The 56,469-nt window shown below is 61.4% G+C and carries 53 protein-coding genes and 2 pseudogenes; 23 read left to right on the forward strand and 32 right to left on the reverse strand.

Annotated elements, in window-relative coordinates; translation table 11 throughout:
- Positions 1-385 precede the first annotated feature (385 nt).
- A complete protein-coding gene (locus J4E63_RS19545) occupies positions 386-982 on the forward strand; it encodes a TetR/AcrR family transcriptional regulator (protein ID WP_192262374.1) in 597 nt (198 codons plus the stop codon).
- A gap of 10 nt (positions 983-992) precedes the next feature.
- On the opposite strand, the gene hisM is transcribed toward J4E63_RS19545, so the two are convergent.
- The 5 genes from hisM to J4E63_RS19570 all read right to left on the reverse strand — a co-directional run bounded on the left by hisM (position 993) and on the right by J4E63_RS19570 (position 5,107).
- Complete coding sequence (gene hisM / locus J4E63_RS19550) at positions 993-1,694, reverse strand: histidine ABC transporter permease HisM (protein ID WP_207283038.1); 702 nt, start codon at positions 1,692-1,694, stop codon at positions 993-995.
- Positions 1,691-2,380, reverse strand: a complete 690-nt coding sequence (locus J4E63_RS19555; protein ID WP_207283039.1) for an ABC transporter permease — start codon at positions 2,378-2,380, stop codon at positions 1,691-1,693. The genes hisM and J4E63_RS19555 overlap by 4 nt, the downstream gene beginning before the upstream one ends.
- A 24-nt stretch (positions 2,381-2,404) precedes the next feature.
- Positions 2,405-3,175 (reverse strand): ABC transporter substrate-binding protein, encoded by a 771-nt coding sequence (locus tag J4E63_RS19560; protein WP_207283040.1) that lies wholly within the window; start codon positions 3,173-3,175, stop codon positions 2,405-2,407.
- 61 nt (positions 3,176-3,236) lie between these two features.
- The gene (locus tag J4E63_RS19565) at positions 3,237-4,091 is read right to left on the reverse strand and encodes a PfkB family carbohydrate kinase (RefSeq protein ID WP_207283041.1); all 855 of its coding nucleotides are present in this window, start codon (positions 4,089-4,091) and stop codon (positions 3,237-3,239) included.
- 2 nt (positions 4,092-4,093) lie between these two features.
- On the reverse strand, positions 4,094-5,107 hold the full coding sequence (locus J4E63_RS19570) for an SIS domain-containing protein (protein ID WP_060741794.1): 1,014 nt from the start codon (positions 5,105-5,107) through the stop codon (positions 4,094-4,096).
- A 246-nt stretch (positions 5,108-5,353) separates the two neighbouring features.
- On the opposite strand from J4E63_RS19570, the gene J4E63_RS19575 reads away from it, so the two are divergent.
- Together J4E63_RS19575 and J4E63_RS19580 are read left to right on the forward strand one after the other, a co-directional pair.
- Entirely contained in the window at positions 5,354-6,145 is a 792-nt protein-coding gene (locus J4E63_RS19575) for a GntR family transcriptional regulator (protein ID WP_060741795.1), read from the forward strand.
- Between the two features lie 182 nt (positions 6,146-6,327).
- The gene (locus tag J4E63_RS19580) at positions 6,328-7,239 is read left to right on the forward strand and encodes a helix-turn-helix domain-containing GNAT family N-acetyltransferase (protein ID WP_060741796.1); all 912 of its coding nucleotides are present in this window, start codon (positions 6,328-6,330) and stop codon (positions 7,237-7,239) included.
- Between the two features lie 6 nt (positions 7,240-7,245).
- On the opposite strand, the gene J4E63_RS19585 is transcribed toward J4E63_RS19580, so the two are convergent.
- Positions 7,246-7,989 (reverse strand): GntR family transcriptional regulator, encoded by a 744-nt coding sequence (locus J4E63_RS19585; protein WP_192262379.1) that lies wholly within the window; start codon positions 7,987-7,989, stop codon positions 7,246-7,248.
- A 134-nt stretch (positions 7,990-8,123) separates the two neighbouring features.
- On the opposite strand from J4E63_RS19585, the gene J4E63_RS19590 reads away from it, so the two are divergent.
- The 5 genes from J4E63_RS19590 (at position 8,124) to J4E63_RS19610 (ending at position 14,172) form a co-directional block, all read left to right on the forward strand.
- Entirely contained in the window at positions 8,124-8,963 is an 840-nt protein-coding gene (locus tag J4E63_RS19590; protein WP_207283042.1) for an ABC transporter ATP-binding protein, read from the forward strand.
- On the forward strand, positions 8,960-9,961 hold the full coding sequence (locus J4E63_RS19595) for an ABC transporter substrate-binding protein (protein WP_060741799.1): 1,002 nt from the start codon (positions 8,960-8,962) through the stop codon (positions 9,959-9,961). The genes J4E63_RS19590 and J4E63_RS19595 overlap by 4 nt, the downstream gene beginning before the upstream one ends.
- 7 nt (positions 9,962-9,968) lie before the next feature.
- A complete protein-coding gene (locus tag J4E63_RS19600; RefSeq protein WP_060741800.1) occupies positions 9,969-10,718 on the forward strand; it encodes an ABC transporter permease in 750 nt (249 codons plus the stop codon).
- A 52-nt stretch (positions 10,719-10,770) separates the two neighbouring features.
- Complete coding sequence (locus tag J4E63_RS19605; RefSeq protein WP_207283043.1) at positions 10,771-13,140, forward strand: hypothetical protein; 2,370 nt, start codon at positions 10,771-10,773, stop codon at positions 13,138-13,140.
- Between the two features lie 267 nt (positions 13,141-13,407).
- Complete coding sequence (locus J4E63_RS19610; RefSeq protein ID WP_207283044.1) at positions 13,408-14,172, forward strand: SDR family NAD(P)-dependent oxidoreductase; 765 nt, start codon at positions 13,408-13,410, stop codon at positions 14,170-14,172.
- Between the two features lie 60 nt (positions 14,173-14,232).
- Here the strand turns inward: J4E63_RS19610 and J4E63_RS19615 are convergent, their stop codons facing one another.
- The 13 genes from J4E63_RS19615 to J4E63_RS19675 form a co-directional block, all read right to left on the reverse strand.
- Positions 14,233-15,288 (reverse strand): hypothetical protein, encoded by a 1,056-nt coding sequence (locus J4E63_RS19615; RefSeq protein ID WP_207283045.1) that lies wholly within the window; start codon positions 15,286-15,288, stop codon positions 14,233-14,235.
- Between the two features lie 32 nt (positions 15,289-15,320).
- Positions 15,321-17,135, reverse strand: a complete 1,815-nt coding sequence (locus J4E63_RS19620; RefSeq protein ID WP_207283046.1) for a hypothetical protein — start codon at positions 17,133-17,135, stop codon at positions 15,321-15,323.
- 3 nt (positions 17,136-17,138) lie between these two features.
- Positions 17,139-18,443, reverse strand: coding sequence for a hypothetical protein (locus tag J4E63_RS19625; RefSeq protein ID WP_207283047.1), 1,305 nt, complete (start codon positions 18,441-18,443; stop codon positions 17,139-17,141).
- 18 nt (positions 18,444-18,461) lie between these two features.
- Entirely contained in the window at positions 18,462-19,382 is a 921-nt protein-coding gene (locus J4E63_RS19630; protein ID WP_060741811.1) for a hypothetical protein, read from the reverse strand.
- A gap of 217 nt (positions 19,383-19,599) precedes the next feature.
- Positions 19,600-21,984, reverse strand: a complete 2,385-nt coding sequence (locus J4E63_RS19635; RefSeq protein WP_207283048.1) for a hypothetical protein — start codon at positions 21,982-21,984, stop codon at positions 19,600-19,602.
- Between the two features lie 10 nt (positions 21,985-21,994).
- Positions 21,995-23,137, reverse strand: a complete 1,143-nt coding sequence (locus J4E63_RS19640; protein WP_207283049.1) for a hypothetical protein — start codon at positions 23,135-23,137, stop codon at positions 21,995-21,997.
- Entirely contained in the window at positions 23,116-24,561 is a 1,446-nt protein-coding gene (locus tag J4E63_RS19645; RefSeq protein WP_207283050.1) for an alkaline phosphatase family protein, read from the reverse strand. Before J4E63_RS19645 ends, J4E63_RS19640 begins: the two co-directional genes overlap by 22 nt.
- Entirely contained in the window at positions 24,551-25,780 is a 1,230-nt protein-coding gene (gene eboE, locus J4E63_RS19650; protein WP_207283051.1) for a metabolite traffic protein EboE, read from the reverse strand. The genes J4E63_RS19645 and eboE overlap by 11 nt, the downstream gene beginning before the upstream one ends.
- Positions 25,777-26,661: a TatD family hydrolase gene (locus J4E63_RS19655; RefSeq protein WP_207283052.1), complete on the reverse strand. Its 885-nt coding sequence runs from the start codon at positions 26,659-26,661 to the stop codon at positions 25,777-25,779. The genes eboE and J4E63_RS19655 overlap by 4 nt, the downstream gene beginning before the upstream one ends.
- Before the next feature lie 38 nt (positions 26,662-26,699).
- Positions 26,700-27,473 carry an EboA domain-containing protein gene (locus J4E63_RS19660; protein ID WP_207283053.1) on the reverse strand — a complete coding sequence of 258 codons (774 nt, stop codon included), beginning with the start codon at positions 27,471-27,473 and terminating at the stop codon, positions 26,700-26,702.
- Positions 27,470-28,360 carry a UbiA family prenyltransferase gene (locus J4E63_RS19665; protein ID WP_092165105.1) on the reverse strand — a complete coding sequence of 297 codons (891 nt, stop codon included), beginning with the start codon at positions 28,358-28,360 and terminating at the stop codon, positions 27,470-27,472. The genes J4E63_RS19660 and J4E63_RS19665 overlap by 4 nt, the downstream gene beginning before the upstream one ends.
- Positions 28,357-30,231, reverse strand: a complete 1,875-nt coding sequence (locus J4E63_RS19670; RefSeq protein WP_207283054.1) for a 3-dehydroquinate synthase — start codon at positions 30,229-30,231, stop codon at positions 28,357-28,359. Before J4E63_RS19670 ends, J4E63_RS19665 begins: the two co-directional genes overlap by 4 nt.
- 241 nt (positions 30,232-30,472) lie before the next feature.
- Positions 30,473-31,288, reverse strand: coding sequence for an AraC family transcriptional regulator (locus tag J4E63_RS19675; protein ID WP_207283055.1), 816 nt, complete (start codon positions 31,286-31,288; stop codon positions 30,473-30,475).
- Positions 31,289-31,381: 93 nt separating this feature from the next.
- On the opposite strand from J4E63_RS19675, the gene J4E63_RS19680 reads away from it, so the two are divergent.
- Positions 31,382-32,338, forward strand: a complete 957-nt coding sequence (locus J4E63_RS19680) for a threonine dehydratase (protein WP_207283056.1) — start codon at positions 31,382-31,384, stop codon at positions 32,336-32,338.
- Between the two features lie 291 nt (positions 32,339-32,629).
- Positions 32,630-33,139 (forward strand): hypothetical protein, encoded by a 510-nt coding sequence (locus J4E63_RS19685; protein ID WP_072404789.1) that lies wholly within the window; start codon positions 32,630-32,632, stop codon positions 33,137-33,139.
- A gap of 117 nt (positions 33,140-33,256) precedes the next feature.
- On the opposite strand, the gene J4E63_RS19690 is transcribed toward J4E63_RS19685, so the two are convergent.
- The 5 genes from J4E63_RS19690 to J4E63_RS19710 all read right to left on the reverse strand — a co-directional run bounded on the left by J4E63_RS19690 (position 33,257) and on the right by J4E63_RS19710 (position 36,802).
- Entirely contained in the window at positions 33,257-33,847 is a 591-nt protein-coding gene (locus tag J4E63_RS19690; RefSeq protein ID WP_192262477.1) for a helix-turn-helix domain-containing protein, read from the reverse strand.
- A gap of 53 nt (positions 33,848-33,900) precedes the next feature.
- Positions 33,901-34,062 (reverse strand): hypothetical protein, encoded by a 162-nt coding sequence (locus J4E63_RS19695; RefSeq protein WP_170847644.1) that lies wholly within the window; start codon positions 34,060-34,062, stop codon positions 33,901-33,903.
- A gap of 122 nt (positions 34,063-34,184) precedes the next feature.
- The gene (locus tag J4E63_RS19700) at positions 34,185-34,898 is read right to left on the reverse strand and encodes an ABC transporter ATP-binding protein (protein ID WP_207283057.1); all 714 of its coding nucleotides are present in this window, start codon (positions 34,896-34,898) and stop codon (positions 34,185-34,187) included.
- Positions 34,899-34,901: 3 nt separating this feature from the next.
- Positions 34,902-35,747, reverse strand: a complete 846-nt coding sequence (locus J4E63_RS19705; RefSeq protein WP_207283058.1) for an ABC transporter permease — start codon at positions 35,745-35,747, stop codon at positions 34,902-34,904.
- Positions 35,748-35,809: 62 nt separating this feature from the next.
- A complete protein-coding gene (locus J4E63_RS19710; protein WP_060741826.1) occupies positions 35,810-36,802 on the reverse strand; it encodes an aliphatic sulfonate ABC transporter substrate-binding protein in 993 nt (330 codons plus the stop codon).
- 302 nt (positions 36,803-37,104) lie between these two features.
- Here J4E63_RS19710 and J4E63_RS19715 point away from each other — a divergent pair, with 302 nt between their 5' ends.
- Entirely contained in the window at positions 37,105-38,052 is a 948-nt protein-coding gene (locus J4E63_RS19715; RefSeq protein WP_207283059.1) for an ABC transporter substrate-binding protein, read from the forward strand.
- A 280-nt stretch (positions 38,053-38,332) separates the two neighbouring features.
- Here J4E63_RS19715 and J4E63_RS19720 read toward each other — a convergent pair whose 3' ends face one another.
- Together J4E63_RS19720 and gstA are read right to left on the reverse strand one after the other, a co-directional pair.
- On the reverse strand, positions 38,333-39,283 hold the full coding sequence (locus J4E63_RS19720; protein ID WP_207283060.1) for a DNA/RNA non-specific endonuclease: 951 nt from the start codon (positions 39,281-39,283) through the stop codon (positions 38,333-38,335).
- A gap of 123 nt (positions 39,284-39,406) precedes the next feature.
- A complete protein-coding gene (gene gstA / locus J4E63_RS19725; RefSeq protein ID WP_207283061.1) occupies positions 39,407-40,006 on the reverse strand; it encodes a glutathione transferase GstA in 600 nt (199 codons plus the stop codon).
- 114 nt (positions 40,007-40,120) lie between these two features.
- Here gstA and J4E63_RS19730 point away from each other — a divergent pair, with 114 nt between their 5' ends.
- From J4E63_RS19730 to J4E63_RS31345, 3 genes and pseudogenes are all read left to right on the forward strand, one after another.
- The gene (locus tag J4E63_RS19730; RefSeq protein ID WP_207283062.1) at positions 40,121-41,026 is read left to right on the forward strand and encodes a transcriptional regulator GcvA; all 906 of its coding nucleotides are present in this window, start codon (positions 40,121-40,123) and stop codon (positions 41,024-41,026) included.
- A gap of 163 nt (positions 41,027-41,189) precedes the next feature.
- A pseudogene (locus tag J4E63_RS31340) lies at positions 41,190-41,867 on the forward strand (PAS domain-containing protein); the annotation flags it as partial.
- A gap of 114 nt (positions 41,868-41,981) precedes the next feature.
- A pseudogene (locus J4E63_RS31345) lies at positions 41,982-42,455 on the forward strand (methyl-accepting chemotaxis protein); the annotation flags it as partial.
- Here the strand turns inward: J4E63_RS31345 and J4E63_RS19740 are convergent.
- Positions 42,436-44,073: a hybrid sensor histidine kinase/response regulator gene (locus J4E63_RS19740; RefSeq protein ID WP_207283064.1), complete on the reverse strand. Its 1,638-nt coding sequence runs from the start codon at positions 44,071-44,073 to the stop codon at positions 42,436-42,438. The pseudogene J4E63_RS31345 and the gene J4E63_RS19740 sit on opposite strands and share 20 nt — an antisense overlap.
- A gap of 131 nt (positions 44,074-44,204) precedes the next feature.
- Between J4E63_RS19740 and J4E63_RS19745 the strand changes: the two genes are divergently transcribed.
- Positions 44,205-44,594 carry a hypothetical protein gene (locus tag J4E63_RS19745; protein WP_207283065.1) on the forward strand — a complete coding sequence of 130 codons (390 nt, stop codon included), beginning with the start codon at positions 44,205-44,207 and terminating at the stop codon, positions 44,592-44,594.
- Positions 44,595-44,648: 54 nt separating this feature from the next.
- On the opposite strand, the gene J4E63_RS19750 is transcribed toward J4E63_RS19745, so the two are convergent.
- Both J4E63_RS19750 and J4E63_RS19755 read right to left on the reverse strand, forming a co-directional pair.
- Positions 44,649-45,155: a hypothetical protein gene (locus tag J4E63_RS19750; protein ID WP_207283066.1), complete on the reverse strand. Its 507-nt coding sequence runs from the start codon at positions 45,153-45,155 to the stop codon at positions 44,649-44,651.
- A gap of 316 nt (positions 45,156-45,471) precedes the next feature.
- Positions 45,472-46,110, reverse strand: a complete 639-nt coding sequence (locus J4E63_RS19755) for a response regulator transcription factor (RefSeq protein ID WP_207283067.1) — start codon at positions 46,108-46,110, stop codon at positions 45,472-45,474.
- Positions 46,111-46,210: 100 nt separating this feature from the next.
- On the opposite strand from J4E63_RS19755, the gene J4E63_RS19760 reads away from it, so the two are divergent.
- The 5 genes from J4E63_RS19760 to J4E63_RS19780 all read left to right on the forward strand — a co-directional run bounded on the left by J4E63_RS19760 (position 46,211) and on the right by J4E63_RS19780 (position 52,737).
- Positions 46,211-47,818: a hybrid sensor histidine kinase/response regulator gene (locus tag J4E63_RS19760; protein ID WP_207283236.1), complete on the forward strand. Its 1,608-nt coding sequence runs from the start codon at positions 46,211-46,213 to the stop codon at positions 47,816-47,818.
- A 174-nt stretch (positions 47,819-47,992) separates the two neighbouring features.
- Positions 47,993-50,047: a pyridoxamine 5'-phosphate oxidase family protein gene (locus J4E63_RS19765; RefSeq protein WP_207283068.1), complete on the forward strand. Its 2,055-nt coding sequence runs from the start codon at positions 47,993-47,995 to the stop codon at positions 50,045-50,047.
- Positions 50,048-50,177: 130 nt separating this feature from the next.
- Positions 50,178-50,807 carry a glutathione S-transferase family protein gene (locus J4E63_RS19770; RefSeq protein ID WP_207283069.1) on the forward strand — a complete coding sequence of 210 codons (630 nt, stop codon included), beginning with the start codon at positions 50,178-50,180 and terminating at the stop codon, positions 50,805-50,807.
- Between the two features lie 98 nt (positions 50,808-50,905).
- Positions 50,906-51,826, forward strand: coding sequence for a LysR family transcriptional regulator (locus tag J4E63_RS19775; RefSeq protein WP_092165137.1), 921 nt, complete (start codon positions 50,906-50,908; stop codon positions 51,824-51,826).
- On the forward strand, positions 51,826-52,737 hold the full coding sequence (locus J4E63_RS19780; protein ID WP_207283070.1) for a LysR family transcriptional regulator: 912 nt from the start codon (positions 51,826-51,828) through the stop codon (positions 52,735-52,737). The genes J4E63_RS19775 and J4E63_RS19780 overlap by 1 nt, the downstream gene beginning before the upstream one ends.
- Before the next feature lie 3 nt (positions 52,738-52,740).
- Here the strand turns inward: J4E63_RS19780 and J4E63_RS19785 are convergent, their stop codons facing one another.
- On the reverse strand, positions 52,741-53,664 hold the full coding sequence (locus tag J4E63_RS19785; protein WP_207283071.1) for an AraC family transcriptional regulator: 924 nt from the start codon (positions 53,662-53,664) through the stop codon (positions 52,741-52,743).
- Positions 53,665-53,774: 110 nt separating this feature from the next.
- On the opposite strand from J4E63_RS19785, the gene J4E63_RS19790 reads away from it, so the two are divergent.
- Entirely contained in the window at positions 53,775-54,122 is a 348-nt protein-coding gene (locus J4E63_RS19790; protein ID WP_207283072.1) for a carboxymuconolactone decarboxylase family protein, read from the forward strand.
- A gap of 221 nt (positions 54,123-54,343) precedes the next feature.
- Here the strand turns inward: J4E63_RS19790 and J4E63_RS19795 are convergent, their stop codons facing one another.
- Entirely contained in the window at positions 54,344-54,532 is a 189-nt protein-coding gene (locus J4E63_RS19795) for a hypothetical protein (RefSeq protein WP_207283073.1), read from the reverse strand.
- Here J4E63_RS19795 and J4E63_RS19800 point away from each other — a divergent pair.
- Positions 54,531-54,755, forward strand: a complete 225-nt coding sequence (locus J4E63_RS19800) for a hypothetical protein (RefSeq protein ID WP_207283074.1) — start codon at positions 54,531-54,533, stop codon at positions 54,753-54,755. The genes J4E63_RS19795 and J4E63_RS19800 overlap by 2 nt on opposite strands.
- Before the next feature lie 88 nt (positions 54,756-54,843).
- The gene (cynR, locus tag J4E63_RS19805; RefSeq protein WP_207283075.1) at positions 54,844-55,794 is read left to right on the forward strand and encodes a transcriptional regulator CynR; all 951 of its coding nucleotides are present in this window, start codon (positions 54,844-54,846) and stop codon (positions 55,792-55,794) included.
- Between the two features lie 15 nt (positions 55,795-55,809).
- On the opposite strand, the gene J4E63_RS19810 is transcribed toward cynR, so the two are convergent.
- Positions 55,810-56,469: a carbonic anhydrase gene (locus tag J4E63_RS19810; protein WP_207283076.1), complete on the reverse strand. Its 660-nt coding sequence runs from the start codon at positions 56,467-56,469 to the stop codon at positions 55,810-55,812.

Genomic DNA, 56,469 nt, shown 5'->3' on the forward strand with positions numbered 1-56,469 from the left:
GTATTTAGTCGTAATGGCAAATCAGTGGCTCTGAACCGGGCCTTACGCAGATTTTTTTACGCTGTGGTGTGCCGTGGGACGGTGGGAAAAAATGCCGTTTTGAGGTGGGTAGGAGGCACTCCATCCAGCTCGTCAGGCAAAGACCACAACGGTTTTGCCTTGCATGGGCCCAGGCAAGAAAGTGACTGGGTAGTCATCTTGCGTTCGCCCCAAGATTGTCCCGGTTACATGGCACATACATGGCACGGGATGAAAGTTAAAATGTAAATGATTGAACGAGGTGCGTATAAGATATGATGGCGAAGATGGACTCCATACAGTGAGTAGCCGCTGCGTCGCATTTAGTTACATGTACATATTTTGACTGGCCAAAGGAGCCGAGGGCGTGATTAAAAAGAGACTAGGTCGAGAAGAGAGCCAGCAAGTAACAAGAGATAAATTATTCGACACCGCCACTGAGCTGATGATCAGCAAAGGCTTTCATGCCGCCAGCGTCAACGTTATTGCCGAGGCGGCGGGCTTTTCCAAAGGGGCCTTCTTTTCCAATTTCTCCAGTAAATCGGATTTGCTCCTGCAACTGACTCAACGCTTCAAGCGAGTTGAAATCGATCGCTTGAGCGCGACCCTGGCGTCGGGCTATTCGGCGGAGCAGTTGAGCCATGGCTTGAATGCCTATATCGACACCCTGAAGAACAATACCCGCTGTGCGATCCTCGATGCCGAGTTGCAACTGATCGCCCTGCGGGATGAAGAGTTCTCACAGCATTACTACGACTTGCATGAGGAAAACAGCGAAGCCCTGGGCAAGTTGATTACCATCATATTCAACCATGCTGGCAAGAAACCGCCGCTGGACTATGCCGCGCTTGCGAAGACCTTCACCGCCCTGTCCGAAGGCTTGATATTGCAAGGGCATAAAGATCCGGCGATTGAAATAAAGCTGGTGCTCAATTCGCTCATCCAGACCGCGGAGCCTCTATAGGTCTTCATCGTTATCGCTGATAAGCCAGCAATCGGCGTTCAGCCAATCGGAATACACCCACCAGTGCGCACGCCAGCAACATGTAGAGCAGCGCGGCAATGCCATAGGCGTGGAACGTCTTGAAGGTGGCAGCGTTGACATCTGCCGCGATTTTAAGGATGTCAGGAACGGTCGCGGTAAAGGCGATGGCCGTGGCGTGCAGGACAAAGATCACTTCGTTGCTGTAGGCCGGGAGTGCTCGGCGCAGCATGCTCGGTATCAGCACCAGGAGGAATAGCTGGGTGCGGGTCATGCCCAGGGCGAGGGCGGCTTCGATCTCGCCGCGTGGGGTGGTGCGCAGTACGCCGGCGAGAATCTCGACGGTGTAGGCACAGGTGTTCAAGGCCAGGGCCAGGATCACGCAATGCATGCCATCGCGAAAGAACCACCACAGGCTCGACGATTCCCTGATGACGCTCAGGCTGGCCAGGCCGCTGTAGATGATCAGCAGTTGCACGAACAACGGCGTGCCGCGCAACACCAGGGTATAAAGCTGGACAGGCAGTGCCAGCCAACGATTGCCATAGGTGCGAACCAGCGCCAGGGGGATCGCCGCGCACAAGCCGATGACGGCGGACGTGACCAATAACCATAGCGTGACGACCAGGCCGCTCCAGCGGTAACCGTCGGACCAGAGAAAGTTCGGTCCGAATTCCTTCAGTATCTCGATCATGACACGCTCCGCTGCGGTTCGATGCTGTAGCGTCGTTCAAGGTGTTTGAGGGCCAGGCTGGACAGGATCGCAAAAGCCAGGAAGATCGCCGCAATCACCAGATAGAAGAACATCTGCCTTGACGTCGCGCTGCCCGCCTGTTTGGCGACCTGGACCATGTCATTGAGGCCCAGCAGCGAGATCAGGCCGGCACTTTTCAACAACACTTGCCAGATATTGCCGATGCCGGGCAATGCGAACCGCATCATTTGCGGCAGGCGGATGCGCCGCAGGACTTGCCAATGGCTCATGCCATAGGCCCGGGCCGCTTCCAATTGGCCTGACGGGATGGCCCTGAAGGCGCCGCGAAAGGTTTCGGCACAGTACGCGCCGTAGATGAATCCCAGCGTACCGATGGCGGTGCCATAGGGATTCAACTGCAACGATTCCCGGCCGAACGCCTGGGCTATCTGGTTGATTCCGATTTGCGCGCTGTAATAGATCAGCAGCATCAGAACCAGGTCCGGCACGCTGCGCACGAGTGTGGTGTAGACCGTCGCGACCAGCCTTAGCGGCGCCACTGGCGAGAGTTTCGCCAAGGCCCCGAGCAGGCCAAGCACGAGGGCGACGCAGGCGGCCCACGTGGCCACTTGGACGGTCAGCCACGCACCCTGGAAAATGAGATAGCCGTACCCTTCGAGAAACATGCTTTCAGGCTCCACGCGGGTGGTTTACTTCGGTGAGATGTCGAAGTCGAAGTACTTTCTGGCGATGCGTTCGTAGGTACCGTTCTGGTGGATCCGTTCGAGCGCCTGGTTGATTTCGCCAGCCAGGGCGGTATCGCTTTTACGCAATCCGATGCCGGTGCCCGGGCCGAAGATCTCCGGTGACTTGACCACCTCGCCGGCATAGCCGAAGCCTTTGCCTGCGGGCTTTTTCAACAGGCCCTCGGAGACGGCGATGGCATCGTCGAACGCCGCATCCAGCCGACCGTTGACCAAGTCCGAATAGGTCAAGTCACTGCTTTGATAGGGCACCACTTCCACGCCCTTAAGGCCCCACATCCGCTTGGCGTAGACCTCGAACACGCTGCCTTGCTGCACGCCGATGCGCTTGCCGCGCAAGGATTCGGCAGTCGGTTGCAATTGGCTGCCTTGCGGGGCCACCAGACGTGCCGGGGTGTCGTACAGGGTGTTGGAAAAGGCAATTTCGGCTTTGCGTGCTTCAGTGATCGAGAGGGCAGAGAGTATCCCGTCGAACTTCCTGCCCTTGAGGGCCGAGACCATGCCATCGAAGGCGTTTTCGACCCAGACGCAACGGCGTTGCAATTCGCTGCACAAGCTTTCGCCCAGCTCGATATCGAAACCTGTCAGGGAGCCGTCCGGTCGCTTGGACTCAAAGGGTGGGTAGGTGGGGTCGACCCCGAAACGCAGTTCTTCGTTGGCGCCCGAGGACATCAGCGGGCTGGCCACGAGCATCAAACCGATCAGATATTTTTTCATCGACAGGGTATCCACGACAGGTTGGTAGAGCCGTCCCGGGAGGGCCCCGGGGCAGTACGCATCAGCCTTGAATGTTCAAGGCGTGTTTCAGTTGTTGAACGCGTTGGCTGTCCACGGTCCGCCCATGGCCAAAGCCACCGGCCCACCCGCACACCTGGCCGGCATGATCGACGCCGTGCGCAAGGCACTCGGCAAGGGGGTGCCGGGCTTGCCACGCGAGCAGGAACGCGGCGATAAAGCCGTCGCCGGCGCCCATGCTGTCGACGAACGCACAAGGCAGCGCGGGTTGTTCGCGGGCTCCCTGGGCGTCGACTGCGAGGGCGCCCTGGGCACCGCGAGTGATGACCACCGCCGCCGGCCCCTTGGCCCGCATCGCGTTCGCCAGTTCAATGGCTTGCGCCGTCGAGAGATCGGCCGCCGAGAAAAAGGCGACGTCCACGTGCTGGATCAGGGCCTGCCAGTCGAACTCGACCCAGTTGTCCGAGAAGTCGAAGGACAGGCAACCACTGGCCTGGCGAACCTGGGCCAATTGATCTTCCAGGCCGCTGTAGAGGCTGCTGTGTGCCAACGGGAATGTGCCGATGTAAGCCAGGTCGTCGGCATCGAGGCGCAGTTGGCGGCACACGCCAGGATCGCTGCCGAGGAACACCCGCTCGCCCTCGACGTTGTCGACACACGCCCAGCCATTGGCACCCGATAACGTCCGGCAGCGTGAAGCATCGACCGCTTCCTGTTGCAGGCAATCGAGCAGGTACTGGCCGTGCCGGTCATCGCCAACGCAGCCCAGGTAGGCACTGCGAGCACCCAGCCGGGCGGCGAATACCGCGACATTGAGTGCATTGCCGCCGGGGTATTCGATGTTCTGGTCCAGGTAGACGTCCAGGGTGTTGTCACCGACCGCGATCAGGCTGGCCATGCTCAGTACTCCGTTTTCCACATGTAGCGGCGGGTCGTCAGTGGCTGTTGGTGCCAGACCGCCAGGTGGGCGGCGATGCGTTCCACGGCGATGCCGACAATGTAGGGCGCGACAATGGCGCGGATCTCGGGGTCGATGCCCTCCATCGGGAAGTCCTTGGCGTCATAGACCATGACCCGTTCCGTGTAGCGCTGGCAGAACCGCACGACGCGCTCCATCTGTGCACGACTGGGGTCTTCGCCCACCAGCAGGAGCAGGGGCGTGGTGGCATCGATGGCTTCGAACGGGCCGTGGAAAAACTCCGCGGCTTCCACCGGCAGACAATGCAACCACTGGCTTTCCATGACCACGCAGACGCCGAACACATAGGCTGTGGTGAACATCGGCCCCGAAGCAAGGAAATACATGACGCGGTCGTCTTTGTAGAGGCGTGCCTCTTCGGTTGCCCGTTGGTCATTATTGATCGCGGCATCGGCCAGGGCCCTTGGCAATGCCTTGAGCGAGCGGGTGAGCTTGTCCAGCAGCGGCCAGCCTTCGCGCTTGGCCAGGATCCCGCCGATCAGGGCCTGGAGCGTCATGAAACAACCGAAGTAGGCTTCGTCGGTACGTCCCAGCAAGAAGCAATGCTGGACGGCCTGGGCCAGTGGCAACTCGGCGGTCTGGGTCACGCCTACGGTGAGGCAAGGCTTGTCTTGCAGAAAGCGTGCGGCGGCGATGGTTTCCTGGGTCGTGCCGGACTTGGAGGCGAGGACCACCAGGGTGCGTTCATCCAGGCGCGGTGGATCGATGTCCATGAAGTCGGCCGGGAAATAACGGCGCACTTCCAGCGTGTGGCTGTAGCGTTCAAGCCAGTATTGCAGGCCGAGCATGATGCGGTTGGGAGCGCCGCAGCTGACGAAATAGATGCGGTCGATCCGCGAGGCCAACTCCTGGCCGAACTGCTGGGCGTCGTCGACGATGTGCACGGATTGCTGCAAGGAACTGATGAATGCTTCCCGGTTGAACTGGATCGCCATGTGAACTCCTGGGCCTTGTTAAAGGGTTCATGCTGCTGTCATGAACACGATTTAGACCAAAAGCTATACCATGAAAAATACCATTACAAGGATTTTTCCCCATGGTCTAATAGGCTTCCTACGGGATTTCTACGGTGTTCTGCGAGGCGGTTTTGCCGCTTATGATCAAGCTGGCGGGTTTGCGACATTATTTTGGGGTTCCACAGTCGCAATGCAGTGCCGAAAAAATAATCCAGGATGTAGACCATGAAAGTAACGCCTCCAAAGTCTTCCGACGTTGCGCTGTTGGCGCCCGAACGCAAGCAGGTGGCCTGGCAGGCTGTGCAGGCCTTGCTGGAGATGCTGGAACGCCCGGAATTCGGGCCCACTGAACGGATCCCGGCGGAACGGGATCTTGCCGAGCACCTGGGGATCAGCCGGATGACCCTGCGCAAGGCGCTGCAGACGTTGATCGATCGCGGGGTCCTGGAGCGTCGGGGCAATCGTGGCACCTTCGTCACGGCGCCCGGTGTCGAACGGCCGCTCAATACCGTCGCGCGCAAGGGTATCGCTGAAGTGGTCGAGCAGGCTGGCGCCCGGCCGGGCAGTAAATTGCTCTACTTCGAACAAACCCAAGCCAGTGCTCGAGTGGCGAAACTGCTGAAAATCCAGGAAGGCGACCCCTTGCTGACCATCAGGCGCCTGCGCACCGTGGATCAAAAGCCATTCTGCATCGAGACCAGTTACATCCCGGCCGCCCGGGCACCGGAGCTGGTGGCGGGAGACCTGATCGAGGGGGCTTCGTTGTATGCATTGTTGTTATCGCGCTACCAGATCGAAATAGAGAGCGACGAGGGCACGCTGAGCATCGCCACGATGAACGACCAGGAGGCGCGCTTGCTCGACGTCGAGCCCGGGACGGCCGCACTGGTCTACCGGGGCGTGATCTTCGACCGCCAAGGGCAGCCCGTGGAGTACCTGGTCTCGATCAACCACCCTCAGCGCGTGGTGTTCAAACTGGCGGACAGTCGGGTCAATAGCCTTCATGGCGATCATTAGGTGCATGCTCCATTCGCTGCGCGGCGTGGCTGTTGCTCCTGGGATCTGGGCTGGAAAGCTTGACTGAACGCACGGATGGGTATTTAGTTGTGCGATGCAACTAAATACCCATCGCGTCCGAGGTCCCCGTGAACCATTGCCCACCAGATCTGATTGAGAACATCCGTTCGGCATCGCGTCTCATGGTGCGGGAGCTGGGGTTCATGCACACCACGTTGGCTGCGACGGATTATCCGCCGTCGTCGGTGCACACCATCGTGGAGCTCGGCAATCGCCAATCCCTGACCGCGGGCGAGCTTGTCGAGCTGCTCGGCCTGGAAAAATCCAGCGTAAGCCGGATGGTTCGCAAGCTCATCGAGGCCGGCGAGATTGAAGAAGTTGCCCATGAACAGGATGCGCGGGCCAAGAGATTGCGACTCACCGCCCAGGGGCAAAACACCCTCTGCGCCATTGATGCTTTCGCCACGCAACAGGTTGTCGCGGCCATGGCTCACTTATCTGACGGGCAATGTCAGACCGTGAGTGAGGGGATTGCCAGCTATGCCATCGCGCTACACGCCCATCGGCTCGGTACAGCGCCGCCCGCGCCGGCGCAGTTGGAGATCGCGCGTGGCTACCGTCCTGGCGTCATTGGCCGCATTGTGCAAATGCATGCGGACTATTACGCCAGGCATTCGAACTTCGGCCAGTTGTTCGAAAGCCTGGTTGCATCGGACATGGCCGAGCTGATGGGGCGTCTGCACAATCCGCGCAATGAGGTCTGGGTCGCCCTGGATGGCGAACGAATAGTCGGTTCGATTGCCATCGACGGCGAAGGCGAGGGCGGCAGTGCGGTGCTGCGCTGCTTCATCCTGGATGATTCGGCGCGCGGCAAGGGGGCTGGTAGGCGCCTGTTGGCCGAAGCGATGAAGTTCTGTGACGAGTGGGGCTTTAGCTCAACGATCCTCTGGACGTTCCAGGGGCTCGACGCTGCTCGCAAGCTGTATGAAGCGTTCGGTTTCAGGTTGGAGCAGGAGCAAGAGGGGCAGCAATGGGGGCGACCGGTTACAGAACAGTGTTTTGTCAGGCCGGGCCCAACCGTCGCGCCAATTTGAATCCTATCAATTGGCGGTATTGGATTTGAACACCCCACTGAGAACGAAGGCGTAGCGTTCCGGGCGGATGAAAAACGTCGTGCGGTCGCAGCAACGGCCATCGGCGAAATAGGACGTGCGCTCCATGACCAGCAGCGCGGCACCGCGTTTGACGTGCAGCGCGCTGGCCAGGCTTTTGTCGGCTTCCTGTGCACGGATGGCCAGGTCGGCGCGGCTGACCGCCAGGCCGGTGATCGATTCGAGAATGGAATAGATCGGCTGATGTTCGACCTCAGCCCAGGCCACGCTGGCCAACTCTGCCGGCAGGTGGCTGCGTCCCAATGCGATGGGTTCGTCATCGACGAAGTGCAGGCGCTCCAGAAGCAGGCAGTCGTGCGCTTGCTCAAACAACCCCCGCAGGGTTTCTGGAACGGGCTGCAGGGCATGGCTGAGCACCTGCATGCTCGGTTGCAGCCCTTGCAACAACAACGCCTCATGAAAGCTGCGCAACGCATCCAGGCCGTGCCGCACCTGCTTGGCCGCGACGAAGGTGCCTTTGCCTTGCTTGCGCTCCACCACGCCGTCGTCGCTGAGCTTGCCCACTGCAAGGCGAACCGTGACGCGGCTCACCCCGAACCGTTCGCCCAACTGCGCCTCGGACGGTAGCTTGCCGCTGGGTTCGTAGTCGCCGCGCTGGATTTCTTCCAGCAGTTGATGGGCGATCTGTTCGTAGAGCGAGGTGGTGCTGTCGCGAAGAATGGAGGTGGACACTGTCAGCTTCCATGGCCTTGAGTGGGGCAGGGTGCCTTCACTTCTAAGGTTATAAAAATAGGTTATTGGGACTACTTGTATTAATACGTATTATGTCAGGCATTCCCATTGTAAACGACCTGACGACACTTGCCATGCCCAAAACCCTCCCTTACCCGCAGCCGCAAGCCGACGCCCTGACGGTCGATGACATCAGCTTCAGCTACCCCAACGGGCATCGCGTATTTTCCTCTTTCAGCCTGAACGCCAAACCCGGCGAGTTCGTCGCGATCCTCGGGCCATCCGGCTGTGGGAAAACCACCTTGCTGAACCTGTTGTCAGGGTTCGTGCAACCGCAAAGTGGCCGCATCACCATCAACCAGACCGCGGTACGGCCGGAGCGTTCGGAGTTGGGTTATGTGTTCCAGGCGCCGCAATTGTTCCCCTGGTTGAGTGCCCTGGAAAACGTTCGTTTCGGTCTGCGGATGAGCGCCCAGGCCGACGAAGCGCAGCAGCGCGCACAGGCGTTGCAGTACCTGCGCCTGGTCGGTCTGGAGAATGCCGCGCAGCGGTTGCCGCACCAGCTTTCCGGCGGCATGCAGCAGCGTGTCTCCCTGGCGAGAACCCTGGCACTGGAACCCAGCGTATTGCTGATGGATGAGCCGTTCGCCGCGCTCGATGCCATCAGTCGCAACAGCATGAACGAAGAGACGTTGCGCATCTGGGCCGAACTGGGCCAGACGGTGTTGTTCATTACCCACGACCTCGACGAAGCGGTGTTCCTGGCCGACCGAGTCATCGTGCTCAACATCGCGCCGGGCGGTATTCACAGCGAGCTGGATATCCACCTGCCGCGTCCCCGCAGCAACCTGAAAACCCGTCGCCTGCCGGCGTTCCTCGATTACCGCAATGAGCTGATGACGCGCATTGCCCAGGTGATGGACGCCTGCGACACCACGGTTTACCCCACCCCTCGACTTGAGCTGACAGCATGATCAAACGTTCGCTGCTTGCCCTTACATTGTCTGCCGCCACGTTGGCAGGCAGCGCCTTCGCCGTAGCGGGCGAGGCGAAACCCTTGCGCGTGGGTTATGTCTTCGCCATGGCCAACGCCCCGGCGCTGATCGCCGACAAACAAGGTTACTACCGCGAAGAAGGCTTGAACGTCGACCTCAAGGCCTTGGGCGATGGTCCGGTGATCCAGCAGGCACTGGCCGCCGGTGAACTGGACGTGGCCTATGTCGGCACCCCACCGGTGTACCAGTGGTTTTCCCGCGGGCTGCAAAGCCGGATCCTGGCGAAGGTCAATTACGGCCAGGCCGCGGTGATTGTCGACGCCAAGAGTCCGATCACCCAGCTGGAAGCGCTCAAGGGGAAAAAGCTCGCCGGGGTCAAGAAGGGCAGTGGCATGGATGTGCTGCTGCGCGGTTATGTCCTGAAGGAAAAGGCCGGGCTCGATCCCGACAAGGACCTGGACATCATCGACATGCCGCCGGGCAACATGAACGCTGCCCTTGAACGTGGCATCGTCGACGCGGCATTTTCCTGGGAGCCCTTCGTCAGCCAGTCGGTGTTGCGCGGTTCGAGCCGGATCCTGCTGGACGTCAACCAGGCGCTGCCCCAGTACCCGTGGTACGTGGTGATCGCCTTGCCGAAAACCTTGCAGGAGCGCCCGGATGATGTGGTGAAGCTGTTACGCGCCCATCGCAAGGCCATCGCCTTCCTCAATGAACATCCCGACGAATCGAACCGGCTCATCGCCGAGGCATTCAAGCTCGAATCGGTGCAAGGCATTGACGGCAAGACCATCGCGCCAGAAACCATCGTTGCCCAGGCCCGAACCCGGCTGGGCTGGTCGGCGGACTTGCAGGCGGCGGACATCCAGTTCATCCAGCGCCTGATGGATTACTCCCACGACCTGGGTTTTATCGACACCACGCTCAAGACCGAACAGATCGTGGATACCTCCTACCTGGAAAAAGCCGCGCACTGAGTCCGTCATGTCCTTGCCAAAACCGAATTGGGGATGGGCGTCGCTGCCATTCCTGTTGTTGATCTGGATCGCCCTGGCGAGCCGCTTTCCCACCTACATCCTGCCGCAGCCCTGGGACGTTGCCCGCGAGGCGCTGCGCTGGCTGGGTGACCGTTCGCTGTGGCAACACCTGCAGGCCAGCGTGCTGGAAGAGCTGGGTGGTTTTTGCGCCGCGGTGATCGTTGCGCTCCTGCTGGGCACGGCCGCTGGCCTGTCCTCGCGCTTTCGCGATTTCATCTCGCCGCTCAACAGCCTGTTCATGGCCATCCCGCCGATTGCCTGGGCGCCGCTGATCATGATCATTTTCGGCCTGGGTTATGTCTCCATCGTGCTGGTGATTTTCATTGCCGCGATGTTCCCCATGGCGGTGACCATCCAGGAGGGCGTGCAGAGCATCCGCGGCGGTGAAGTTCGCGCGGCACGGACCTTGGGTGCCAACGCCTGGCAACTGTTGGCCCACGTCTATCTGCCGGCCTCGTTGCCGTTCGTGACCGCCGCCTTGCGCATCGGCTTCAGCCAGGGCTGGCGGGCGCTGGTGGCGGCGGAAATGATCGGCGCTTCCCGCGGCATCGGCTGGATGGTCGCCACGGGCGGGCAGATCGGCAACAGCAGCCAGGTGCTGCTGGGCATTGTCGTGATCGGCTTGATTGCCTGGCTCATGGAAAGCTTTGTATTCCGGCGCATCGAGCGTCACTACCAGCAATGGCGCGTGCAATAAGCATCGCCCCACGTATTCGAACCCTTCAGTGGACCACTGCACGAGGTGTCATGTGAGTAACGTTTTCGATCCCCGCGAAGCCGGGCATTACATCGCCCCACAAGGCCTGTACGAGCGCAACAAGAAACGTCCGTTCCTGGGCAGCGTCCACTGCGACCGTGACACGCTGGTCGCCGGGCAGTGGGATGAAATCACCCTGGTCTACGAGGTCGGTGGCAGCGGCCTGGCCGACGGCGCGTGGCTCAAGCTGGCCTTCAAGTTCTATTCCGACTGGGCCTTGTTCCAGACCTCGAACCCGGCCGGCCCCAACTATGTCAGCGCCGAATACCAGGCCGGTGAGCTGGTCCCTGGCCAGAGCCAGGCCACGGTGCAGCACTTGAAGGTGCGCTTCGACCAGAAGGGCCATGAACGGCCATTCCAGAAAGCGATCATCATCGACATCATCGACGGGTACCTGAACCCGGGCGATAAAGTCATCATTCGCCTGGGTGACCGACGCCAGGGCGGGGCGGGGACGCGGGTGCAGAGTTTCGTCGAGAAGGACTTCCGTTTCCGCCTGTTCATCGACCCGCTGGGCAGCTCGAAATTTGCCGAAGTGCCGGGCGATCCCTTGTTGGACATCGTGCCGGGACCGGCGCAGCGCGTGCAACTGATCGTGCCTCGACTGGTCAGCGCCGGGGAAGCCTTCGATGTCCTCTTGCGGGTGGACGATGCCTGGGGCAACACCTGCCGAAACTTGCCGCTCGAGGGTGTCCTGACCCTGGTTGATCCGGAGGGCGGCGAACGTCGACAGCCGTTCACGCTGGCGTCCGAAGGTTGGGCGACGGCCCGGCTCGAGGCGCTTGACCTCGGCGCCGTGGGCGAGTGGCGTTTGTCCGCCAACGTGGCGGCGCCGTTTGTCGACGGGGCCCAGGCCTTCGTCACTGTCGACCCGGCCGGTACGGCGTTGCGCCCGCTCTACGCCGACCTGCATGTGCACTCCGATGACACGGTGGGCACCAACGACACGCTGTACAACCTCAGCTACGGTCGCGATGTCGCCGGGCTCGACGTCCTCGGCTACACCGCCAATGACTTCAATATCACCGAGCAACGCTGGGACCAGGCGGTCAAGCTGATCCACGAGCTCAATGAGCCGGGCCGATTCGTGTGCTATCCCGGAACCGAATGGTGCGGTAACTCTTGTGCGGGCGGCGACCGCAACGTCGTATTCCTGCATGACCGCAAACCCGAGTTCCCCTTCGACAATCAAGGACGACTGGTGCGTTCCTTCGAATGGAACGAGTTCACCGCCGGCACCATCAAGCCAGGCGCCTGGCCGGTGGACGAGTTGTACGCCGCCTATGCCAAGGACCCCGAAGGCCATCTGATGATGCCCCATGTCGGCGGACGCCGTTGCAACCTCGATTGGCATCACCCGGAACTCGAGCGGCTGATCGAGGTGGGTTCGGCCTGGGGCCAGTTCCATTGGGTCTACGCCGAAGCGCTGCAGCGTGGCTATCGGGTTGGCGCCGCGGCCAACAGCGATGAACACCAGGGCCGCTGCGGTGGCGGCGTTCCGGCCACGGCGGTGTTCGGCTCCCGTGGTGGGTTGACGGGGGTGGTCGCCGAGGCTTTCGACCGCGCCAGCGTCGGCAAGGCCTTGCGCGCCCGCCGTACCTTCGCCACGACCGGGGAGCGTTCGTTCGCCAGCCTGCGCCAGGGCAAGCACTTCATGGGGGAAGTCTTCACTGCCGATTCGAATGCCTCCCTGGACTATCGACTGCTGGGGGAGGCCGGGTGGGAGCAGGTCGATCTGTTTGATGGCGACCAGTTGATCTGGTCGCGTAACCTGCACCAGGAACTGGGTTTCTGCGCGCAACGCATTCGCCTGCGCCTGGGGGGTGCGCGGATCAAGGACCGCTATCGCGGTGCGTACTGGACTGGCGAAATCCGTATCACCGGCGCGGTCATCAATGGTTTCCGCGCCTTGGGCCTCGACCATCCCGAGCAGACCGTATGGCGCAAGGACGCCACGGTCCTGGCGTTTCGCACCGACACCAACGGCGATACCGACAGCATCGAAATCGACCTGTCGCAACTGGCCGGCGCCACGCTACAGATCCACAGCCGTATCGACAATTACGTCAAGGTCGGCGACCCGTCCGAACCGCAACCTTACGTGCACGCACCGACGGTGGTGATGGAGCTGTCCGGCGATGAGTTGTTGGCGCAATCGCAAGTGGTCGAGCAGTTGCCGGGCGCGGAGTTGAAGCTGTCCCTGGAACGGACGACCGCTGCACCGTTGCCCCGTGAGTTGCAGGGGCGCATCGAACTGGCACGGCTGGGGCTTGATCCAGGGCGTGAACACCCCTTGTTCATCTGTGCCCGCCAGCGGGATCAGTCACGGGTCTGGACCTCCGCGCTGTTCCTGACCCTGTAGGCGCTGTCGAGTGCAACGAGGCTGCGATCTTTTCCCAGACACTTGAATCTCAAGCGAAAGATCAAAAGATCGCAGGCTTCGCCAGCGCCTACACAGCCCGGCGGTGGCCATCTCTGGCCACATTTGCGCAAAACCCCGACAGTCCCAGCAAGCCTGCGAAAGCCTGGCAGTCGCCATTGCGAGAAAGTGAAGTCGTCGATAACGACAGCGCCCACGGGCGCCGGGCAGGCGAATGTTTCGTCTGTCCGCTCACGCAGGAGAGCGATCATGACCGATATCCAACACAACATTCCCCACGAAGTCCAAGGCAAGGTTGCACTGGTCACTGGCGCCGCCAGTGGCATCGGCAAGGCCATCGCATTGCTGTTGCATGCCCGCGGTGCCAAGGTAATCGCTGAAGACATCAACCCCGCCGTCCATGAGCTGGCCCGTCCCGGGCTGGTGCCGCTGGAGGCCGATATCACCGCGGATGGCGCCGCCGAGCGCGCCGTCGGCCTGGCCGTCGAGCAGTTCGGCCGGCTGGACATCCTGGTCAACAATGCCGGGATCATCATCAATAAACTCGTCATCGACATGACGCGCCAGGACTGGGAGCGCATCCAGGCGGTCAACGCCACGGCCGCTTTCCTGCATTCACGCGAAGCGGTCAAGGCGATGATGCCGAACAAGGCGGGGGCCATCGTCAACATTGCGTCCTACGCGTCCTATTTTGCCTTCCCGACCATTGCCGCCTACACCGCGTCCAAAGGTGCCCTGGCGCAACTGACGCGCACCCTGGCACTGGAAGTCATCGAGCATGGCATTCGCGTCAATGCCATCGGTGTTGGCGATGTGGTCACCAACATCCTCAATGACGTGGTCGAGGACGGTCCGGCGTTCCTCGCCCAGCACGGTGAAGCCGCGCCCATCGGCCGCGCCGCGCAGCCGGAAGAAATTGCCGAGGTGGTTGCGTTCCTGGCCTCCGATCGCGCGAGCTTTGTGGTCGGCGCGGTGGTCATGGCCGACGGTGGCATGACCGTTACCGCAGGCTGACGCGAGTAGTGGATGACACTTGGGTCACCGGCCGGGCTGTGCTCCCGGCCGGTGTTTTCGTCAGAGTTGCACCCGACGAAGCCTGCCGCGTAACGGCACCACGTTTTCCTCTGGCGTGGGCAGTGGCCGCCCGACCAGGCCCATGCCTTCGCTGACCAGTACCGCGTCGGGTAACAGGCACAGGTTGGACGGGGTATCCAAGCCTCGGGCGAGCACGGTGACCTGGGCTGTTTGCAAGTCGCAGCTCAGCAGTCGCCCACTGAATCGGGTAAAGCCGCCATGCAGGGGTTCGCCGTTCCAGTCGGGGAGCAGGGGTTGTTGCAAGCGCTCGCAGAGTTCCAGCACCAGCAGGTGGCCGTTGGGGCGCAGCGCCAGCCCGGTGGGCAGTTGCAGGCCGCGAATTAGGATGTCGATCTCGGCGCTGGCGGGCCAGACCCGGATCACCTGGCCGGCCTTTTCGGCAAAGTCGATGCCCTTGCGGTTCGGGTCGCCGTGCAGTTCCCCCGAGAACAGACTGATCAGCACAGCGTCTGTCGCCGGTTCGTACACCAAGGTCACGGGAACGGCTTCCTGGCCTTGATCCAGTTCAGGCAGTTGAGCCAGCACGCGCTCCTCTTGGCCCGTGACGAACTCCACCAACTGATTGGTATCGGGCTTGACGGCCAGCCAACTGCGGCGGGTCGGGTGGTAGCACAGCGCGTTCAGGTTGCCGCGGCTATGGAAGACCGGCTCGGGCGGCGTGAATTGCAGGTCCAGCAGTTTGGAACCCGCGACGTAATCGGTCTGGCTGACCAGGCAGCGTCCATCACCGCAGGCGATGTCCGACAGCCCCATGATTTCATCGCGCAGCATGCGTGCCTGCATGTTCATGGCGCGAAACCCTTGCGCCAGGGTTTCGCGGGGCAGGTAGGCGCCGGGCCGCTGCGGATCCGGGCGCAGTCGACTGATACGGCCGCTGAAAGGTTGGTCGGGCAACCCGGAACCTGCTTCGGTGAGCAGCAGGCTGCCGTCGGCTTGCAGGCAGAGACCACGAGGGTTCAGCAGGTCTTCGGCGACAAGGGTGCTGGGGCGCAGGCTTTCCTCCGGGTGTGCGGGGATCTGAAGGGGAACTGACATAGGCTCTCTCCATGAACAAAAGGGGGACACGGTCATTGCGGCGGTTGCCACGGTTCACCGGTGAGGTAGGCCCGCAGCAGTGCCCGCTGGCAGGGCGACATCGAGCGCACCACCGGCATGAACAGCGTGGTGCCTTTGTACGCATCCGAGGTGCGGGCCAGGATGGGGTTCTTGGCGCCCATGATGGCGTCGGGCTGATTCAGCGGGATGTAGCGCGACATGGCAGGGAAGGCCAGGTAGTGAAAGCGCAGCACGTTGGGGTACATCAGCGGCCAGGTGATGGTCGTGCCCTGGGGGATGCCGAAGTCGGTCTGGGCGTATTTGCGAAAGTTGGTGAAGTAAGCGCTGCTGGGGAAATTGTTGACCGTGCAGGTCAGGGCGACGAAGCCCGCTTGAGCGGCGCTGCCCGGCTTGAGGGTGACCGGGAAGCTGACGGAAAGCTGGCCACTGTCGACGGTCAACGAATCAGGGAAGTCGAGGAAGTCCCAGTATTGCGGTTGATCATAGACCGCGGGGGGCGCCGCCTTCAGGCCGATTTCGGTGGTGCTGGGCACCGTGCCGCCCAGGTACCGGACCTGCAGGGTGATCGACAGGCCGTTGGGGTAGTCCTCCAGGTAGACGTTGCGCTGGTCGGCATAGATCCGATAGGTCGATTCGGTGGCATTAAGTGTGGTGTTGCAAACCTTGTCGGGCGCGGTAATGGCCAGTGCCGTGGTCCGCACCGTCTGCTGCTGGCTGGTGGTCAGGGGCAGGTCGACGATGCCGCCATACACGTAGTAGTCGACCAAGGGACTGCTGGTCGGGTCCAATGTGGTCAGGGTGGTGGCGCCGGCGCTGATGGTCACGGTCCCGTAATCGGCGTTGGGCCCGATGGGGCTGGTGATATCGTCCCGGACAGCCCGGAAGGTTTTCTTCGGAATGACATTCACCATGTCGATGCTCAGGAGGCCACTGTCACTCAGTTCGGCATAGCCGGCGTTCCCCGTGTACTGGTTAATCAGTTGCCGGCCCGGCTGGCAGTTCAGCGGCTCGTCGGCGAAGGCCGGGGCCAGTGTGCCGATGACCCTGCCGATGCTCGGGTTGGGCGTGTACCGGCCAGCGGCGTAGTCGGCGTCCAGTTGCTCGGTGGTCATCGCGGGACACATCTCGAACATGACGAAACGCAGGACGATACCCGTTGCGCCCGGCGCTTGGATGATCGAACGCAGCCCACTGCTGTTCTGGTTCCAGTTGACGATGCTACTCAGGGGGAAGGTCAGCTGAAATGTGCCGCTGAAGCGGAAGGAGCCCGGGGCATCCATTTGCTCTGGTTCCAGCACACGCTTCTTCATGTAGAAACTGCTGCACACGGTGTCGCTGCGAATCAGCAACTGGATGTTGTCGTTGCCACCGATTTGCAGGCCGCCGACGAAGATCTGGGTGGTCGTCGAGGCGGTGGGGTCCAGGTCCACCATCATCGGGCCGGACACCGGTCCCTGGCCGGTCACCGGGTCCACCGAGCCGAGCAGGTAGACGGCCTGGCCCACCAGGTCGCCAGTGGTGTTGATGCTGCCGGGGATGCCCTGGGAGCTGATCAGGGCGTTCTGCATGTCGACGACATGCTGCCCGTAGTGATTCCAGCCACCGGCGGTGTAGCGATTGCCGATGGGGGCGGGGGCATTGATCATGTTGTTCAACTGATCGTCGGTGTAGGACTCGGCCCCGGGTGCCAGGGTCGAGGTGGTCAGGTCGAAGAGCGGCCAGTCATCGTTGCCATCGTAGGGAATGGTCGGGGAGTTGTTTGGTAGGCTGACGTCGGTGCGGATGCCGCCCCAGAAATTCAGCCGTGGTCCGTTCAGGATGCTCATGAGTTATTCCTCGTCCTTGATGGTTTTGCCGACAGGCGAATTGGCGAATTTGAACAGGTAGGAGTAATCGGATTTGTAGGGGCTCTTGACCGGGGTCGCCATGGAGTGGCAGTTCATGCAGCTGCTGTTGGGCTGGATGTAGCTTTCCATGGTTACGTTGGCCGAGAGGGCGGGGGTCGGCTGGCCCAGTGGGTTGCTGGGGTTGTCCGGCATCAGCGGGCGCTGGGTGGTGATGAGTTGGTAGTACTTAAACACGCTGCGTTGCAGGTCCGGGTCGCTGCGGTAACGGGCGTTGACCTGGTTGGTGACCTCGGCGATCGGGGTGAACCGGTTCAACGGGTTCGGGGTCTGGAAGGTGGTGCCGGGCTTGGGCACGCAGACCAGGTGCGCGCCCTGGGTCTGCCAGTCGCAGGGTGACTGGTTGAGGCTGGCTGCCGGCGCGTTGGGGTTGAAGTAGGAATAGGCCGTGCCGGCCGCCGGCTGGTCGACCCATACGCCGTTTACCAGCACTTTGGGCGCAACGTTGTCGATCTGTTCGAAGGTCGACCAGATCCACTGCGGATAACCGTTCACCTTGGTGATGATGTGCAACCCCACCAGGCCCAGATAGGCCTCGGTGACGCCGCTGCGCTGGCCTTGGTCGTCGAACGTGGCGACGCGGGCGAGCATGGTCAGGTAGCGGCTGGCGTTGTCATGCGTGGTAAGGATGCGCCAGCTCGATTTGACCTCGATGACCCCGTAGGGAAAGGTGATGTTGTTGGCTTTGGACACCACATCGGCGTTATAGAACTGGTTGGCGACGATGTAGTTGTAGGAGGTCTCGTTGGCCGAGATGTCGTAGTAGGTCGGGTTGCCGGCCTGGTCGATCAGCCAGCCGCCGACGGCCTGGTCGACGGCATTCACCAGGGAGCTGTTCTTCAGCGCGGCGATGTTGATGATGCCCAGGCTCTTGGCCAGTTGCGGGGTGTTCCAGGGGCCTGGATCGGCCCCCCGTGGCAGGAAGATTTCTTCCACGGTCTTGTAGGTCTGCCAGACGGTGTAGCCAGGGTCTCCCGGTTGCTTGCTGCAGTCGGGATCCCCGCGCTGCCCTGCCTGGGCGGGCCAGTTCACGGCGATGAACAGCTGCCAGCTGTATTGATCGAACAGGTCCTGGCTGGCGGTGGCCGCTGGCGCCGTGCTGGGGGGCTGGCAATTCAGGCTGGAGGCCTGTGTCCGTGGCATGGCTTGTTCCTGGGATTGCTCCAGGGCCAGGGCCGGAAGATTGGCCAGACCCACTAGTACCAGGATGAAACGCAGTGAAATGTTCATGGCGATCTCCGTCATTGCTCAGGGTTTGCGCTGCATGAGCTTGTTCCACTGCGCCTTTTGGCCGTTGCTCTGGGAAGCCGGTGGCTCGAACAACTGGCAGGGCGGTGGATTCGCCGGGCACATCGCGGCCACCTGCGCCCAGGTCTGGGCCGGGTCCGGCCTGGCGATGCGGAAGTTGGTGTAGTTCTGGCTGACGATGGGGGCATTGGCGACGCTGGTGTCACCGGAGAAAAAGAACGATTGGGGCTGCCGGTAGGGCGGTTGCCCCGACATCTTTTTGTAGAAGGCATAGCCGAACAGGATCGGCCCCTGCGGCGATTGAAGGTCCAGCGCGTAGGCCTGCACGCTGGCGTCGAGGTTTTGGCTGCGCTCGGCGCTGTAGGGCAGGTGCTGGATGAAGTCTTGGCGCGGCGGATGGTTCATCGGCGAGAACATGCAGCAGGCCGGCATGTCCTTGGGGCGATCCTGCGGATAGGTCAGGAAGTACGCCTTGTTGCCCAGGGACACGAAGGAGCAGGTGTAATTGTTGTTCTTGATCGGGAAGATCGGCAGGCAGTACTTCTCATAGTGCTCCATCATCGCACCGAAGCCGTCGCCATCGGCCGGGATATAGGCCGTGTCGTAGTAGCTGGTGCCTCGGGAGACGGTGTAGTCCGCCGGGGTCAGGGTGGAGGGCGGATTGCTGTAGGGCGGCGGGTTTTTTTCGTAGTTGTGCATCACCCGGTACATGGTCCAATCGCTGATCCAGAACGCCGGGAAGAACGGATCGGAAGGGTCGCCCGGGGCGCGTTTGGCGATGCAGTTGCCGTTCTGTTCGTTGCACCCCTCGGTGTTGTGCACGCCCATGGTGAAGTAGACGGCACCGCTGTCCTCGGCAAACAGCGGTGGGCTGAACAGCAGGATCAACAGCAACAGCCGGTTCAAGATACTGGTTTTCATAGGTCATTCCTTTGAAAAGTACCGGGTGACACTGTGTGCGAGCCTGTGGGAGCAAAGCTTGTGTGGGAGCTGAGCTTGCTCGCGATGAAGGCACCTCGGTCTTTCGAATGACCGCGTTATCGTTCATCGCGAGCAAGCTCGGCTCCCACAAAAGCTCGGCTCCTACACCAGCTCGCTCCCACAGTGGTTTATCTTTCCTGGGTGAACAGCGTTACGGTCAGAGGTTGTCGTAATCGCTCATCTTGAGTTGTTGTGGCGGATAGTTGCGCTTCACCAGCTTCTTGGCCCATAGCTCCAATACCGCGCGGCGGCTCTGGGACATGTCACGGGTGATGGGCATCGAGAGCGTGCTTTCTTCCTGGTAGGGCTTGCTGATCAGCACAATCAACTGGTCGATGGCGCCTTCGACGCGTGCCTGGGAGTTGAGCGGCATGTACTTGTTCATGATGGGGTACAGGTAATAGAAGGTCTGCAGGATGCGTGGGTAGAGGAAGCCCTCCCACAGCTGCGTGGCGGCGTTCTGATCCTTGTAGACGGTGTTCCAGTAGTTGATGAAGTCCTGTTGCAGCTGCACGTCCAAGGGCAGGACGCGGAGCGGCGCGAGGAAGTCGATGTAGGCTTGGGGAACGGGGAAGCTGAAGGGGATGACCGGATCGCTGTCGCCGTCCTTGACGAAAAAACGCAAGGTCGGGAAGCCCGGGGCCACGGCCCTGAAGCTCACTTGGGCGATGCCGTTGGCGTCGGTGGTCGTGGTGACATAAGAGTAATCCACCGGCGTGGCGTGGACGTCGTCGTGCAGGGTTCCGGTGGCGTAGAGGCCAGCGTCGAATGCCAGGCAAGGGTGCAAGTCGATCGTGACCGGTTTGCCCTCGCCCTGCAGGAATTGCTGATAACCGATCGGGTCTCCAATGTCCTCATCCGTATTGCGCAGCGCGGTCAGTCGGCGGCCGCTGCCTTCGGCCAGATAGTTTTGTACGGGCGGCGCGTTATTGAAGTTCGGTAGATTGGCCTTGTTCAGTTCGGGGTGGTTCGGGTGGTCGAAGAACAGCGTGAAATTGGCCGCGTTGCTGGAGGCCAGATAGTAGTCGCTGGTGGTCACCATGTAGGGGTTGCCATATTCCGCCACCCATAGCGTGGTATTGGCGGCCGGCTGACCATTTTTCTGCACCATGATGGTCAGTGTCTTATGGTCGCCCACGTCGATGAAACTGCCGCTCTCCACCACTTCGGCGGTCCAGGTTTGCTGGGTGGCGGCGATCACGGGGGTTGGGGCGGCCGTGGCCTTCAGTCGCAGCTCCAATGGATTATCTGCCTGTAGCTTCGTCAGGGCCTCGTCGCTGAGCGTGAAGTCCTGCAGGCCGGAGCGTTTGTCGAAGGCTGCCTGGTTATACCGGTCGAAACCGAAGTCCACTACCGGCGTGAATTGATCACCCTCGCGTACACCCAGTTGATAGTCGCCAGCCTGGAATTTTTCGGCGGTCAGGATGGGGGCATCGGGCTCTACCGGATAGAACGGGAACGTGTTGGCCAGATCCAGCGACAGGGTGTTGCCGGTAATCTGCACCGGGGTCACGCCCAGTGTGGTGTTTTGGGCAGACGCGCCTGGTTTAGCGACAGCGACGGCCTGCACGGGCACCAGGCGCCGGCCGGCGGGGGCGGTGGGGTACTCGTCGGTGAACCAGAGGCCCAGGGTCGCGGCGGTGCGGCTGTAGGCGGGATTGAAGAAAATACCGGAAACGTTGTCCAGGCCCTTCTGATACATCGCTTGCAGACGAGCCGTATCCGAGGGGGCATTGGAACGGGTGTTGACGTACGGAAAGTCGTTGAACACACCGTTCCTGTCGTAGCAGGTCAGGTAGGTGGAGAACCTGAACATCAGGCCCTTTGCCCCTTGCAGCTTCATCTGCTGCTGCAGGTTACTCAGCAGCGCCGAATCACCGATGACCCATTCCAGGTTCTCCTGGGGAAAGCAGGTCTGCCAGGTGGTGGTGACATACACCAGGCCACCGAAGGCGCCCCAATTGAAATTGAGGAAGCGATCCATCATCCGATACTGGCGATTGAGGGTCAGGCCACACGTGGCATCCCCCAGCATCAGCTTGTCGAAATACAACGCGGTGAAGGTGTTCTGCCACGGGCTGACGTCCACGAAGCGCGCGGCAGTCGGAGCGTTGCTGCCAAAGGGATTGCCGAGCAATTGGTAGTCCCTGCCAACCAGCGCATCCTCGGTGATGTAGGTGTCGGCCTGCAGCTCGCCGCCAATGATCGTTGAGCGAGTCCCTTTGTAGCTCACCGTGCCGCAGGCATTGTCACCAAACAGATCCCATTCGGCGGGCATGTATGGGTAGGTTTTCGGGTTGGCATTGGTCGGTACCTGCAGCATATAGAGCGGCAGCTCATTCTTTGCCAGGGGCTTGATGGCCCAGGGCATCAGCTGGGTGGGGGCGTTCGTGGCGTTGATGCCGAAGTGGCTCATGAACGGCCAGTTGATGTCCGCGTTGACCGCGTCATACAGCGGATATACATCGTTATTGTTGGCCGTCGGTGGGTTCCAGAACATATGGCCGTTGAGGTAGATACGGGGGAAATTCAATACGCTCATGTCATGCTCCTTAGCGTTGCCACTGGGCGCGTTTCAGCGACCAGACAAAGTCCAGTTTTTTGTAGCCATCGAATGCCGAGGGCGGCAGCGGAGTGGTGGGATAGACGATGCCGCCCCCCTGGTTCAGAGCGAAGTTGAAGTAGCCGTTGTCGTTCGAGTAGGCGGCGGTGCCGTGGCAGGCCAGGCAGGACGAGGTGTTCTGGAACGCCGATTCCAGTTGTGAATTGGCCAGTACCTGGGTGATGGGTTGGAACTCGACCCCGATCAACTCGTACTTCGACAGGCTCCGATTATTGGCCTGGAAGCTGGCATTCACCGGCTTGGCGGCCGCAGTCGGCCCGGTGGTGTTGGTCATCGGCGCCGGCGTCGGGGCATTGGTTACGGTGTACTTGCTGTTGTTGATGTTTTCGAAGGTGGTCCAGACCCAGTCGGCGTTCAGTTTGTTGACGACATGCAGGCCGCTCAATGCCACATAGCCGACCTGATAGGTACCATCGTCCTGCTGGTAGTAGGCCTGGGCAATGTAGTAACCGTCGTTCACCAGGGTTTGTCGGTAGGTCGTGTCCGTGCCGATCCACAGCCACGCGGCTTTCAACTCCCAGGCGGTGGGGGGGAAGTCCAGGTCGTTGGCCAGGGCGGCCTGACCGTTCACGTTGTAGACCTGCTTCTTCACGATGTAATCGAACGTGTCCTTGCCCATCAGTAACTGAAAGCGTACGGGCTGGCCTTGTTGGGCATCGGGCACGGCACCCCCCATTTGCAGGATCAGGCCATCGACCTGTTGGGTGGCATTGATGTTATGGAAGGATCGGGACAGGTCCATGCCCTGTGCCTTGGCTTGCGTCACCACCGCGGCCGGGAGCGGCGCTGAGCTGTCATAGGTGCCCGGTGGCGCGCCGTTGGGCAGGTAGACCTGGTCCGAAGGCTTCATCGTCTCCCACACGAGATTGCTGCTTTGCGCGGTGCTGGGTTGGTTCAAACAGACGAACCAGTTCCAGGCCATGGTCTCGGGACTGTGGGCAAACGCGGTCCGGGTCTTGTTGATGTCTGCTCCAAACTGCAGGAAGTTGCTGCAATCGAAGTTGTTGGTGTCCTGTGCCTGGGCCAAACCGGCCAGGGCACTGAGAACGGTTATGGAAATGGCTCGCCGCATGGAAGCTCCTTGGCATTCGCCGTATCGGCATGAGGGCGCCCCCGGAAGTGTTCCAGGAGCAGTTGCTTCACCGCCGTGGCCGCAAGCTGCTGCGGCAACGACAGATCACAATTGGTGATGAGCAGCGGGCCGGTCTTTTCGCTCGCGGGCAGCCGTCCGTGACTGCCGCGGACCAGGCGGGTGTCCAGCGGAATCAGGTCCATGTAGTAGCGAAAGCCGAGTTTTTTCTGAAGCAGGCGGCGCGCCACTTTCAGTTTCGGGAAGCGAATGGCCGGGTCGATGAACAGTTCGAGCGGGTCGTAGCCTGGCTTGCGATGGATGTCCACGGTGCGGGCAAAGTCGGGGGCCTTGCGGTCGTCAAACCAGTAGTAGTAATCGAACCAGCAACCGACGGCGGCCACGGCTACCAGCTCGCCGCTGCGCGGATGATCCAGGTGCCAGGCCCGTTGTTCGGTTTTATCCAGCACCTGCTCGATGCCGGCCTGGCGCTGCAACAGCGCCTTGACGCGAGGGATGTCGCGCGCCTGCTTCACGTAGATGTGCGCGACCTGATGATCGGCCACGGCAAACGCCGCACTGGCACCGGGATCGAGCAACTCCCAGGTCAGCGATTGGCGGACCTGCAACAAGCCTTCGGCGCGTAGCAACCGGTTGATGGAAACGGATTGGGTGACGGCTTCGATCCCGTATTCGGACAGCAGCATCACCGCCGCGCCCTGTGCTTGGGCAAAGTCCAGCAGACGCCCGACTTCGCTGTCGATGGCGCGCACCTCGTCGGCAATCGACGGATGATCGGGGCCCAGGCGTTGCAGGCTGTAGTCGAGATGGGGCAGGTAGATCAACTGCAGGTCGGGGCGGTCGAGCTGGAATTCGGCGATGGCGCAATCGACGATCCAGCGGCTCGAGGCGATGCCGGCTGCCGGGCCCCAGAAACTTGGAAAGGGGAATTCGCCGATCTGCTGTTCGATATGCTCGTGCAACGAGGCCGGCGTCGAATACAGGCCGAACATCTTGCGGCCATCGGCCGGGTAATGCGGCCGTGGGGTAATGGCGGCGTCCACGTCCGCATACATGTTGTACCACCAGAACAACTGGCTGCAGCGAAACCCGGGGTACTGGCGCTTGAGTGTCTGCCAGACTTTTTCCCCCTGGATCAGTGCGTTGGGCTGCAGCCAGAAACGCACTTCGGCCTGATCGCGAAAATACCAGCCGTTGCCGACGATACCGTGCTCCGACGGTGGCTGGCCCGTGAGGATCGAGGCTTGCACCGTGGAGGTGACCGCCGGGAACACCGGTTGCAGCGTGGCCATCCTGGCCGTTTTCAACAGGGCATTGATGCAGGGCGTCGAGGCCCCCAGCAGTGCGGGTGTCAGGCCGACCACGTTGATCAGCAGCAACGGCTGGCGCGCAGGCTCAGAGGACATCGGCGCAGGCCTCCAGCGCTTGGGGTTGCAGCAACTGGCGCTGCTGCAACTGGTCTTCGACCCAGTGCAACTCCGCCGCGATGCCCTGGAGTTGGGCGTGCTCGGTGGTAGGGCGCAACTGGCTGGGCAGGACGCCCCAGCTGTAGGTTTCCACTTCCAGTACCGGGCGAAAATCCCCATGGTCGGCGAGAAAATCGAAGGTCTGCGCCAGGGCGACCTGGCTGCCGCTGAGTTCGGGCAACAGCAGGTGTTCGCTGAACAACGGAATGTGGAAGTGAATCCTCAGCTCGGGAGGGGCGCGGCCGTCCTGCTCACACTCGTACAGGGCCGCGGGAAGGTCGGCCCAGGCTGATAACTGCTCCTGTCCAGCGCGGGCTTTGACTTGATGCAGGTAGGTGGGTTCGGCAAAACCGCCCAATGTCTGGAGCACCTGTTCGCGCCGCTGCGCATCCTCAGGCAGGTGGCAAATCAGCGCATTGGATAGCTGGATCTTGCCGATGGGGACCCGGGCCCGACGCAATCGGTCCAGTGACTGATAGCAGTCTTCGAACATCACGGCCTGGTGGCAGACGTCAAAACACAGCGCCAGGTGTTCATGGTGCGGGTCCGTGGTTTGCCAGTGACGAAAGAAGGCGATGGCCTGGTCGGTGTTTTCCAGCACGCAATCGGGCTCCATTTCCAGGCAGATCACGATCTTCTTGCCTGTCTCCCGTTGCAACCGGGCCAGCGCGGCGGTGAGCTCACGCAGTTGCTGCTCGGCACGTTGCTGCAACGTCGGGCTCCAGTGGGCGGCATAGCCCAGCGGCAGGCTGGAGATCACTCCCTGGGCACAGTCCACTGGCAGGGCCTGGGCGAGAAATCGAGCCAGGTCCAGGCTGTACGCCAGCCGCTGCGGATCGGCCCAACTGGGCAGGTAGACGTCGGCTTTCACCGCGCCCTGGTGAAATTGGCCGTAGGGAAACCCGTTGAGAGAGGTCAGGCGTAGCCCGCTGCGTTGCAGCAGGTCGAGGAAATCCGCACGGGCGGACGCCTGTTGGAGCTCGGCGGCGGCGACGGCGCTGATCCACAATCCACTGTCTTGGGTGTCGAGCCCGCGCAGTGTACGTACGGTCTGGAAATGCCGTTCGATGGAAGCGCGCAGCCCGCCCAGGTCATGGGTCGGGTGCACGTTGCTGCAATAGCCGATCTGCGTGGCCGTCCAACCCGTGCGGGCACTCATTTGATCACCGGCTCCTGGCCCCGCAGGGCAGAGTTGTCCTGCCACTGTCGCCGCTGATCGATGGGCAGGGGCGTGCTGACCAGGGTTTTGTCCAACTGGCCGCTCTGGGCAAAAAAGTCCACCGGGTTGTGGAACAGCACCTGTTCGACCTGGGCTTCACTGAAGCCGGCGGCCAGCATCGCCTGGCCGGTCTTGGGCACTTTGAGCGGGTCGCTGATGCCCCAGTCGGCGGCGCTGTTGACCACCATTTTTTCTGTGCCGTACTGCTGCAGCAGCGCGACCATGCGTTGTTCCGACATCTTGGTGTTGGGGTAGATGGAATGGCCGCGCCAGCAATCGCTGTCCAGCACCAGGGGCAGGGTCAGTTCGTTGAGGTGGTCGATGATCACCAGGTGTTCGGCAATGCCGACCTCGCGAATGACCGCGAGTGTGCGCTTGGTGCCACCGATCTTGTCGCGGTGGGGGGTGTGCACCAGCACCGGCAGGTTGAATTGTTTGGCCAGCTCCAATTGGGCGGCGAGAAAGCGATCCTCTTCCGGGGTGATGTCGTCGTAGCCGATTTCACCCACCGCCACCACGCCATCTTTCACCAGGTAGCGCGGCAGGATCTCCAGCACTTCATTGGCCACCGACAAGTCGTTGGCCTCCTTGGGGTTCAGGCCGATGGTGCAGAAGTGATGGATGCCGAACATGCTGGCGCGAAAACGCTCCCAGCCCAACAGCGTGTCGAAGTAGTCGATGAAGCTGCCGACGCTGGTCCTGGCCTGACCCTGCCAGAAGGCTGGTTCGATCACGCCGGTGATGCCGGCGGCCGCCATGTTCTGGTAGTCGTCGGTGGTGCGGCTGACCATATGGATATGCGGGTCGAAGTACTTGAACATGGTGAATCCTCGTCAAAAAGGCAGGGGAAGGGCGGGCATCAGTTCGGCAAAGTGCCGCCCAGGTGCGCTTGCCATGGCGGCGGCAAGCGTTGTTGCTGGGCCAGCCCGGCCAGGCGCTGACGTTGCGCCGGGCTCAGCAAGGCAAAGGCAATCACGTGGGGCAGTCCGGCAGATACCGTTCGTTCGGCGGCGAGTTGTTCGTCCAGCAGGTCGAGGGCCAACTGGTTGAGCGTGACGCTTTGTCGTTGCGTCAGGCCGACCAGGCGCCCTACATCGAGGCCCATGCCCAGGGCTTTCAACACCAGTTGGTTGAAGGCCCGTTCGTCGTAGTGACGCGATGGGTAGGCGGTGTCCAGGGCGAGGGCGGCAAACACCTGGCTGTTGCTGGTGCGCCCGGCCTGAAGTGCAAGCTCGACGCAGAGCCCACCGCTGTCGAGCCAGTCGAGGGCTTTCAAGGTGGCGATCTTTTCCTGGTCGTCGCCCCACAGGAACAACTGGCGCAGCAAGGGCACTTGCGCGGCGGCGGGTTGCAGTTCCAGGACCTGGGCCAGCAGCAATGCCCGCGCCAGTTGGACATTGCTCCAGCCGTCGGTGCCGGGCTGGGCACGCTCCTTGAGGTGGCGCTTGCACTGGCCGCTCAGGAATGCCGCGGTGTTGGCGTCCGGGCGTTGGGCAAGTTGCGCCTGCGCCGAGAGCCACCATTGCCGCTCGGTTTCATCGAGCGACTGGGTGAAATGCCGGCGTTGTTCGTTCAGGCAATCCTGGCGCATGTCGAGGGCTGCCGATGCCGATGCTGTAACGTCCGTGTTCATGTGGGTTTGATCCAGCGCTGGAAATGAGGAAGCAGGAAAAACACCAGGACACATAACAGGCTGCCCAGCGGCTGGTTGGCGACGGCCAGCACCAGGGCATCGAACAGCGGCAGGGCGGCCAGGCCCGCACCGATAAAGGCGCGGACCTGCCGTTGCCGCGGGTTGGCCAGGTTGCGCCAGTAGTGCCAGCCCAACCAGCCAAGCCATATCAGCAGGACTGGCCAGAACCAGGCGTTGTCTGCGTAGATCGCCAACGCCAGGGGGCTCAACATCAGCAGCAGCGGGAGGCGGCTGATCAGTTGATTGCGGTGTTCCTGGCGGGCCAGGTAGGTCAGGCCGCTGATGTAGACGCCGAGCAAAAGGGCACAGAGCCAGATCGGTTCGGGTGGCATCGCCAGGCTGGCCGCCGCGGTGAGGTAGAGTGCCGAGCGACAGGCCCCCATCAGCCAGACGCTGTGGGCGTACTTCTTGTGCAGCAGGTTGTAGCCGAGTATGCAACCCACCAACAGCGTGGCGCTGCCCAGCAGCCAGTGCGGTTGTTCGATCAACCGGCTCAGGCCCAGCAGCGCGGCCGCGGCCAGCACCAGTAGCAGCGCCGTGGCCAACCGCACTTGCTGGCGGCTGACCAGGCCCAGGGTGATAGGACGCGGATTGTGGTGGCGTTGATCCCAGTCGGCGTCCAACAGGTCATTCAACAGCATGCCGGCCAGGTACAGCAGCGACAGTGCCGCCAGCAGCAGGAGCCAGACCAGGGACGATGGCGGTGCCAGGGCCCCTGCGCTGCTGGCGAGCAGGGCGGCGGCCAGGGTGTTGGTCCACACCGTGGGCAGGTTGGAGACGCGGCCGAGGGTCATCCAGGTCTTGAGGTCCGGCGACGACGGGTTCATTGCGCACAGCTCTCGTTCAGTGTGAGTGCAGGGGCGGCTTGAGTGCAGAGCCGTTGCAGCGCCTGCTCCATTCGCGCGGTATCGATTTCATGCAAGTCCACCGACTCGCCGATCCGGCTGAGCATGGGGATGGAGAGTTGCCCGCCCAAATGCTGGCGGAACTCTTCCAGCCCGAGCAGAACCTGCGAGCGTCCTTGTGCATCTTTCAGGGTCAGTTCCGGCGGGTTCAGGCAGAAGCCGAGCTTGAGCAGCAGGTGCAGCACCCGGTCGCTGTCGGCGTCGCTCAACAGCCCCAGGGCATTGGCGTAGAGTCCATCCAGGGCCATGCCCACGGCGACGGCCTCACCATGGCGCAGTCGGTGGTGACTGAGGTTTTCCAATTTGTGAGCGGCCCAATGCCCGTAGTCCAATGGCCGCCCATTACCGCGTTCGAAGGGATCACCGGCACCGGTGATGTGCGCCAGGTGCAGTTCGGCACAGCGGCGGATCGCGTAGCGGCTGGCCGCGTGATCGAAGTGGGCGAGGGCGTCGGCCTGTTGCTCCATCCACTGGAAAAACGCCTGGTCCTTGATCAGCGCCACCTTGACTGCCTCGGCCAGCCCGGCGATCTGGTCGCGTCGGCTCAGGCTGGTCAGCAATTGAAAATCGTTGATGACCGCGGTGGCGGGGTAGAAGGCGCCCAGCAGGTTCTTCTGGCCAAAGGCGTTGATGCCGTTTTTCACACCGATACCGGCGTCGTTCTGGGCGAGTACGGTGCTGGGGATGCGAATCAGGCGAATGCCGCGGTGGAAGGTGGCGCAGGCGTAGCCCACCGCATCGAGCACCGCGCCGCCACCGAGGGCCAGCACATAGCAATGCCGGTCCAGGCCATGTTGCAGCATGTCGCTGTACAGCTGCTGCAACACCTGGGAATCCTTGCTCGATTCGCCGGCCGGGACCGCGATGGGGGGCGCCTGTAAATGCAGGTCCGGAAAATGGCTGGCGAAGTAGGTATTGATCTGTGCCAGCAGGTGCGGAGCGCTGTGCAGCAGTTGTTCATCGGCGAACACCAGCACCGTTACCTGGCCGCGGTGTCCGGCGGTGAGCTGACGATGCAGGCAGGGATTGAGCGGGTCGAACAGATGATCGGTGAACACCACCGGGTAGTCGTAGCTGACCTTGAAGCGCCCGTGCAAGGGTTGCTCCGTGTCGCGCCGGCGAATGTTCTTGAACAGGCTGTACCCGGCGATGAACAGCCCGGGCAATACCATGCTGGCGAGCAGGGTCACCAGCAGCGCGTTCTGTTCGACGAGAAAGGTGCCGATGGCACTGTAGGCCAACGCGAGGCCGGCATTGGCCAGGGTGGTGACCAGGATGAACGCGCGCAATGGGTAGCGTTGCATGCCGGCGGCGACGACCGAGGTTTCCGCCAGCACCGGGACGCCGCGCAGGCAGATCAATGACAGCGTGCCCAACCGATAGGCCAGTTGCCCCGGCTGGCGCTGATGCAGGCCCAGGCGGCCGGACAGCAGACGCAAATAGCCGGCTCCCAGCGCATAACCCAGCCCGGCCCCCAGGCACAGGCCGACGAAAATCACCAGGTATCCACCCAGGCTGCCAAGCATCGCCACGGCCAGCAGCGCGACCATGCTCGACGGCACCGGCAACACCACGTCCAGCGCCAGCAGGGCAATCAGCAGCAAGGCCAGGTTGAGTTTCTGCGCGGGCGTCGAGGGCAGGTACAGGTTGAGATGGGTCAGGAAATCCTGGATCTGTTGTTCGAACAACAGGAAGCTGGCGATCACCAGGCCTGAAAAGCAAACCAATGACAGCCAGAAATGTCCGGCTGGTCCTTTTTGCGAGCGCGAACGATACCCACGGCCATGCTTCATCAAGCATCCCTCTTGTTGATATGACTGATTCCGTGTCAGTAATTGAAAGCAACGCCAAGTGTGTTTTTCAGGCCAATAGATGCTCTCGCCCGAGGGGCTGTCAGGTGTGGTTGAAGATCTGGTTGGAGACAGGTTTGAATCTAGACGGCCAGGGTGTTTTTGCAAGGCCATCTGATGGCAATTTGGTTTGGGGCGCCATTTCGCCCCTCAGGTGCCCCCATCAACCCATTGCCCAGAGGCTTCAGGGCCTTGAATACCCGCGCAACTGCGCCGGGCTGACGCCCAGGCGTTGCTTGAACAGCGTGGTCATGTGCGCCTGGGAATTGAAGCCGCAGATGTGGGCGATATCGGTCAGTCGGGCGGTTGAATCGCGCATCAGCGCCCGTGCCTTGGCGAGGCGTCGGTCGATCAGGTAGCTGTGTGGGCTTTTGCCGGTCGCCTGTTTGAATGCCCGCATGAAATAACCTTCGGACAAGCCAAGCAGCCCGGCCATTTCCTTGACCCCCAGCGGACCGTCGAGACCGGCGTCGATGAACTCATCGAGCAGGCGCATCCGGCCGGCCGTGATCGAGCCTTGGGAATGTGCCGAAAACCTCTTGTGGTCCTTCACTCGCTCAGCCAGTCCGAGCGCCCAGGCTTCCCAATCGTCCTCTGCCGTGGCACGCAGCAGTGCGCTGCGCATTCTCAAGGCGAGGGTGATGGCCTGCGGGTCAATACGGTTGTTGAACGCATGTTTCGCCGGCAACGCCATGCCGTCGGTGCGCACCATCCGCAGGTATTCACCGCCCCGGGGGGATTCGGAGAACACGTCGCACCCGGCGGGAACGAATGCCAGGCCGTTGGGCAGCGCCTCGAAGGGCAACACGCGGTCGCTGCCGATGGCGTGCAGGCCGCGCTGACTGTCGAAGGCAAAGCCGATCGCCGACTGGGTCGCGACGTAGCGGGTCGCGTAGGCACAGCCGGGGAGCAATTCGATCGCCCAGGGCCCTGCCTCGATACGACGGACCGGTTCAGACAGGGGCGGCGGTGGGCGATTTCGCGGGCTCATGAACAGCATAGTAATGAAGAGTGGGCTTGAAAGTCAGGTCAGTTTTCTGAAAGCCCCGTCGCCGTCGCGCTGATTAGACTGGGCAAAACCAGGAGGCCCATCATGCACACACTGACCCGCGACGACATCGAACACGCTGCCCGCCATCTCTATCAATTCATGCCCGCCACGGCCCAGTACGCCTGGCCGTTGCTGGCTGAACGGTTGGGTTGCACGGTGTGGGTCAAGCACGAGAATCACACCCCGACCGGGGCCTTCAAGGTGCGCGGCGGCCTGACCTTCGTGCACTGGCTCACGCGCGAGCATCCCGAGGCGAAAGGCATTGTCACGGCGACGCGCGGCAACCATGGCCAGAGCCTGGCACTGGCGGCCACCGCCTTGGGTTTGAAAGCGTTGATCGTCGTGCCGCAAGGTAACTCGGTGGAGAAGAACAATGCCATGCGTGGCTTTGGCGGCGAGGTGGTCGAGTATGGCCGCGATTTTGATGAGGCCCGGGAAGAGGCAGCACACCTGGCCCACGCTCAGGGGCTCTACCTGGTGCCGCCGTTCCATCCGGAGTTGGTCAGGGGCGTGGCGACCTATGGGCTTGAACTGTTCAAGGCGGTGCCGGACCTCGACACGGTCTACGTGCCGATAGGCTGTGGGTCGGGGATTTGCGCAGTCATCGCCGCCCGCGATGCCTTGGGGCTGAAAACCCAAGTGGTGGGCGTGGTGTCCACTGAGGCCGTCGCGGCGAAGTTGTCATTTGAAACCGGAAGACTGTGTGAGACCGCTTCGGCGAATACCTTCGCGGACGGGTTGGCCGTGCGTAGACCCATTCCCGAGGCCTTTGCCATCTATGGGGCCGCTGCAGCGCGGATCGTCGCAGTCAGCGACGCGGAAATTGCCGAGGCCATGCGGGTGTATTACACCGACACTCATAACCTCGCCGAGGGCGCAGGTGCCGCGGCCTTGGCGGCACTCATGCAGGAATGTGAAGCGATGCAGGGGAAAAAGGTGGGGGTGATTCTGTCTGGTGGGAATATCGACCGGCCGGTGTATGCCCAGTTGATTGGCTGAGCCCTCGTGGCGGGAAACGCTGGGGGATATTTAGATCGATTATTTCTTACGGTTATTGATATAGGTTTGGATGGCATATCCATGACCGAAGAATCGAAGCTGTCGTTTGGAAAGTGTCTGCAATGAAAGCGCAGGGCATGCAGTAGCAGACGACTTGGCGCGTGTCGCTCCGGTAAGCCTGTCTGAACGTTCATTCCTGCTGTTCGATCGCCATCTTGTCGGGCCCGGGTCAATGCTTAGAATCCGCCCCATCAGCTTGTCCGACTCTCGAACCTTACAGGGAACACCACCATGATGAACGCCATGCAGATGCCAATGCCGATGAACGCCAACATGCCGATGATGCCGATGATGGGCATGCCGATGATGATGGCGACCATGACCTGCGAAATGATGGACGACGGCATGATGTGCAAAATGATGCCAGCCGCCGGCATGGACATGGCCATGTTCAAGAACAGCGCCGACATGATGCAGATGATGATGAACTGCGGCATGCCGATGATGATGCACTGCGGCAACATGAGCATGATGTGCATGTCCCAGGCGAGCATGGCCATGCCGATGGCGAGCATGATGATGCCAATGCCGATGATGGGCATGCCGATGCCGATGATGAAGTGCGTGATGGAATGCACGGTGATGGCGGACTGCATGATGTGCAAAGTCATGCCGATGGCGGGCATGAACATGGACATGATGAAAAACTGCTGCGCCTTGATGATGAAGATGATGGACGACTGCAGCATGCCGATGATGATGAGCTGCAACGGCATGCCGATGATGTGCTGCACCTGCTGATTACAGCCGGGCAACGTCCTTGAGACTGGCCCCGTGGCGAGGGAGCTTGCGCAGCAGCCCCCATTTTGTGAGCGCTGCGCACTCAAACGGGAGCAAGCTCCCTCGCCACAGGCGGGTTCAGTCCAGGCGTTCCGGGTAGGTAACCACCAGGTACGCCACCGCTTCGCTGTCGGCCGGGTTGCGATAGCGGTGTGGTTGGTCGGCATAAAACAGAATCGAGTCGCCGGTGGAGAGCAGGTAGCGTTCCTCGTTGACACTGATCTCCAGCACACCCTGGGACACCACCAGGTTCTCCTGAACACCCGGCCCATGCCCTTCGGAGTGTTCCTCCCCCAGCGGGCTCAGGCGCAGTTCGTAGAATTCCGACTGGCGTGCCACATCGAACGGGAACAGGGCACGGCTGACGAAGGCGCCACTGGCGCTGACCAGGCGTTTGCTCTGGCTGACCGACAGCACCGCCACCCCCTCGAACGCCCGATGTTCCAGGAACGCGGCAACCGACACCTTCAGACCCTTGGCGATTTTGCACAGCACCTTGATCGAGGGCACGCTGCGTCCGGACTCGATCTGCGCCAGCATGGCCCGACTTACCCCGCACTGGCGAGCGAGGGCGTCCAGGGACAGGTGTCGCTTGCCCCGCAGGCGTTGCAGGTTCTGCGCGACCCGTTCGCAAATCGGATCTTCATCCAAGGCTTCAAGGTTGTTCAGATCCACTTCGGGTTCGTCGGCACTCGCCAAAAAGCGCGAGGGTTCCTGGGCGCTCACGCCTGGTACGTCCTGGTCGGCTGGAACGCCTGGACCCACTGGAACGCCTGGTAACCGGCATTACGCGCGTACATTTCCCACATGGCCCGGGCCAGTTGCTGGGCCTGCTTGCGTTTGCGGAATTGGACGAAGTCGATAACGTTGTCAGTCGGTTTCATAAGGCACTTCACTGTCGTGACCAATGGGACGGGATGAGTTGAGAGTACGTGGTTATTTTTATAACCATAAATACTGATTGTTTATTTGTTAATGCTATTAAGTGCTTAGCGAAGCGCCTTGATCAAATCACATGAGCACGTTGCAGTTCGGTCAGGGCCAGCGCCTTGAGTCGGGCCAGCAACGGGTCGCGCCGGTCTCGCGGATGGTCCAGTTGTACCGTCAATGCTTGGCGAATGCGGCTGGGGCGGTTGTCCATCACCAACACCCGGTCGCTCAGGTACAGCGCCTCGTCGACATCGTGAGTCACCAGCAACAAGGCGATCGCGTGCCGTTCGGCCAGTTGCAGCAACAGGTCCTGCAATTTCATTCGGGTGAAGGCATCCACGGCGCTGAAGGGCTCGTCCAGCAACAGCACCTGTGGTCGCGCGTACAGGCCGCGGGCAATCGCCACCCGCTGCGCCATACCGCCGGACAACGCCTTGGGCAATGCGTCGGCAAATCCCGTGAGGCCGACTTCCTCGATCAACTGCGCGACCCAGGCCTTGTCGTAATCGTCGTCATCACTGAACCCGATGTTCTGTTGCACCGTCAGCCAGGGCATCAAGCGCGGTTCCTGGAACACAAAGGCCAGGTGTTCGGTGTGGCTGAGCAGTTGCCCTTCGAAGTCTTTCTCCAGACCGGCGACGATGCGCAGCAAGGTGCTCTTGCCACAGCCGCTAGGGCCCAGCAGGCACACGGTTTCCCGGGGTTGCAGTTGCAGGTGGATATGATTGAGCACGGTGGTGTCGGCGAACGTCTTGCGCTCGACGTGGATGTCCAGCAGGGCTTGGGTCATGGCTCACTCCTCGGTGCCGGTAAAGGTGTCGCGCCAGGCCAGGAAATGCTTTTCCAGGGCGGCGAGGATGCCGTCGCTGAGCTTGCCCAGCAGGGCGAGCACGATGATCGCCGCCAGCACGATGTCCGGACGCGAGGTTTCGCGGCCATCGCTGAGCAGATAGCCCAGGCCCTTGGTCGCGGCGATCAGCTCGGCGGCCACCAGGAACATCCAGGCCAGGCTCATGCCGCCGCGCAACCCGGTGAACAGGCCGGGGAGGGCGGCGGGCAGGAGAATCCGCCGCACCAGACGGCGGCGGCTGAAGCCGTACATTTGGCCGACCTCCACCAGCTTGCGGTCGATGTTGCGAATCGCTGCCACGCCATTGAGGTACACGGGAAAGAACGCGCCGATGGCGATCAACACCACCTTCGAGGTTTCGTCGATGCCCAGCCACAGCAGGAGCAATGGCACCCAGGCCAGGCTGGGAATCGAGCGCAGGCCGGCGAAGGTCGGCTCCAGATAGGCTTCGGCCTCCCGACTCAAGCCAACCCAGGCGGCGAAGACCAACGCCAGGCTGGCGCCGATGGCAAAGCCCAGCAGCACTCGCAACAGGCTGGCGCTGATATGTTTCCATAGCGCACCTTCGGCCAGGTCGCCGAGGGTCAGGGCGATCTCGCTGGGGGCCGGCATCTGGTAGGCGGGCAGCCAACCGATGCGCACGATGATCTCCAGGAACACGATGATCAGCACCGGCAGGGCCAGCCCTTTGAGGCGCAGCCGCCAGCGGCCGGGATTGAACAGGGGCGCTTTGCCCGATGCGGGCAGGGCCAAATGGGGGCTGGAGAGGTCTTCGCTGTTACTGCTCATGGCGTTCCTCCGGCAACGCCGAATCCGCGCCAGGCGCGGATCGGCTGTCGCCTGGGCAAGGGTTATTGACGGGCCACGGCCTGCTGGCGGCCGGTGTCGAGCAATTGATCTATCACCTGGTCCACATTCACCCCGCGACGAACCAATTCTTCCGAGACCAGGATCGGCGCGGCCGCCTTGGAAGCCAGCACATCCTTGGCACTCAACTGCGGGCTGCCCAGGTCGGTGCGGGACAGTTGCAGCCGGGCAACTTCCAGCGGCAGTCCGGATTCGTCGGCCAGCAATTTGGCCAGCTCTTGCGGATGCTCCACCGACCAGGCCCGGGCCTGTTCGTAGGCCGCAAGCACGGTGTCGATGGTCTGCGGATGCTCCTGGGCATACTTCTCCGTGACGCTGACCACGCCGTAGCTATTGAAGGCGGGGTTGCGATACAGCAGGCGCGACCCGGCTTGTACTTCGCTGGCGGCCATGTGCGGGTCGAGACCGGCCCAGGCGTCGACATCGCCTTTTTCCAAGGCGGTGCGACCGTCCGGGTGCTGCAAGTGCACCAGCTCCACATCGTCTTTCTTCAGCCCGGCCTGTTGCAGGCTGCGCAGGGTGAACAGGTAGGGATCGGTGCCTTTGGTGGCGGCGATTTTCTTGCCCTTGAGGTCGGCGACCGTCTGGTACGGCGAATCCTTGCGCACCACCAGGGCGGTCCATTCGGCGCGACTGTAGACATACACCGACTTGATCGGGCTGCCATTGGCCCGGCTCAGCACCGCGGCGAGGCTGGCGGACGAAGCGAAGTCGACGCCGCCGCTATTGAGGTATTCCAAGGAGCGGTTACTGCCTTGGCTCAGGACCCAGCTGACCTTGGTCTGGGGCAGGGCCTTTTCCAGGTAACCGAAGTGCTTGAGCACCAGGCTGACCGGCGAGTAATAGGCGTAATCCAGGTGCACTTCGGCCGGAGGGCTTTCTGCGGCCTGGGCCAGGGTCGGCAGGCTCAACGCCAGGGCACAGGCACCGATCAGGGATCTGGCGAGGGCCAGTGGGAAGCGGAAGTCGGGTTTCATGGAACAGCTCCAGCAAGGCGGTGAGAAGGCAATGTTCTTATTTCCGAAAGATCGGAGTGCGGAAGAAAATCGCACTTGAAAGGAATATTGCAGGCTCTGTGCCATAGCCGGCGAATGGGCGGTTTTCGGGTGCCGCCACGGGGTGAAGGCTTCAAGGAAATGTTGCCCAGGCAACAGTCTGTTGCGGCACTGTTGGGTCGTGGACAGTGGCTGCTTGTGACTATGAGCTTATGCGCTAAAAGAATTTCTAAAGCGAATTACAAGAGCGTTATGTTCTATGAAACTCATTCAGGATTGCCTTCATGACGTTCGCCCGATCCCTGCGCGGTCTGCTCCTCAGCACATTGTTCGCCGCCCCTTTGCTCCAGGCCAGTGAGCCGTTGGTCCTATATGTTGGCGATCAGAACTATTACAACGTGCGGGCTTCGGTGGAGGCCTCGGGGGTGCTTGAGGGCGCCCCCTACCGCGTCGACTGGAAACACTTCCAAGCCGCCGCGCCCCTGGCCGAGGCGCTGAATACCGGCGACCTGGACCTGGGCTTTCTCGGCGATTCGGGTTTTCTGTTCCTGGCTGCCAAACAGGCACCGGTGAAACTGATCGGTGTTTCGCGGCAGAACCCGGACACCATTGCGCTGTTGGTGCCCAAGGACTCACCGGTCAAGACCATCGCGGACCTCAAGGGCAAGAAGGTCGCCTATTGGCCGGGCGCCTGGAGCCAGCAACTGACCTTGCGCGCCCTGGAGCAGGCCGGCTTGCCGGAGAACCATGTGGAATTCATCAAGCTGATGCCGATCGACGCGGCGGCGGCCTTGCCCCAGGGCAGCATCGATGCCTTTCCGGTGTGGGAACCCTACATCTCGCAACAGATCCTGTTCTCCGGCGCCCGGCCGATCCTGACGGCGAAAAACCTCATGCCCGGTCTCAGCGCCATTGCCGCTTCGACGCCGGCCATCGACAGCAAGCGCGAAGCCATCGCCGACTTCCTCGGTCGCGTGAAACAAGCCCGCACCTGGGTCGACAACCACACCGACTCATACGCGGACTTGTGGGCGAAAAAGGCCAACCTCGATCAGAACGTCTCACGCCATTGGTTGCGCCAGGCCCACATGAGCGTCGGCCCGGTGGATCGACAGGCCGCCGCCGACCTGCAAAGCACGGCGGACTTCCTGTTCAAGGTCAAGGCGCTGCCAGCCCCGCTGGCCACTGCCGGGATTATCGACACCTCCTTCAGCCAAGCCTTGAGCGAATAAGTCCCACCGTTTTTTGAGTCGCTCGCCAACATCCCATGCAGCTTCAATCCCCTGTGGGAGCGAGCTTGCTCGCGATAGCGGCGGGTCAGTTTGCAGGGATGTCGACTGTGCCGCCGTCATCGCGAGCAAGCTCGCTCCCACAGTATTTTGAGTCGTTCACCAACATCCCATGCAGCTTCAATCCCCTGTGGGAGCGAGCTTGCTCGCGATAGCGGCGGGTCAGTTTGCAGGGATGTTGACTGTGCTGCCGTCATCGCGAGCCAGCTCATTCCCACCGTTTTCAAAGGCGGATGTCTTCAGGCCCACGGATTGGCGCTTCAATCCTCGTACCTGTCAGTCGTTCTTCATTGGAAAAGCCGTCGTAGTCAGCCAAGTCGCCAAAGCGGATACCGCTCAGCGCCTCAATTTGATCGACGCTGCGTCGGTAGGTCTTGAGCGCTCCGAACACAAGTTCCAACTTTTCCAGTTCCTGACGCTGGTCAATCATGTAGGCACTGGCCGAAGGTTTGCCGTCGTCACCGAGAAAGGCCACGACTTTCCAGAACGCAGTGGGGATCTGTACGCCTCTGTACGTTTGATCATCGTCCCGGAACAAGGGCCCGGTAAATATCGTCGCCCTGGCTTTCCACCGGCGCGTGTTATCGAGGATGTAATCCTCAAGCTCAAGCCAGGTTTTTTGATTGAAGGCTGCCATCTGCGGCGAGCAGTTGGTGAAGTGGAAGGTATCGTTGTTGGCGGTCTGTGCCTCGGAGCCCCAATTGGGATCCTGTCGTCTGACCAGATGACCGCGATCCAGCAAATTGCCGGCGTACAGCGCTTCTCCAATCTGGGCATCGCTGGGGATTCGACCGTCGTATGCCCAGGCATCACGACCTCGATCGATCTCGACACTGCTGGCGCCATCGATGTTGACGCCCGCCACCAGGGCCAGACGTCGCCGTCGCGAAAGAACGATGGAGAAGTGCTGATAATCCAGGCGATTGTCGACGGTGCCGGTCGGGTAGACGTCATCGAGCAACGCCGCTTCCACGCTTGGCCAAGGCACGATGAAGTCACCAAGAAAGCCGCTGTCGTATCCCCGCCGGTCTTGCAACTGCACCGCCGGTGTGACGGCCGGCCCTGGCTGTTTGCGCAGGGTGCCGGACAAGCGCCTGGCGGGTTCCTGCAGGGGGTGCAGATCGGCAAGCCGTGGTCGATGGGCGAAGTCCACCTGAAGTCCTTGCGGTGGCATGATCCTGCCTCGCTGAATGGGAACGAAAGTAATCAGCAAACGTAGTGATCATGCTCCGGCACCATGAAGTTTTTATGATGCTGCCTTGCGGGCAAAGCAGCAAAGTTGATCGTTGGCCCGGGGCTAGGCCGCCTCCGCCGCCATGGCCGCCCGGACGCTGGGGCGTGCTGCGACTCGGGTCATGAACGACGCCAGCACCGGCCAGTCCCCGATCTCGATATTGAACAATGGCAGCCAGTTCAAAACGGTAAACAGATAACCGTCGGCCAGGCCGAAACTGCCCATCAGGTAGTCCTGTCGTGCAAGGGCCTGGCTGAGGTAGTCCAGGCGCTTGAACAGTCTTGCCTTGAAGATTGCCTTGGTGGGCTCTGCGATGTCGGCGTTGAACAGCGGGGCACAGCCGCTGTGGATTTCGGCGCTGATGAAGTTCAACCACTCCTGCAGGCGAACCCGCTCCCAGGTGCCATTGGCCGGGGCTAGCGCGTTGCCGGGGGCCAGGTCGGCCAGGTACTGGACAATGGCGGGGCCCTCGGTCAGCACGCTGCCGTTTTCCAACACCAAGGCGGCCACGTAGCCCTTGGGGTTGATGCTCAGGAAGTCGAGCCCGTCGGCGGTTCGCTTGGTCTTGTTGTCGACCCGGATCAATTCAAAGGGCAGACCCAATTCCCGCAGCACGATGTGCGGGGACAATGAGCAGGTCATGGGGGCAAAGTACAGTTTCATGGTTTCCTCACAGACGGGGGGACGGGCCGCCAGAATCGGTGAGGGTCGGGACATTTTCAAAGGACATCTTCAGTGCTAGCGTATGACAAAATCTCATGAGCACAGCAAACCTCCATGGCCACCCGAATCCCTTCTCTCAATGGCCTTAAAGCATTCGAGTCAGCCGCCAGGCACATGAGCTTTACCAACGCCGCAGCAGAGCTGAACGTCACTCAAACAGCCATAAGCCATCAGATCCGCCGGCTCGAAGAGGAACTGGGCGTGCGCTTGTTCCTGCGGCTCAAGGATGGCCTGGCCCTGACCGCTGAAGGCCAGGCCTATTTCCCAGGCGTTCGGGCAGCCTTCCATGAACTGCGCTATTGCACCGAGACGTTGCTGGAAAGCCGCAACAACAGTGTCTTGACGATCAGCACCCTGGTTTCGTTTGCCTCCAAATGGTTGCTGCCGCGGCTGGCCTCCTTCCAGCAGGCGTTTCCCAATATCGATGTGCGCGTCACTGCATCCACCGAACGGGTGGATTTTCGCAAGGGCGGCGTCGATGCGGCCATCCGTTACGGTGTCGGCGACTGGAAGGGCGTGCGGGCCGACTGGCTGATGGCCGACGAAATCTTCCCGGTCTGCAGTCCCAGGCTGTTGCAAGGTCCCACCCCTTTGCAGGATCCCGGCGATCTGGCCCGGCACACCTTGTTGCAGGTCAGCGGGGTGACCCGTGACGACTGGCGTTCGTGGTTGAGTGCCGCTGGCCAACCGAAAAGACTGGCCGAAGGCAGCCGGCTGACCTTCGACCTGGCCATGATGGCTGTGCAGGCGGCGGTCGACGGCCTGGGGGTGTGCATCGGCCGCTCAACGTATGTCGAGGATGACCTGAAGGCGGGCCGCTTGGTTGCGCCCTTTGATCTGCGGCTGAAGTCTGACCTGGGTTTCTACTTCGTCACCCCACATGAACTGGCCGATGCCCCAAAGGTGCAGGCCTTTAGAACCTGGTTGATGGATTCGGTGGGTTTTGGCGTCGAAACATAATTTCGTCATACCGTTCAGCCCCAAGCTAACCAGTCGATATGTATATAAGGTCCGGTTACTTCGAGGGTACGTCATGTTTAATAAAAAACTAAAAGATGAACTGACGGCTAGGACGGCCGAATTGGCAACTTACAAAGGACTGGTGGGCGCTCTGGAGCGGTCGATGGCTGTTATCGAGTTCAGCTCCGATGGCAAGGTCCTTCGGGCGAACGAGAATTTCCTGAGCACGATGGGTTACCGTGCGGAACAATTGGCCAGCCTGTCCCATCGGGATTTCTGCCCCCCGGCGTTGGCGGGCAGCGCCGAGTACCGTGAATTCTGGAACAAGTTGCGCACCGGTCAATTCGTATCCGGCACGTTTCACCGCCGCAGCGCGTCAGGCCAGAACGTGTGGCTGGAAGCCAGCTATAACCCGGTGGTGGACGAACAAGGCCGTGTCGTGAAGGTGGTCAAGTACGCACTCGATGTCACCACCAAGGTCACCGCCGAGGCCGAAACACGCGGCCGGCTGGCGGCCCTCGACCGGGCCATGGCGGTCATCGAGTTCGACCTGGGCGGCAACATCCTGACCGCCAACGACAACTTCATGAATGTCATGCATTACTCACTGGCCGAACTCAAGGGCAAGCACCACCGGATGTTTTGCGAACCGAGCCTGGTGAGTAGCTCGGAGTACAGTGATTTCTGGCGTCGTCTGAACGCCGGTGAGTTTTTCAGCGGGCAATTCAAGCGTCTCGGCAAAAACGGCAAAGTTGTCTGGCTGGAAGCCAGCTACAACCCGGTCTACGACGCCGAAGGCAAGTTGTGCAAGATTGTGAAGTTCGCCAGTGACATCACCGAACGGGTAGAGAAATTCGAGGAGGACTCACGCGGCGCCTCCCGTGCGTACCACATCTCCGCCGAGACCGAACGCGTGGCCGAGCAGGGCGCCCAGGTGATCCACCAGACCGCCAAGGAGATGCGCGAGATCGCCGACAACATCGGCGCCTCCGCGCGCCTCGTTGGGCAACTGGGCGCGCGTTCGGAAGAGATCACGGCCATCGTCAACACCATTCGCGGCATTGCCGACCAGACCAACCTGCTGGCCCTCAACGCGGCCATCGAGGCTGCGCGGGCCGGCGATCAGGGGCGGGGGTTCGCGGTGGTGGCCGACGAGGTCCGGCAACTGGCCGGGCGCACCAGTCGTTCCACCTCGGAGATTGCCGAAATGATCGGCATGATCCTCTCCGAAACCCGCGATGCCGTCGCGAGCATGAACGTGACCCACGAGGGCGCCTTGCGCGGTGTCACCCTGGCAGACCAGGCCGGATCGGTCATCGTGCAGATCCGGAACGGGACCACCGACGCCCTCGATGCGGTGAGCATGTTTGCCTCCAAGCTCGATGAGTCCGAGGTGATTCCCAAGACGGCTATCGGCTGGGTGGGTTGAGGTGAGCTGAGCCCTCGCCCTGGCGATTCATGGACTTGAGCAGTTCAAGCAATACTGTTCGCAGCTCCGGCGGTCGCACGGGCTTGGCCAGCACCGAGATGTTCAGGCTTTGCAATGACTGGCGTATGCGCTCGATCTCGTGTCCGGTGATGACCAATGCCGGGACTTCCCAGCCGCGCTGTGCGCGTATCGCGGCGATGCATTCGGCGCCCGAGACTTTCGTGCCCAGGTCGAAATCGGCGATGACGATGGCGCAATCGCTGGTCAGCCCCTCGCCGTCGCTGTGGGCCTCAACCTCGCAACCCCATTTTTCCAGGAGCGCCGACGTCGCCATCAGGACGTTGGCGTCGTCTTCTACCAAGCACACCCGTAATCCGTCCAAGCGATTCTGGACGGGCGACACCTTGGGCTCCATGGCCCTTGGCGCCGCCAGTTCCAGGCCGCTGATCGCTACTTTGGTGCCTTGTCCGACCGTGGAGCGGATGTGTACATCGACACCGAGAATCTGGCTGATGCGCTTGACGATAGACAGGCCCAGGCCAAGGCCCTCGACATCCTTGTCGCGCACATGGCGCACGCGGTAGAACTCCTTGAACACTTCGGGCAAATGTTCGGCCGCAATGCCCCGGCCCTTGTCGTAGATCACCACGGCCAGGCGCTTGCCCTGGCGTCGCACGCCGATCAGTACCGGTTGGCCGGGCGCGTATTTGAGGGCGTTGGACAGCAGGTTCTGGACCATCGTGGTCAGCATGCCTGGATTGACGCTGACCCAGTAAGGGCAGGCGCGCAGGCGCAGTTCGACCCCAGCCCAGCGAGCCGCCTCGGTGTTCTGCTTGACGACGTCCTGTAGTAGCGCGCCCAAGTGGACGGTATCGGCCTTCGGCATCAGCTGGCCATGGTCCAGGGTGTAGATATCGAGGATCGAACGGAACAGCTGCGACACGGTGTGCAGCGAACGGTCGATGTTGTCCACCAGCCGCAATTCCTCCAGGCCCAGCCTGGCGTCACGCAGGCAGGCGGTGAACAGGCCGATGGAGTGGATCGGTTGGCGCAGGTCATGGCTGGCCTGGGCCAGGAAACGGGATTTCTCCTGATTCGCGGCAATCGCCTCTTCCGAAGCAATGCGGGTGCGCTTGAGCAAAATGTGCGCATAGGCCGGCACCACGATGGTGGTGACGATCAACATCAGGAACATGTAGGGCTGGCCATGCCAGAACGGATTGAGCCAGAAAATCAGCACCAGGGTCGATAGCGCGATAACGGTTGCCAGCGCCAGGTAGCGCGAGCCGAAGCGCATGCCATTGCCCAGGGTGACCCAGAGCAGCGCGGCGTAGATCGGCAGTGCGCTTTCACCGCCCAGCACCATGGCGAAAGCGATACCCGTGTAGTCATGCAGCATCGAGAAAAGGCGTCGCCAGAAGAAGTGTCCTGGCCAACGCTTGATGATCATGCGCAGGAATACCGAGGCGACGATAAACGTTGTGATGTAAATGATGATGGGCACGTAGCCTGTGGCATCGCCGGGATGGAGGCTGGCCAATACGACGATGTACAACAGCGCACAGGCGCTGACGATCAGGCGCAACGTGGCCTGGTCGAGTTCACTGTTCTTTTCCACTGGCTGTCGAACCTCATGTGTCTCTGGTGCCTTGGGCAAGCGTAGCGGCTAGCCCATCTGTGCTATTCAGAATTGTTGCCCGAGTCAGGATACTTCAGGAGGTATGACCACTCAGGACGTCGGGAGAGTACATGAACGGAGTCGTTCGTTTTTTCAGTGTGATCAGCGCCACGATGCTGTGCGCTTCAGTGGCCCATGCAGGTAGCCAGGCGTGCACGATGGAAGGTGAGATGACCGTCATGGGGCAACACATCGAGGCCAAGGATTGCGTGCAGGCGAGCGATAAGCAACCGGCGGCCAAGTTCCGCTCCAGCTGTGAATCCTTCGCCAACATGCCGGTCGCGCTTGGTGGCGAAGCGGGCAGGATCACCTACTCGCAAACCTGCCCGGAGAATCCCCAGGGCACCTGTGTGAATGTGAACGGGCAGGGCGTGGACTTTTATTACTACAAGCGTACCGCTGAGCTGTTGGACAGCACCCGCAAGAGTTGCGCCTTGAGCGGAGGTACGTGGAAGGAGTGACCGGTGAAGGTTGGGGGCAGGCTTGATGCTGCCCCCAATGGACGAGTCATTGCGTCAGTAGACCCTGTAGTACTTCACGACGTCATCGACGAAATAAATGGTCAATACCGAACCTTGAGTCTGGCTTTGGCCCGTTTTCCCGCCGGTCACGCTGCTGACGTCGTTGGCCACGGTCTGTGCCTTGGACAGTTGTGCCGAGGTGTCGGCCATCTTCAGGCGCGTCTCGGGCGACACATACTTATGGGCCAGCTTCATGTATTTATCCAGGCCCTCATCACTCTTTTCATAGGTCCAGTTCGACTCGTTGCTGGTGCTGGTCGAATTGAGCTCTTCATTCGTCGGCGCGCCGAACATTTGGGTGATCTGGCCCTTTGTCGTCTTGCCCGGAATGATCGTTTGCTTGAGGTAAGAAACGTCGTATTTCTGGGCGCCCTGATTCAAGGTGCCCATCAAGTTGCCCAAGTTGCCCAAGTCACCGGTGTTTGCACAACCGTTGAGTACGCCCGCCAGCACGCACAGCGCCAATCCATTTCTAAGTGTTTTTCCATATTCGAAGGACATGATGACTTACCTTGAGTTAATGTCAGGACCATTCCATTTCAACCGCGCAGACGGTGAAGTTGACCCAGCAGTGCGCCGCCTGTGGACTTATTTAATCCATAGGCTTCGCACGCCATAATGTTTCGATAGGCACAGTGATACTGCACGGCGAATGGCGCGTTGGCTTTCTTTATGATTGGCTGTTCGAACAGCCTTTGTATGGAACGCCCACAGCTTAGGGGGAGAGTACCGGGCGAAGCTATAGTACAAGTGTGCTATGGCTTGGGCCGCGAGTTGGGAGGGTAACGCTCAATGAATATTTGCGGCCGTTATACATTTAATTGTCTTGTTTTTCCGACCATCCTCCATTGCCTGGGAAGTTGGAAAATTGCGCCGCGGCCGCCGCGCGCGTGGGGACACCCAGGGATTTGAGCAGGCTCGAGACATGGATGCGCACCGTGAAGGGGGAAATGCCCAGGTCCCGGGCTATTTCCTTGTTGGTCTTGCCGGCCGCGATCAACCCAAGCACTTGCCGTTGGCGTACGGTCAGCTGGGAAAGCGCATCGTCCAGTACCGAGTTTTCGGCTTGATACTTCACCACCACTTCGCCTTCGCGTATTGCCATGATGGCCTCGGCAATATCGGAAGGGTCGATATTCTTGCCGATGAAACCGTCGGCGCCCAGCGCCATCACCTGGGAAATAACCTCGATGTCATCCATCATTGAAACCACAATAATGGAGGTCCGTTTGAACTCACTGCGCAACTGGCCTATGACTTGCAGCGATTTGATCCCGGGAAAGCGCAAGTCGAGTATCAGGGAGTCCACTTCCACCCCGGAACGCGCCAGCGCCAATACTTCATCCAGATTGCCAGCTTGTTCTATGGTGGCTGTCGGCAGAAGCCGTTCGATGGTTCTCAACATACCTTCACGAAACAAAGGATGGTCATCTGCCACAATGACTCTGCACGTCATCCTTCAGATCCTTCTGACTTCAAGTTCGCGCATCGTAACCCAAACTGCCCCTCGGGTTTCAGTTTGAAACAAACTTTCATGTTGGAATACTCCTGTGACTATGACGGAAAAGAATAGCGAGCTTGATCAGGCGACATTGAGATTGACGGTCGGGGCGTGTACTGCGCTTTACATCATTGTGGTGGCCTTTCTGGCCAGCGACTTCGAAACCTATGTACCGATCCTGTGGTACATGGCCTTTTTCTTCGGCACCGCGGTCCCGCTGCGCATGGCGGTCAAGCGCTGGCCCGGGCACTTTTTCCTGCGTCGTCTTTTTGCCATGACACTGGATTACGCAAGCCTCGCCTTTGCCTTGATCGTGGGTGGGGAGGGCACGCTGCCGGTGTACGCGGCATTGCTCTGGGTCACGTTGGGTAATGGCATGCGCTTCGGTTCGCGCTACCTGGCGCTGGCAACCGTTCTCGCGCTGTCGACCCTGGGGGTGATTTTCCTGCTCACGCCGTTCTGGCGTGGCCAGCCCTATCTGTTCCTGACGTTGATCGTCACCACCATCGTGGTGCCTGCCTACGCGCATATCCTGCTGACCCGTACCCGCATCGCTTCGGAAGAGGCGATTGCCGCGAACCAGGAAAAGTCCCGCTTCCTGGCCCAGGCCAGCCATGACTTGCGTCAGCCGATCCACTCGATCGGCTTATTCACCGCCTGCCTGCGCGATGCCCGGTTGGGCCAGGAAGAGCTGCGACTGGTGGACAACATCGACCGTTCGCTACACATCGTGTCGCAGCTGTTTCGTTCGATCCTGGACATCTACACCCTCGACAACGGGCAGCTTGAACCCCAGGCCGAACCCGTGCACCTGGGCGCGTTGCTCCAGGATGTGGTCAAGCAGAACACCGAAGCCGCCCGCTGGGCCGGTGTCGAGTTGCGCCTGCGGCCTTGCCGGCACTGGGTCAGCGTCAATGCCGGTTTGTTGGCGACCATGGTGCAGAACCTGGTTTCCAATACGCTCAAATATGCCCCCGGCCAACCGGTGTTGATCGGTGTGCGTCCGAAAGGCAATGGCCTGGCCATCGTCATCTACGACAAGGGCCGGGGCATTGCCGCCGAACATCTGCCTGAGGTGTTCAAGGAGTTTTATCGGGTACGCCACGTCCGTGACAAGGATGTCGAGGGGCTGGGCCTGGGGTTGTCCATCGTCAAGCGAATCAGCCACCTGATCAATCTGGACATCCAGCTGGACTCCCGGCTCGGCCAGGGCACGCGCGCCACGATCCAAGGGCTGGAAAGGGTCGCGCCAAGGGCTGTGGTGGACAGACCGGTGCCCACGCAAAGCCGTTTGCAGGGCTTGCGGGTGTGCCTGGTGGAGGATGACGCCAACGTGCTGATGGCGACGTCGGCGCTGTTGGAGAAGTGGGGATGCGAAGTGGAAACCCACAGCGACGGAGTGGGTGTGACCAGCGACTGCGACATCATCATTGCCGACTTCGACCTGGGTACGAAAGTCTCGGGGGCCGAATGCATCGCCGCGATTCGCGAACAGCGGGGCTGGGAAGTCCCCGCCATGATCATGACCGGCCATGAAATCGAAAGAATTCGCCACGCCCTGCACCACATGAACATTTCGATCCTGGCCAAGCCCGTGCGGCCTCCGGAGTTGCGGGTGACCTTGCTCGAATTGACCAAGCATTTCGCCAGTGTCAGGCCATGAGCCCACCATTCCATTTTATGAAACGGTGGATTGCAGTTCGTGCGTATTCCTGCGCAACCGCTTTGGGCAGAAGATAACGCCAGCCACTTGCACACCCGTGCAAACGATGGCGGAGAATCCCCAACCGTAGCGCACTGGCGCAGGCGTTCATGCTGCGAGCGCGAGGAGTAGCTGATGGACAAAGCCTTGCAAGCAAAAACCTCGCCCTGGCACGAAGGAGAGCTGACCTTGCAGCGCTCCGTCGGGGCTGTCGACATGATGGCCAGTGTCGGCCAACGGCAACTGGCGCGTACGTGGATGCCGGACCAGCACCGGGAGTTCTACGCCCAGTTGCCTTTCGTGGTGCTGGGGGCGGTGGACCGGCAAGGCGACGTGTGGGCGACCCTGCGCGCGGGACAACCGGGTTTCATGAACTCGCCCGATCCGCAGACCCTGCACATCAACCTCGAGCCCGAGCCGAACGACCCTGCCCAGGAGGGCATGGGCGAGGGGGATGCCATCGGCATGCTGGGGATCGAATTGCACACCCGTCGGCGTAATCGCATGAATGGCGTGGTGCGCCGTCAGCTTGCCCCAGGGCTGGAGATTGCAGTGAGCCAGGCCTATGGCAACTGCCCTCGCTACATCAACCTGCGCCAGTATCAATTTGTCGACCCACAGGCGGTCGCGCCGCGGCAGTTGAGCGTGTCAGACCCGCTGGTCCGGCGCCTGGTGACGGCGGCCGATTCGTTTTACATCGCCACCTACGTGGTGCGCGATGGCGAGCGGCAGGTCGATGCTTCTCACCGTGGCGGCAAGCCGGGGTTCGTGCGCATGGATGAAGACGGGTCGCTGACCATTCCGGATTTTTCCGGCAATCTGTTCTTCAACACCCTGGGCAACATCCTGCTCAACCCGCGGGCCGGGCTGGTGTTCGTCGATTTCCAGACCGGCGATCTGCTGCAAATGAGTGGTTCGGCGCAAGTCCTGCTGGACGATCCCGAGATCAATGCCTTCCAAGGCGCCGAGCGGCTGCTGCGCTTCACACCGCAACGCATCGTCTATCGTCCGGCTGCCATCGCGCTGCGCTGGAAGGATCAGGATGAAGGCGACTCGCCCAATTCATTGATGACCGGCAGTTGGGAGCAAGCCGCCGAACGTTTGCAGGCTGAGGCGCTGCGTAGCCGCTGGCGTGCGTTGCGGGTTGCGCGAGTCGTGGATGAGAGCCACAACATTCGTTCGTTCTACCTGCAGGCGAGCGATGGCTTGGGTTTGCCTCGGTTTGAAGCCGGGCAACATTTGCCGGTGCGGATCCAGCTGGAGGGGCAGAAAGCGCCGTCGATCCGAACCTATAGCGTTTCCAGTGCGCCGTCGGATGATTTCCTGCGCATCAGCGTCAAGCGCGATGGATCGGTGTCGTCCCACCTGCATGAGCAGGTGCGGGCGCTGCACGAGATCGAAGCGCGGGCGCCCCAGGGCCATTTCACCGTCCAGGCCACCGAGCGGCGTCCGTTGGTATTGCTGGCAGCGGGGGTGGGCATCACGCCGCTGTTGTCGATGTTGCGCGAGGTGGTTTACCAGGGGCAACGCATCAGCCGCATGCGTCCGGTCTGGCTGCTGCAAAGCGCCCGCTCGGTGGCCGACCTGGCGTTCCGTGAAGAGATCGACGAACTGGCCGCCCGTGCCGGCGACAAGCTCCAGGTTGTGCGTATGGTCAGCCAACCGCCCACCGAAGCAAAGGTGGGTGAAGGCTATGACCTGGCGGGTCGGATCGATGTGGAACTACTGAAGAAACTGCTGCCACTCAACGACTACGACTTCTATCTGTGCGGGCCGGGCAGCTTTACCCAGGCGCTGTACGACGGGCTGCGCAAATTGCGCATCCCTGACGATCGCATCCATGCGGAAACCTTCGGTCCCTCCACCCTTGTGCGGGACATCGAAGTCAGCATGCCGGCGCCCCAGCAAGTGCCGGCCGCGACTGAAGCGGTGAAGGTCTTGTTCGCCAGTTCCGGCAAGGAGGCCCGTTGGGAACCCGGCGGCGGAACGCTGCTGGAACTGGCCGAAGCGCGCGGCCTGAACCCGGAATTCAGCTGCCGCGGCGGTTCCTGCGGCACCTGCAAAACCCGCTTGAGCCGCGGCCAGGTGCATTACCTGAGCCAGCCGGCCGAACCGGTTGGCGAAGGCGAAGTGCTGATCTGCTGCGCGGTGCCGGCTCAAGGGAGCGAGCCGCTGGTGCTTGAGGTCTAGGGCTTGCGATCGTTTCACTGGGTGAAATGCTGGATTGTAAAAGCTGGTTATTCCACTGTCCGGAGCAGGAGCAGAGGATAGCGCCATCGACGCGATCACCGCTTCGAGCCCAAACAACATGGAGTACGTCATGCCTGAGAACGCGATCAAACTTTATCGCCACCCGTTGTCGGGTCACGCCCATCGTGTCGAGCTGATGCTCTCGCTGCTGGGCCTGCCGACCGAGCTGGTATTCGTGGACTTGATGAAAGGCGAGCACAAGACCCCGGAGTTCCTCGCCATCAACAGCTTCGGCCAGGTGCCGGTGATCGATGACAACGGTGTTGTGCTGGCCGACTCGAACGCGATCCTGGTCTACCTCGCGGCCAAATACGGCAAGGGCCAATGGCTGCCCAGCGATCCGCTCGCCCAGGCCCGGGTGCAGCGCTGGCTTTCGGTGGCCGCGGGCCAGATCAACCAGGGGCCGGCCAACGCCCGATTGATCACCGTGTTCGGCGCCGGCTATGACGCCGAAGACGCCATCAAGCGTTCCCACGCCCTGTTGAAAGTAATGGAGACGGAGCTGGGGCAAAGCCGGTTCCTGGCCGGTGAGCAACCGACCATCGCTGACGTGGCCGCGTACACCTACGTGTCCCATGCACCGGAAGGCAACGTCGCGCTGACCGACTACCCGAACGTCCGTGCCTGGTTGGGCAGCATCGAAGCCTTGCCGAATTTCGTCGGCATGCAGCGCACCGCCAAGGGCTTGCAGCAAGCCTGAGTCAAACCGCAGGAGCTTGCCGGGGAGATCTTCCGGCAAGCCTTGAGGCCGAAACCGCCACGTATGTTCAATCTCCCTCAAGCAAGACTGGATCGCCCATGGATCGCTTTCAGGAAATGCAGATTTTCATGGTGGTTGCCGAGGAGGAAGGGTTCGCCGCTGCCGCCCGGCGCTTGCGCATTTCGCCACCGAGTGTGACGCGAGCCATTGCGGCGATGGAAGAACGGATCGGCACCCAACTATTGTCTCGTACCACCCGCAATGTGCACCTGACCGAAGCGGGGCAACGCTACCTGGAAGATTGCCGGCGGATCCTGAGTGAGCTCGAAGAAGCCGAGGAGGCCGCCGCCGGCAGCTACTCGATCCCGTGCGGGTATCTGACGGTTACCGCACCGGTGCTGTTTGGCGAGTTGTACATCGCGCCCTTGCTGACGGATTACCTGGATCGGTTTCCCTCGGTGCACCTCAATGCCTTGTTGGTCGACCGTGTGGTGAATATCGCGGACGAGGGCATCGATGTGGCAATCCGCATCGGCCATTTGCAGGAAAACAATCAGCACGCCATCAAGGTCGGTGAGGTACGCCAAGTGATTTGCGGCGCCCCGGCCTATTTCCAGCGCCATGGACGGCCAACCCATCCTGGCGAGTTGAGCAAGGCCAATATCGTGATGTCTTCGGCCAGTCATTTGCTGAGCCACTGGCAGTTCATGGACGAAGCAAACTCGCTGAGCCTGCGGGTTGACCCACGCCTGGTGGTGACCGCGAATCAGGCCGCGATCAATATCGCCCGCCAGGGCTGGGGCGTTACCCGGGTATTGTCCTATCAAGTGGCCCGGCAGGTCGCCGAGGGTGAACTGGAAGTGGTGCTCAAGGCTTTCGAACCACCGGCGTTGCCGATTCACGTGGTGTATCAGAAGAGCAATCGAGTGCCGGCCAAGGTGCGTACGTTCGTGGACTTCCTCGCCGATCGGCTGGGAGACGACGTCACGCTCAAGCCTGTCGTAAAAGGCACCGGCTGATGGCGCGCCACCATGAAATGCTGATATTCCACGCGCTGTCGCAGTGCCCCAGCCTCGCCTCGGCCGCCCAGCGCCTCAACGTCTCCGGACCGACCGTGATGCGTGCGGTCGCTCGACTGGAAGCGCGACTGGGTGTGCAGCTGCTGTCACGAAGCACGCGCGGGGTGGTGCTGACGGAAGCCGGGGTCGGCTTCATGGCCGATTGTTCACGCATTCTCAAGGCCGTTGACGAGGCTGAAGCATCGGCCAAGGGTTGGCATGTCCAGGCCCAGGGCAATCTGACGATTCTGTTGCCCACCTTGTTCAGCCGTTATGTCATGGCCCCGGTATTGGCCGGCTACATGGATCACTTCCCCGAGATCAGGCTATTGGCCCACTACCATGATCGTTTCCCGAACATGCATGAGGAAGGGCTGGATGTCGCGGTGCTGGTAGGGCATCTACCCAGTTGCTCATTGATCGCACGACCTGTCGGCAGCGTTCGCTCGCTCGTCTGCGCCAGTCCTGATTATCTGGCGATGTATGGTGAGCCGGTTGTGCCGCAGGATCTGCACGATCACCGACTGATCGCCACGCAGGCCAACCAGGACTGGGTCCAGTGGTCTTTTCAACAGCAGGGCGAGACCAACGGCTTCAAGGCCCGCACGCGGCTCAGTTGCGCCACGCTACAGGCGGCCATCGACGCAGCAGCTCATGGGGCCGGGTTGACGCGTTGCTTGAGCTATCCGTTGTACGACTATCTGAGCAGCGGACGCTTGCGCAGGGTCTTGCAAGCCTATGAACCACCCTCCATGCCCGTGCAGGTGGTCTATCGTGAAAGACGCAAGGCGCCGATGCGGGTGCGCAGTTTCGTGGACTACATCGTCGAACACCTGCGCGAGCACCCGGCCCTGCGAGCGGATATCTCTTGATGGTCAGCGTGGGTTCGGGGCCTGGATCCCACGACGCACCCGCCCTGGCGCCTCGCCGTAGATTTCCTTGAATTTCTTGCTGAACGCAGCCTGGGATTGGTAGCCGACCTGTACGGCAATATCGCTCAGCCCCAGGTGTGAGTGGCTGAGCAGACTGAAGGCCAACTCCATTCGCACTTGCGTCAACAGTACCCACGGCGAGACGCCGGCCAGCTTGACGAATGCGCGCATGAAATTGGCCCGGGACATGCTCGCGAGGTCTGCCAGGCCTTGAATGGTCCACTCGTGCGCAGGGTCCGCCAGCATCGCCTGCCAGGCCCGGCCCAGGCGCTTGTCGCCGAGCAGGGCCAGCGTGCCGCTGTCCTGGCCATGACTCGCCAGGTGCGCACGCAGAATCAGGGTGAACAGGGCCTGGGACAAGGCGTCGAGCAAGAAGCGAGCGCCGGGCTGGTTCCCATCCGCTTCCCCGCGAAGGATTTCCACCAATGCCGGCAAAGGTCCGTTGGCCGGTAAGGCGCCGCTGGGAATCACCAGGTAGTCGGGCAGGGCGCTGAACAGCAACGAAGCCCGGTTGAAGTGAAAACCACCGCAAAGCATGTCCAGCTCCGCGCTGGCACCGCCAATGCGGTGAATCGGCAGGGCGCCTCCGGTCACGATCCGGGGTGAGGTCGGCGTCACCATTTTCCCAGGGCTGTGCATGAGGTGCGGGGCGCCGCGCGGCAGCAGCAGGATGTCACCGGCGCGCATGGGCAAGCGCTGCCCATCGGCAAACTCGACGCGGCATTCGCCGGCCAGCACGATGTGATAGGGCGCCGTGCCCAGGGCATGCTGGCCGTGATCCAGGGCCCAGTCGCCCTGGAACTGACAGCGCAGGTCCAGGCTGCCGCGAACGTTGGCCAGGCTGATGAGTTTATCGATCGCATTCATTTGAGCGTTTCGCCAAAAAAACTGAGCGGATTGAGCAAAACCGAGTGGTGCCAGGGTGAAAAACTGAGGGCGTCAAAACAGTACACCCAACCCACTCAGGAGTTAATGCCATGTTCAATAACTGGTCCGAATTGTTGCCCACCATTCAGAAAGCGTTTGGCGCGCTGGGCCGCAGCAACCCGAAAATGGTCAAGGCCTATATGGCGCTCGGGGAAGCCGCCAGCGAAAACAACGTGCTCGATGCCAAGACCCGCGAGCTGATCTCGATCGCCATCGCCGTGACCACCCGTTGCGACGGCTGTATCGCCGCCCACACGGATGCGGCGATCAAGGCGGGGGCGAGCCGTGAAGAGGTCGCAGCGGCCCTGGCCACTTCGATTTCGTTGAATGCGGGGGCTGCCTACATCTACTCGCTGCGCTCGCTTGAAGCGTATGACACGCTGAAAAAACCGGCGTGACTCATAGCCGGTCCCAAGCCCCGGTTGCCTCAACGACACCGCAATGCTGTTCATTTAAGAAAGATGATGGACCTGTGGCGAGGGAGCTTGCTCCCGCTCGGCTGCGAAGCAGTCGTAAACCGGTGGGTGCGGTGTATCTGATGCTCCGCATTTGACAGGTTTTGGGGCCGCTTCGCGGCCCAGCGGGAGCAAGCCCCCTCGCCACGGGTTTGTCGACAGCCTTAAGTGAACAGCATTGCAACGACACCGGGGCTTTTTTGGCTGCCCGGGGCGATTGTTTCAGATGGCGCAATCAAGTCATCAGATTCCTGGGCATTCTCTAAAAACTGTTCGCCAGTGAAACTGATCCCTGAAGCGATCGACCGTTTCGGGCCGTCGCAGTGCTCTCCATCCTCCAGGAGATTTCCCATGATCGACGTTACCTGCACTGGCAACCCTTGGTCGGACACCTCTGTTGCGATTCACCCAGAATACGAAAGCGGATTCCTGTTGCCCCAGTTGATGGGCGCCCTGGCCAGCGAGTCCGCAACACCGGTTTCGAACGCCGTGTGCCAGCCGAGTATGAGCGGCGCCATGCTGGCGAAGGCGAGCGCTTTTGTGATGCGGGTGCTGAGGCTGACGTCGACCCGCTAAACGCAACGCTGAGCCCGTGGCGGATGTGGATGCGACATGTCCCCTATACAATGCATCGCAATTACCCAAGCTCCAGGTGGTGGTTCCGATGTTGCTACGTCACTTGCGCTATCTGTTGGCGGTCGCTGACCACGGCGGTTTCACGCGTGCCGCCGAGGTGTTGCACGTGTCGCAGCCGACCCTGTCGCAACAGATCCGGCAACTGGAAGAAACCCTTGGCGTGAGTCTGTTCGACCGCACGTCTCGCACGGTCAGGCCCACGGATGCCGGGGCGGCCTATATCGAATGCGCCCGGCGGGTGCTGGTGGAGCTGGCCGCCGGCAAGCGCGCGCTGCACGACGTCAAGGACCTGTCCCGCGGCAGCTTGAGGCTGGCCATGACTCCGACATTCATGGCTTACCTGGTCGGGCCGCTGGTGCGTGACTACCGCGCGCGATACCCGAATATCCATCTGCAAATCTTCGAGTTGTCGATGGTCGATATCGAGGAGGGCTTGGCGAATGACACGTTAGACATCGCCATCGCATTCGATCAGGTCAGGAGCGCCGATATCGAATCGATCCCGGCGTTCACCGAAACCCTGGGGTTGATGGTGGGGCGCGATCACCCGTTGTATGACTGCCAGGACGCGCTGACGGCTGAGCAGGTCGGGCAACTGGAGTTCGCCTTGTTGAGCCCGGACTTTGCCACCCGTACGTGCATCGACGACTACTTCGTCCAGGCTCGGATCACGCCCAAGGTGAGCATTGAGGTCAATTCGGTCAGCACGTTGCTGGAAGTGATCGGGCATTCGGCCGTCGCCACCATTCTTCCGGAGCCCATCGCCACCCAGGAGCGCGCACTGCGCAAGCTGGCGCTGCAGGACGCGGCGCCCCGGCGTGGAGCTTCGCTGTTGCGGCGCAAGAACAACTATCACAGCGCGGCGTCCGTGGCTTTCGTGGAGACACTGTTGCACGGGGTGGATGGCTTTGGGGCCGCTGCGCAGCCCAGCGGGAGCAAGCTCCCTCGCCACCGTGATCGAGGTGGGCAACTGCCCTAGACCAAGCAGCGACCCTCACGCGGCAGTCGCCATCCGGGCCGGTACGGCACACGCCTGGGGGTTGTCCGCCAAGGACCTGAAGCTGCGATTGTCGACGTCCAGGGCGTCGATGGAGCCGGTCTCGATGTCATAGACCCAGCCGTGCAGGTTGAGCAAGCCCTTCTCCTGGGCCAGCCGCACACTCGGGTGCGTCTGGATGTTCGCCAATTGGGCGATGACGTTTTCACGCACCATCGAACTGACTTTCGCCGCGTCATCGACGTGAGGCCGTGACTCATTGATGACCCGTGCCGACTCGGCGTGTTGCAGCCAACCGCTGACCGCCGGCAGGTGATTCATGCAGGCGCATTTGGCGACGGCGGTCATGGCACCGCAATCGGAATGACCACAGATCACGATATCCCTCACGCCCAGCACCGCGACGGCATATTCCACCGTCGCGGAAACACCGCCTGGGTGTGGGCTATAGGACGGCACGATGTTGCCGGCATTACGGATCACGAACAGTTCGCCGGGTTCCTGCTGGGTCAGCAGCTCCGGTACAACGCGGCTGTCGGAACAAGTGATGAACAACGTGCCCGGGTGTTGCGTGGTGGCCAGGTGTTTGAACAGGTCCGTGCGTTGTGGAAAGACCTCCTGCTGGAACTTCAGGAAACCTTCGATCAGCGCTTTCAT

Source organism: Pseudomonas sp. FW300-N2F2 (genome assembly GCF_017351655.1).
Classification (GTDB): Bacteria; Pseudomonadota; Gammaproteobacteria; order Pseudomonadales; family Pseudomonadaceae; genus Aquipseudomonas; species Aquipseudomonas fluorescens_AA.

Coding starts and splice junctions, on each gene's coding strand:
- hisM (WP_207283038.1), bottom strand. CDS start 1,694: ATGATCGAGATACTGAAGGAATTCGGACCGAACTTTCTCTGGTCCGAC.
- J4E63_RS19555 (WP_207283039.1), bottom strand. CDS start 2,380: ATGTTTCTCGAAGGGTACGGCTATCTCATTTTCCAGGGTGCGTGGCTG.
- J4E63_RS19560 (WP_207283040.1), bottom strand. CDS start 3,175: ATGAAAAAATATCTGATCGGTTTGATGCTCGTGGCCAGCCCGCTGATG.
- J4E63_RS19565 (WP_207283041.1), bottom strand. CDS start 4,091: ATGGCCAGCCTGATCGCGGTCGGTGACAACACCCTGGACGTCTACCTG.
- J4E63_RS19570 (WP_060741794.1), bottom strand. CDS start 5,107: ATGGCGATCCAGTTCAACCGGGAAGCATTCATCAGTTCCTTGCAGCAA.
- J4E63_RS19575 (WP_060741795.1), top strand. CDS start 5,354: ATGAAAGTAACGCCTCCAAAGTCTTCCGACGTTGCGCTGTTGGCGCCC.
- J4E63_RS19580 (WP_060741796.1), top strand. CDS start 6,328: ATGGTGCGGGAGCTGGGGTTCATGCACACCACGTTGGCTGCGACGGAT.
- J4E63_RS19590 (WP_207283042.1), top strand. CDS start 8,124: ATGCCCAAAACCCTCCCTTACCCGCAGCCGCAAGCCGACGCCCTGACG.
- J4E63_RS19595 (WP_060741799.1), top strand. CDS start 8,960: ATGATCAAACGTTCGCTGCTTGCCCTTACATTGTCTGCCGCCACGTTG.
- J4E63_RS19600 (WP_060741800.1), top strand. CDS start 9,969: ATGTCCTTGCCAAAACCGAATTGGGGATGGGCGTCGCTGCCATTCCTG.
- J4E63_RS19610 (WP_207283044.1), top strand. CDS start 13,408: ATGACCGATATCCAACACAACATTCCCCACGAAGTCCAAGGCAAGGTT.
- J4E63_RS19615 (WP_207283045.1), bottom strand. CDS start 15,288: ATGTCAGTTCCCCTTCAGATCCCCGCACACCCGGAGGAAAGCCTGCGC.
- J4E63_RS19620 (WP_207283046.1), bottom strand. CDS start 17,135: ATGAGCATCCTGAACGGACCACGGCTGAATTTCTGGGGCGGCATCCGC.
- J4E63_RS19625 (WP_207283047.1), bottom strand. CDS start 18,443: ATGAACATTTCACTGCGTTTCATCCTGGTACTAGTGGGTCTGGCCAAT.
- J4E63_RS19630 (WP_060741811.1), bottom strand. CDS start 19,382: ATGAAAACCAGTATCTTGAACCGGCTGTTGCTGTTGATCCTGCTGTTC.
- J4E63_RS19635 (WP_207283048.1), bottom strand. CDS start 21,984: ATGAGCGTATTGAATTTCCCCCGTATCTACCTCAACGGCCATATGTTC.
- J4E63_RS19640 (WP_207283049.1), bottom strand. CDS start 23,137: ATGCGGCGAGCCATTTCCATAACCGTTCTCAGTGCCCTGGCCGGTTTG.
- J4E63_RS19645 (WP_207283050.1), bottom strand. CDS start 24,561: ATGTCCTCTGAGCCTGCGCGCCAGCCGTTGCTGCTGATCAACGTGGTC.
- eboE (WP_207283051.1), bottom strand. CDS start 25,780: ATGAGTGCCCGCACGGGTTGGACGGCCACGCAGATCGGCTATTGCAGC.
- J4E63_RS19655 (WP_207283052.1), bottom strand. CDS start 26,661: ATGTTCAAGTACTTCGACCCGCATATCCATATGGTCAGCCGCACCACC.
- J4E63_RS19660 (WP_207283053.1), bottom strand. CDS start 27,473: ATGAACACGGACGTTACAGCATCGGCATCGGCAGCCCTCGACATGCGC.
- J4E63_RS19665 (WP_092165105.1), bottom strand. CDS start 28,360: ATGAACCCGTCGTCGCCGGACCTCAAGACCTGGATGACCCTCGGCCGC.
- J4E63_RS19670 (WP_207283054.1), bottom strand. CDS start 30,231: ATGAAGCATGGCCGTGGGTATCGTTCGCGCTCGCAAAAAGGACCAGCC.
- J4E63_RS19675 (WP_207283055.1), bottom strand. CDS start 31,288: ATGCTGTTCATGAGCCCGCGAAATCGCCCACCGCCGCCCCTGTCTGAA.
- J4E63_RS19680 (WP_207283056.1), top strand. CDS start 31,382: ATGCACACACTGACCCGCGACGACATCGAACACGCTGCCCGCCATCTC.
- J4E63_RS19685 (WP_072404789.1), top strand. CDS start 32,630: ATGATGAACGCCATGCAGATGCCAATGCCGATGAACGCCAACATGCCG.
- J4E63_RS19695 (WP_170847644.1), bottom strand. CDS start 34,062: ATGAAACCGACTGACAACGTTATCGACTTCGTCCAATTCCGCAAACGC.
- J4E63_RS19700 (WP_207283057.1), bottom strand. CDS start 34,898: ATGACCCAAGCCCTGCTGGACATCCACGTCGAGCGCAAGACGTTCGCC.
- J4E63_RS19705 (WP_207283058.1), bottom strand. CDS start 35,747: ATGAGCAGTAACAGCGAAGACCTCTCCAGCCCCCATTTGGCCCTGCCC.
- J4E63_RS19710 (WP_060741826.1), bottom strand. CDS start 36,802: ATGAAACCCGACTTCCGCTTCCCACTGGCCCTCGCCAGATCCCTGATC.
- J4E63_RS19715 (WP_207283059.1), top strand. CDS start 37,105: ATGACGTTCGCCCGATCCCTGCGCGGTCTGCTCCTCAGCACATTGTTC.
- J4E63_RS19720 (WP_207283060.1), bottom strand. CDS start 39,283: ATGCCACCGCAAGGACTTCAGGTGGACTTCGCCCATCGACCACGGCTT.
- gstA (WP_207283061.1), bottom strand. CDS start 40,006: ATGAAACTGTACTTTGCCCCCATGACCTGCTCATTGTCCCCGCACATC.
- J4E63_RS19730 (WP_207283062.1), top strand. CDS start 40,121: ATGGCCACCCGAATCCCTTCTCTCAATGGCCTTAAAGCATTCGAGTCA.
- J4E63_RS19745 (WP_207283065.1), top strand. CDS start 44,205: ATGAACGGAGTCGTTCGTTTTTTCAGTGTGATCAGCGCCACGATGCTG.
- J4E63_RS19750 (WP_207283066.1), bottom strand. CDS start 45,155: ATGTCCTTCGAATATGGAAAAACACTTAGAAATGGATTGGCGCTGTGC.
- J4E63_RS19755 (WP_207283067.1), bottom strand. CDS start 46,110: ATGACGTGCAGAGTCATTGTGGCAGATGACCATCCTTTGTTTCGTGAA.
- J4E63_RS19760 (WP_207283236.1), top strand. CDS start 46,211: ATGACGGAAAAGAATAGCGAGCTTGATCAGGCGACATTGAGATTGACG.
- J4E63_RS19765 (WP_207283068.1), top strand. CDS start 47,993: ATGGACAAAGCCTTGCAAGCAAAAACCTCGCCCTGGCACGAAGGAGAG.
- J4E63_RS19770 (WP_207283069.1), top strand. CDS start 50,178: ATGCCTGAGAACGCGATCAAACTTTATCGCCACCCGTTGTCGGGTCAC.
- J4E63_RS19775 (WP_092165137.1), top strand. CDS start 50,906: ATGGATCGCTTTCAGGAAATGCAGATTTTCATGGTGGTTGCCGAGGAG.
- J4E63_RS19780 (WP_207283070.1), top strand. CDS start 51,826: ATGGCGCGCCACCATGAAATGCTGATATTCCACGCGCTGTCGCAGTGC.
- J4E63_RS19785 (WP_207283071.1), bottom strand. CDS start 53,664: ATGAATGCGATCGATAAACTCATCAGCCTGGCCAACGTTCGCGGCAGC.
- J4E63_RS19790 (WP_207283072.1), top strand. CDS start 53,775: ATGTTCAATAACTGGTCCGAATTGTTGCCCACCATTCAGAAAGCGTTT.
- J4E63_RS19800 (WP_207283074.1), top strand. CDS start 54,531: ATGATCGACGTTACCTGCACTGGCAACCCTTGGTCGGACACCTCTGTT.
- J4E63_RS19795 (WP_207283073.1), bottom strand. CDS start 54,532: ATGGGAAATCTCCTGGAGGATGGAGAGCACTGCGACGGCCCGAAACGG.
- cynR (WP_207283075.1), top strand. CDS start 54,844: ATGTTGCTACGTCACTTGCGCTATCTGTTGGCGGTCGCTGACCACGGC.
- J4E63_RS19810 (WP_207283076.1), bottom strand. CDS start 56,469: ATGAAAGCGCTGATCGAAGGTTTCCTGAAGTTCCAGCAGGAGGTCTTT.